At 39.0% G+C, this 46163-nt stretch carries 53 protein-coding genes and 1 pseudogene; 36 read left to right on the forward strand and 18 right to left on the reverse strand.

Going from position 1 to position 46163, the window contains the following annotated elements:
* Window positions 1-410 precede the first annotated feature (410 nt).
* Window positions 411-1307 (forward strand): alpha/beta hydrolase fold domain-containing protein, encoded by an 897-nt coding sequence (locus M3210_RS14770; RefSeq protein WP_251515868.1) that lies wholly within the window; start codon window positions 411-413, stop codon window positions 1305-1307.
* A 42-nt stretch (window positions 1308-1349) separates the two neighbouring features.
* A complete protein-coding gene (locus M3210_RS14775; protein WP_251515870.1) occupies window positions 1350-1703 on the forward strand; it encodes a VOC family protein in 354 nt (117 codons plus the stop codon).
* Window positions 1704-1874: 171 nt separating this feature from the next.
* Here M3210_RS14775 and M3210_RS14780 read toward each other — a convergent pair whose 3' ends face one another.
* Complete coding sequence (locus M3210_RS14780) at window positions 1875-2246, reverse strand: cyclic-phosphate processing receiver domain-containing protein (protein ID WP_251515873.1); 372 nt, start codon at window positions 2244-2246, stop codon at window positions 1875-1877.
* A gap of 315 nt (window positions 2247-2561) precedes the next feature.
* Here M3210_RS14780 and M3210_RS14785 point away from each other — a divergent pair, with 315 nt between their 5' ends.
* Together M3210_RS14785 and M3210_RS14790 are read left to right on the forward strand one after the other, a co-directional pair.
* Window positions 2562-3470 (forward strand): macrolide 2'-phosphotransferase, encoded by a 909-nt coding sequence (locus M3210_RS14785; protein WP_251515875.1) that lies wholly within the window; start codon window positions 2562-2564, stop codon window positions 3468-3470.
* A gap of 49 nt (window positions 3471-3519) precedes the next feature.
* Window positions 3520-4311: a phosphotransferase gene (locus tag M3210_RS14790; RefSeq protein WP_251515877.1), complete on the forward strand. Its 792-nt coding sequence runs from the start codon at window positions 3520-3522 to the stop codon at window positions 4309-4311.
* Window positions 4312-4355: 44 nt separating this feature from the next.
* On the opposite strand, the gene M3210_RS14795 is transcribed toward M3210_RS14790, so the two are convergent.
* The gene (locus tag M3210_RS14795; RefSeq protein ID WP_251515879.1) at window positions 4356-4886 is read right to left on the reverse strand and encodes a hypothetical protein; all 531 of its coding nucleotides are present in this window, start codon (window positions 4884-4886) and stop codon (window positions 4356-4358) included.
* Window positions 4887-5061: 175 nt separating this feature from the next.
* Between M3210_RS14795 and M3210_RS14800 the strand changes: the two genes are divergently transcribed.
* From M3210_RS14800 to M3210_RS14815, 4 genes are all read left to right on the forward strand, one after another.
* Complete coding sequence (locus M3210_RS14800) at window positions 5062-5985, forward strand: phosphotransferase enzyme family protein (protein ID WP_251515881.1); 924 nt, start codon at window positions 5062-5064, stop codon at window positions 5983-5985.
* Window positions 5986-6195: 210 nt separating this feature from the next.
* Window positions 6196-7218 (forward strand): serine hydrolase domain-containing protein, encoded by a 1023-nt coding sequence (locus M3210_RS14805; RefSeq protein ID WP_251515883.1) that lies wholly within the window; start codon window positions 6196-6198, stop codon window positions 7216-7218.
* Between the two features lie 177 nt (window positions 7219-7395).
* Window positions 7396-7650, forward strand: a complete 255-nt coding sequence (locus M3210_RS14810; protein ID WP_251515885.1) for a DUF2164 domain-containing protein — start codon at window positions 7396-7398, stop codon at window positions 7648-7650.
* 392 nt (window positions 7651-8042) lie between these two features.
* Window positions 8043-9263: a murein hydrolase activator EnvC family protein gene (locus M3210_RS14815; protein WP_251515887.1), complete on the forward strand. Its 1221-nt coding sequence runs from the start codon at window positions 8043-8045 to the stop codon at window positions 9261-9263.
* Between the two features lie 110 nt (window positions 9264-9373).
* Here the strand turns inward: M3210_RS14815 and M3210_RS14820 are convergent, their stop codons facing one another.
* Window positions 9374-9700, reverse strand: coding sequence for a four-helix bundle copper-binding protein (locus M3210_RS14820; RefSeq protein ID WP_251515889.1), 327 nt, complete (start codon window positions 9698-9700; stop codon window positions 9374-9376).
* Between the two features lie 291 nt (window positions 9701-9991).
* Between M3210_RS14820 and M3210_RS14825 the strand changes: the two genes are divergently transcribed.
* The 13 genes from M3210_RS14825 to M3210_RS14885 all read left to right on the forward strand — a co-directional run bounded on the left by M3210_RS14825 (window position 9992) and on the right by M3210_RS14885 (window position 20819).
* The gene (locus tag M3210_RS14825; protein ID WP_251515897.1) at window positions 9992-10297 is read left to right on the forward strand and encodes a metal-sensing transcriptional repressor; all 306 of its coding nucleotides are present in this window, start codon (window positions 9992-9994) and stop codon (window positions 10295-10297) included.
* A gap of 11 nt (window positions 10298-10308) precedes the next feature.
* Window positions 10309-12693 (forward strand): heavy metal translocating P-type ATPase, encoded by a 2385-nt coding sequence (locus M3210_RS14830; protein WP_251515899.1) that lies wholly within the window; start codon window positions 10309-10311, stop codon window positions 12691-12693.
* A gap of 33 nt (window positions 12694-12726) precedes the next feature.
* A complete protein-coding gene (copZ, locus tag M3210_RS14835; protein WP_251515901.1) occupies window positions 12727-12933 on the forward strand; it encodes a copper chaperone CopZ in 207 nt (68 codons plus the stop codon).
* 324 nt (window positions 12934-13257) lie between these two features.
* Window positions 13258-14058, forward strand: a complete 801-nt coding sequence (locus tag M3210_RS14840; protein WP_251515903.1) for a transporter substrate-binding domain-containing protein — start codon at window positions 13258-13260, stop codon at window positions 14056-14058.
* A gap of 40 nt (window positions 14059-14098) precedes the next feature.
* The gene (locus M3210_RS14845) at window positions 14099-14752 is read left to right on the forward strand and encodes an amino acid ABC transporter permease (protein ID WP_251515905.1); all 654 of its coding nucleotides are present in this window, start codon (window positions 14099-14101) and stop codon (window positions 14750-14752) included.
* A gap of 2 nt (window positions 14753-14754) precedes the next feature.
* Complete coding sequence (locus M3210_RS14850; RefSeq protein ID WP_251515974.1) at window positions 14755-15477, forward strand: amino acid ABC transporter ATP-binding protein; 723 nt, start codon at window positions 14755-14757, stop codon at window positions 15475-15477.
* A gap of 89 nt (window positions 15478-15566) precedes the next feature.
* On the forward strand, window positions 15567-16124 hold the full coding sequence (gene ectA, locus M3210_RS14855) for a diaminobutyrate acetyltransferase (protein WP_349774368.1): 558 nt from the start codon (window positions 15567-15569) through the stop codon (window positions 16122-16124).
* 36 nt (window positions 16125-16160) lie between these two features.
* Entirely contained in the window at window positions 16161-17405 is a 1245-nt protein-coding gene (gene ectB, locus M3210_RS14860; protein ID WP_251515975.1) for a diaminobutyrate--2-oxoglutarate transaminase, read from the forward strand.
* A gap of 27 nt (window positions 17406-17432) precedes the next feature.
* Window positions 17433-17834 (forward strand): ectoine synthase, encoded by a 402-nt coding sequence (locus tag M3210_RS14865; RefSeq protein WP_251515909.1) that lies wholly within the window; start codon window positions 17433-17435, stop codon window positions 17832-17834.
* A gap of 254 nt (window positions 17835-18088) precedes the next feature.
* Window positions 18089-18562 (forward strand): CarD family transcriptional regulator, encoded by a 474-nt coding sequence (locus tag M3210_RS14870; protein ID WP_251515911.1) that lies wholly within the window; start codon window positions 18089-18091, stop codon window positions 18560-18562.
* 205 nt (window positions 18563-18767) lie between these two features.
* Entirely contained in the window at window positions 18768-19166 is a 399-nt protein-coding gene (locus M3210_RS14875) for a GNAT family N-acetyltransferase (RefSeq protein ID WP_251515914.1), read from the forward strand.
* A gap of 582 nt (window positions 19167-19748) precedes the next feature.
* Window positions 19749-20411: a YesK-like family protein gene (locus tag M3210_RS14880; RefSeq protein WP_251515917.1), complete on the forward strand. Its 663-nt coding sequence runs from the start codon at window positions 19749-19751 to the stop codon at window positions 20409-20411.
* Window positions 20412-20624: 213 nt separating this feature from the next.
* A complete protein-coding gene (locus M3210_RS14885) occupies window positions 20625-20819 on the forward strand; it encodes a cold-shock protein (protein ID WP_251515920.1) in 195 nt (64 codons plus the stop codon).
* Window positions 20820-20928: 109 nt separating this feature from the next.
* Here M3210_RS14885 and M3210_RS14890 read toward each other — a convergent pair whose 3' ends face one another.
* The 4 genes from M3210_RS14890 to M3210_RS14905 are packed head-to-tail and all read right to left on the reverse strand — an operon-like array spanning window position 20929 to window position 24642.
* The gene (locus M3210_RS14890; protein WP_251515923.1) at window positions 20929-21921 is read right to left on the reverse strand and encodes a FecCD family ABC transporter permease; all 993 of its coding nucleotides are present in this window, start codon (window positions 21919-21921) and stop codon (window positions 20929-20931) included.
* Entirely contained in the window at window positions 21911-22915 is a 1005-nt protein-coding gene (locus tag M3210_RS14895; RefSeq protein ID WP_251515926.1) for a FecCD family ABC transporter permease, read from the reverse strand. The genes M3210_RS14890 and M3210_RS14895 overlap by 11 nt, the downstream gene beginning before the upstream one ends.
* A 19-nt stretch (window positions 22916-22934) precedes the next feature.
* Window positions 22935-23849 carry an iron-hydroxamate ABC transporter substrate-binding protein gene (locus M3210_RS14900; RefSeq protein ID WP_251515928.1) on the reverse strand — a complete coding sequence of 305 codons (915 nt, stop codon included), beginning with the start codon at window positions 23847-23849 and terminating at the stop codon, window positions 22935-22937.
* The gene (locus M3210_RS14905; protein WP_251515930.1) at window positions 23791-24642 is read right to left on the reverse strand and encodes an ABC transporter ATP-binding protein; all 852 of its coding nucleotides are present in this window, start codon (window positions 24640-24642) and stop codon (window positions 23791-23793) included. The genes M3210_RS14900 and M3210_RS14905 overlap by 59 nt, the downstream gene beginning before the upstream one ends.
* Window positions 24643-24787: 145 nt before the next feature.
* On the opposite strand from M3210_RS14905, the gene M3210_RS14910 reads away from it, so the two are divergent.
* From M3210_RS14910 to M3210_RS14920, 3 genes are all read left to right on the forward strand, one after another.
* The gene (locus M3210_RS14910) at window positions 24788-25834 is read left to right on the forward strand and encodes an NAD(P)/FAD-dependent oxidoreductase (RefSeq protein ID WP_251515932.1); all 1047 of its coding nucleotides are present in this window, start codon (window positions 24788-24790) and stop codon (window positions 25832-25834) included.
* 663 nt (window positions 25835-26497) lie between these two features.
* Window positions 26498-26722 carry a M50 family metallopeptidase gene (locus tag M3210_RS14915; protein WP_251515934.1) on the forward strand — a complete coding sequence of 75 codons (225 nt, stop codon included), beginning with the start codon at window positions 26498-26500 and terminating at the stop codon, window positions 26720-26722.
* Between the two features lie 65 nt (window positions 26723-26787).
* On the forward strand, window positions 26788-26973 hold the full coding sequence (locus tag M3210_RS14920) for a hypothetical protein (RefSeq protein WP_251515936.1): 186 nt from the start codon (window positions 26788-26790) through the stop codon (window positions 26971-26973).
* 48 nt (window positions 26974-27021) lie between these two features.
* Here the strand turns inward: M3210_RS14920 and M3210_RS14925 are convergent, their stop codons facing one another.
* The gene (locus M3210_RS14925; RefSeq protein WP_251515938.1) at window positions 27022-29103 is read right to left on the reverse strand and encodes a catalase; all 2082 of its coding nucleotides are present in this window, start codon (window positions 29101-29103) and stop codon (window positions 27022-27024) included.
* Window positions 29104-29334: 231 nt separating this feature from the next.
* Between M3210_RS14925 and M3210_RS14930 the strand changes: the two genes are divergently transcribed.
* Together M3210_RS14930 and tnpA are read left to right on the forward strand one after the other, a co-directional pair.
* Window positions 29335-31170, forward strand: a complete 1836-nt coding sequence (locus M3210_RS14930; RefSeq protein ID WP_251515940.1) for a DUF2339 domain-containing protein — start codon at window positions 29335-29337, stop codon at window positions 31168-31170.
* Window positions 31171-31356: 186 nt separating this feature from the next.
* Window positions 31357-31827, forward strand: a complete 471-nt coding sequence (gene tnpA / locus M3210_RS14935; RefSeq protein WP_251511490.1) for an IS200/IS605 family transposase — start codon at window positions 31357-31359, stop codon at window positions 31825-31827.
* A gap of 113 nt (window positions 31828-31940) precedes the next feature.
* On the opposite strand, the gene M3210_RS14940 is transcribed toward tnpA, so the two are convergent.
* Both M3210_RS14940 and M3210_RS14945 read right to left on the reverse strand, forming a co-directional pair.
* Entirely contained in the window at window positions 31941-32528 is a 588-nt protein-coding gene (locus tag M3210_RS14940) for a bifunctional transcriptional activator/DNA repair enzyme AdaA (RefSeq protein WP_251515942.1), read from the reverse strand.
* Window positions 32529-32553: 25 nt separating this feature from the next.
* Window positions 32554-33819 carry an APC family permease gene (locus M3210_RS14945; RefSeq protein WP_251515944.1) on the reverse strand — a complete coding sequence of 422 codons (1266 nt, stop codon included), beginning with the start codon at window positions 33817-33819 and terminating at the stop codon, window positions 32554-32556.
* A 273-nt stretch (window positions 33820-34092) separates the two neighbouring features.
* Here M3210_RS14945 and M3210_RS14950 point away from each other — a divergent pair, with 273 nt between their 5' ends.
* The gene (locus M3210_RS14950; RefSeq protein WP_251515946.1) at window positions 34093-34380 is read left to right on the forward strand and encodes a hypothetical protein; all 288 of its coding nucleotides are present in this window, start codon (window positions 34093-34095) and stop codon (window positions 34378-34380) included.
* Window positions 34381-34507: 127 nt separating this feature from the next.
* Here M3210_RS14950 and M3210_RS14955 read toward each other — a convergent pair whose 3' ends face one another.
* Together M3210_RS14955 and M3210_RS14960 are read right to left on the reverse strand one after the other, a co-directional pair.
* Window positions 34508-34621 carry a YjcZ family sporulation protein gene (locus M3210_RS14955; protein WP_251515948.1) on the reverse strand — a complete coding sequence of 38 codons (114 nt, stop codon included), beginning with the start codon at window positions 34619-34621 and terminating at the stop codon, window positions 34508-34510.
* Window positions 34622-34923: 302 nt separating this feature from the next.
* Window positions 34924-36114, reverse strand: a complete 1191-nt coding sequence (locus M3210_RS14960) for a M14 family metallopeptidase (protein ID WP_251515950.1) — start codon at window positions 36112-36114, stop codon at window positions 34924-34926.
* A 163-nt stretch (window positions 36115-36277) separates the two neighbouring features.
* On the opposite strand from M3210_RS14960, the gene M3210_RS14965 reads away from it, so the two are divergent.
* The 4 genes and pseudogenes from M3210_RS14965 to M3210_RS14980 all read left to right on the forward strand — a co-directional run bounded on the left by M3210_RS14965 (window position 36278) and on the right by M3210_RS14980 (window position 37790).
* A complete protein-coding gene (locus tag M3210_RS14965) occupies window positions 36278-36994 on the forward strand; it encodes a class I SAM-dependent methyltransferase (protein WP_251515952.1) in 717 nt (238 codons plus the stop codon).
* A pseudogene (locus M3210_RS14970) lies at window positions 36987-37163 on the forward strand (GNAT family N-acetyltransferase); the annotation flags it as partial. The gene M3210_RS14965 and the pseudogene M3210_RS14970, both read left to right, overlap by 8 nt.
* Before the next feature lie 91 nt (window positions 37164-37254).
* Entirely contained in the window at window positions 37255-37497 is a 243-nt protein-coding gene (locus M3210_RS14975; RefSeq protein ID WP_251515954.1) for a YkuS family protein, read from the forward strand.
* 116 nt (window positions 37498-37613) lie between these two features.
* Complete coding sequence (locus tag M3210_RS14980; RefSeq protein WP_251515956.1) at window positions 37614-37790, forward strand: hypothetical protein; 177 nt, start codon at window positions 37614-37616, stop codon at window positions 37788-37790.
* Between the two features lie 178 nt (window positions 37791-37968).
* On the opposite strand, the gene M3210_RS14985 is transcribed toward M3210_RS14980, so the two are convergent.
* Window positions 37969-38178 carry a hypothetical protein gene (locus M3210_RS14985; RefSeq protein ID WP_251515963.1) on the reverse strand — a complete coding sequence of 70 codons (210 nt, stop codon included), beginning with the start codon at window positions 38176-38178 and terminating at the stop codon, window positions 37969-37971.
* Between the two features lie 216 nt (window positions 38179-38394).
* Between M3210_RS14985 and M3210_RS14990 the strand changes: the two genes are divergently transcribed.
* On the forward strand, window positions 38395-38718 hold the full coding sequence (locus tag M3210_RS14990) for an iron-sulfur cluster biosynthesis family protein (RefSeq protein ID WP_251515964.1): 324 nt from the start codon (window positions 38395-38397) through the stop codon (window positions 38716-38718).
* Between the two features lie 47 nt (window positions 38719-38765).
* Here the strand turns inward: M3210_RS14990 and M3210_RS14995 are convergent, their stop codons facing one another.
* The 4 genes from M3210_RS14995 to M3210_RS15010 all read right to left on the reverse strand — a co-directional run bounded on the left by M3210_RS14995 (window position 38766) and on the right by M3210_RS15010 (window position 43275).
* Entirely contained in the window at window positions 38766-40718 is a 1953-nt protein-coding gene (locus M3210_RS14995) for an FtsX-like permease family protein (RefSeq protein WP_251515965.1), read from the reverse strand.
* Window positions 40711-41478, reverse strand: a complete 768-nt coding sequence (locus M3210_RS15000) for an ABC transporter ATP-binding protein (RefSeq protein ID WP_251515966.1) — start codon at window positions 41476-41478, stop codon at window positions 40711-40713. The genes M3210_RS14995 and M3210_RS15000 overlap by 8 nt, the downstream gene beginning before the upstream one ends.
* Before the next feature lie 122 nt (window positions 41479-41600).
* Window positions 41601-42602: a sensor histidine kinase gene (locus M3210_RS15005; RefSeq protein ID WP_251515967.1), complete on the reverse strand. Its 1002-nt coding sequence runs from the start codon at window positions 42600-42602 to the stop codon at window positions 41601-41603.
* Window position 42603: 1 nt separating this feature from the next.
* The gene (locus tag M3210_RS15010; RefSeq protein WP_251515968.1) at window positions 42604-43275 is read right to left on the reverse strand and encodes a response regulator transcription factor; all 672 of its coding nucleotides are present in this window, start codon (window positions 43273-43275) and stop codon (window positions 42604-42606) included.
* 190 nt (window positions 43276-43465) lie between these two features.
* Between M3210_RS15010 and M3210_RS15015 the strand changes: the two genes are divergently transcribed.
* From M3210_RS15015 to M3210_RS15030, 4 genes are read left to right on the forward strand one after another with little or no spacing between them, the layout of a single operon-like run.
* Window positions 43466-44275, forward strand: a complete 810-nt coding sequence (locus M3210_RS15015) for an SMI1/KNR4 family protein (protein ID WP_251515969.1) — start codon at window positions 43466-43468, stop codon at window positions 44273-44275.
* Window positions 44276-44312: 37 nt separating this feature from the next.
* Complete coding sequence (locus M3210_RS15020) at window positions 44313-44513, forward strand: hypothetical protein (RefSeq protein WP_251515970.1); 201 nt, start codon at window positions 44313-44315, stop codon at window positions 44511-44513.
* A gap of 22 nt (window positions 44514-44535) precedes the next feature.
* Window positions 44536-45207, forward strand: a complete 672-nt coding sequence (locus M3210_RS15025) for a hypothetical protein (protein WP_251515971.1) — start codon at window positions 44536-44538, stop codon at window positions 45205-45207.
* Window positions 45208-45220: 13 nt separating this feature from the next.
* Window positions 45221-45688, forward strand: coding sequence for a GNAT family N-acetyltransferase (locus M3210_RS15030; RefSeq protein WP_251515972.1), 468 nt, complete (start codon window positions 45221-45223; stop codon window positions 45686-45688).
* A gap of 194 nt (window positions 45689-45882) precedes the next feature.
* Here the strand turns inward: M3210_RS15030 and M3210_RS15035 are convergent.
* A partial coding sequence (locus tag M3210_RS15035) for a transposase domain-containing protein (RefSeq protein WP_251515973.1) occupies window positions 45883-46163 on the reverse strand: 281 nt, incomplete at its 5' end.

Genomic DNA, 46163 nt, shown 5'->3' on the forward strand with positions numbered 1-46163 from the left:
AATTTAAAAAATAGAAGAACCCAAACATTTTAGAGCAATATAGGGTTGATAACGCTAACAAAACACTGGACGAAAACAGTATAAAATAAGGGACTTAAAAAACTCCCACAAGTACTTGACTCAATCTGGATTTTCTTTAGCTTTGAATGTTTTTACTGTTTCTTTTAGTTTATGTAGGGTGGATTCAATTTGCCGTTTTGCTTCTTTTAACTGAGATACTTGATAATCCATGTTCTTCTCTCCTTATTATTTCAGTGACTGGCATTCATTATTATATAGAATGCTGAATAGTTATCAATAAGCTTGTGCTATGTTATCCTTCTTTTAAACAAGTTGCAGAAGTATCTGAACAGAAATGCACTACATGGCTTTTGTAACAAAAAAATACGAATGATATGGTGGAAAAACAATTGAGAAGTATACGAAGTTGGCTTGCGGAACGTTTACTCAGTAGGCTCAGTAATAAAAAAATCTATAGCGATGAAAAACTTTTCCGTAAGCATTTCAGAGTGAAGCAAACGGAGAGAGATTATGTATTACCTCGTTTTCTGATGAAAAGGTATCGTATTGCAAAACAGCAATTTCAAGGAATGGATTGCTATATCTTTAATCATAAAAAATCATCCTCAACAAAAACGATTCTTTACCTGCACGGCGGAGCATATGTGAATCCTCCATTGGTATTCCACTGGATGTTTCTCGGAAAAATAGCAAAGAAAACAGGGGCTGCCATCTATGTACCAATCTATCCTAAGGCGCCAAATCATCAGTATCAAGATTCTTTCAGCAAGGTTCTTCCATTATATAAGGAATTGTTGGCTGCTAAGACGAACAACGATATCATCCTTATGGGAGATTCTGCTGGAGGAGGATTTGCATTAGCTCTAGCTCAGCTTCTTTTAGAGAAAAAACTAGCACAGCCTCAACATATTATTTTACTATCTCCTTGGCTTGATATGACGCTGAGCCATCCGGGTATTAACAAGTATGAAAAGTTGGATCCGATGTTAGGTGTCCATGGGTTAATTCAGATTGGGAAGGTGTATGCAGGTGAGACGGATACGAGCCACTATTTACTTAGCCCAATCAATGGTAAGTTAAAAGGTTTGGGAGAACTCACTCTATTCATTGGTACGCACGAATTACTCCTTCCCGATGCCAGGAAATTAAAGAGTCTCACTGACTCACAAGGAATCAAAATGAATTATTTTGAATACCCGAAGATGAATCATGTCTTTCCGCTTTATCCTATTCCTGAAGCGAAAGAAGCTGTTAAGAAAATAGTGGACATGTTAAATGATGGTTAAAGTAAAAGAGAGTCAGCATCTTTAAAAATCGGAGGTCTTAAGATGGGAAAAGTTTTTAGATTTGAATACCAAGTACCAAATCCTCAAGAAGCGATCGAGTTTTATTCAAACACATTCGGGTGGAAATTTGAAAAGAATCCAGGTCCGCAAGATTATTGGTTCATTATTACCGGTGAAGGCAGCATTGATGGTGGTTTAATGAAATCTCCTGATGGTGCAACGCGGACTACAAACTCTATGAAGGTCCCTTCTATTGACGAACATTTAAAGATAGTTACTGAGAATGGTGGACAAGTAGTCGTCCCGAAAACAGAAGTTCCAAACATGGGATACTTCGCTTATTGCTTGGATAATCAAGGATTACTTTTTGGATTATCAGAAGTTAAAGGCAAGTAGAAAATAAATAAATCTTAAAGACTCCCTTCTATTCAGAAGGGAGTCTTTATCTGTTATTGGACATCTATGTTGAGAGATGTCTATGAAATTTTTATTTTAAGTTTAGTTTCAAGGAACTTCCCACAAAATTGTTATTCAATATCTTTTTTCAATTCATGTATCTAGAGGCGTTTAACGTACTCTTAGATAATGTTGCAGAGCTCTTGGTGGAATGTAATGGATTGGCAATGGTCTCAATGAAACAGTGATGTCATCCGGCATAGTAAAATCACGCTGTGCTTGTTTCAGAGAGTTGTACATCGCTTTACCACCTACTGAATTTGCAGAGTGGATCGTAATGCGATTGGCGAATAACTTTTCCTTAATCATTATTTGAACAAGCATCAAACCATTTCTAGTTTTACTTAATAGATCATGGTCCAATGAGAGATGTTCAATACGGAAGTCTTTTAAAAGATCGATACATTCGTCAATCGTCTCGGCTAATACATAGCCAGCAGGTGCTTCTCGAAAATCATCCAAGAAAACACTAATTTTATTCATTTCTTATCTCCTTCCCATATAGGGGAGTGACTAAGAAAAGTCTAGTATTCCCTAGGTATTCATTCTAACATAATAGGGTTCTATGTTAAAGAGAGCAAGACAGCAACCGGGCAGAATAGTAGGAAATGCAAGATGATTGGGAAGGATTGGTACTTTTTTTGTTGAATAATATAAAAGAGACAGATGGGAGTATAGAATATGGAATCCAAGCTGATTATTATAAGTATCTGAGGACAAAGAAATAATAGACAACACTTTGGAAAGTCAGCATACGTTTTAAAAGGATGACAAAAATGATTAATGGGATGTGTTGGGATGAATAACTCGAAGCAAGCTATTTTAGAAATTGCCGTTAGACATGGGATGGATTTACAACAGGAGTCGTTGGAGTTTGATGAATCTGGTCTCGATTTTCAAGTTGTATTTGCAACTGACCAGCAAGGGAAGGAGTGGGTGCTCCGACTACCTAGACGTGAGGATGTGATGCCAAGAACCGAGGTAGAGAAAAAGGTTTTGGATGTGGTGAATGAACATGTCACTGTCTTTGAAGCTCCGAACTGGACCATTTATACCAATGAATTGATTGCCTATGAAAAGTTAACTGGAGTTCCAGCTGGTACCATTAATCATGATATTCAAAATTATGTTTGGAAGCTTGATATTCATCATGTCCCGGATTGCTTTTACGGAACACTTGGAAAAGCACTTGTCGCTTTACACCAAGTCCCCATTGAAAAAGCAAGGGAAGCCGGCTTAACGATTCATGAAGCTCACGAATTAAGGCAAACTATGAAACAGCGAATGAATGCTGTGAAAGAAAAAATAGGTGTTGGTGATTCCCTCTGGAACCGCTGGCAAACGTGGATAGAAAATGATGCAATGTGGCCGGAGAAAACAGGACTCATTCACGGAGATGTGCATGCAGGGCATATTTTGATTGATGAGTCTAGCAATGTAACTGGTTTAATAGATTGGACGGAAGCAAAGGTATCGGATCTATCGAATGATTTCGTTGTACTTTATAAAACATTTGGAGATGAAGGTCTCGAACTTTTGATCAATGCTTATAAAGAAGCTGGTGGATATGTATGGGAGAACATGAAGGAACATGTGAAAGAACTAAGTGCAACATATCCAGTTTCGATTGCAGAATTTGCGATGATATCTGGAAGTGAGGAGTACATGCAGATGGCAAAGCAGGCATTGGAAGTAGCTGAATCGTAATACGCATGTTGGATTACTTAACATGCATGCCTGAAAGGGGGAGAGCGAAATGTCCGCTGGTAAAAACGAAGAAATGTTGACAGGAGGAAATATGTCCAACGTCTATCGAGTACAAGATACAGTGAGAAGAGATCTGAAAGAAAACAGTAACAAGATTCATCGATTATTAAATCACTTGGAAAAGAAAGGTTACCGTTATGCACCGAAGTTTTTAGGAATTGATGAAAAAGGCAGAGAGGTACTATCTTTTATTGAAGGTGAAGCTGGTAATTACCCTTTAAAAACTTTTATGTGGTCGGATGATGCGTTGATTGAGATAGCGAAGATGCTTCGGCTTTACCATGAAGCAGTGAGTGATTTTCCATTCGAAGAAAGTTGGCAACCGCTCGATCTTACACCGCAACCATTGGAGTTGGTTTGCCATAATGACTTTGCCGTCTATAACATTATTTTTCATCATCAAAAACCAGCAGGAATTATTGATTTTGATGTAGCTGCTCCCGGCCCAAGGCTTTGGGATATCGCCTATACGGTTTACACTTGTGTTCCGCTAAGCAGAACCTATTATTCCGAAGCAGGTGAAGCAATTGATTACAATTCTCTCCAGCATGCCAGCCGTATCAAAGAGAGACTGAAATTATTTTTTGAATCGTACGGTGAAGATTTAAATGAAGAATTCTTAGATATGGTACTGCTCCGATTGGAAGGCTTATGTGAGTTGAGCAGAAGGAAGGCTGCGGAAGGAGATATGGCTTTTCAAAAAATGATAGATGAAGGCCATCTAGAACACTATCAAAAGGATATTGCATTTATTAAAAGATATGGGAAAGAGTGGTTTTAGTTAGAGATCTTTTCTTGCGTTCGATTGTATTGTAGTATTCGTCTTCACCTCGCACGTGATTTGTTCTTGCGTTCGATTGTATTGTAGTATTCGTCTTCACCTCGCACGTGATTTGTTCTTGCGTTTGATTGTGGTGAAGTATTTGCCATCTCGTCGTACGTGAGATGTTCTAGCGTTTGATTGTAGTAAAGTATTTGCCATCTCGTCGCACGTGAGATGTTCTTACGTTTGATTGTGGTGAAGTATTTGCCATCTCGTCGCACGTGAGCTGTTCTAGCGTTGGATTGTAGTGTCGTATTTGCCATCTCGTCGTACGTGAGCTGCTCTTGCGTTTGATTGTAGTGTAGTATTTGTCTTCTCGTCGCACGTGAGCTGTTCTTGCGTTTGATTGTAGTGAAGTATTTGTCATCTCGTCGCACGTGAGATGTTCTTACATTTGATTGTAGTGAAGTATTTGTCTTCTCGTCGCACGTGAGCTGCTCTTGCGTTTGATTGTAGTGAAGTATTTGTCTTCTCGTCGCACGTGAGATGTTCTTACATTTGATTGTAGTGAAGTATTTGTCTTCTCGTCGCACGTGAGCTGCTCTTACGTTTGATTGTAGTGAGTATTTGTTTTCTCGTCAGACGTGAATTGTTCTTGCGTACGATTGAACTGAATTTTGCCATCTACTTGAACGTGAGTAGCTCTCATATTCGATTGTAGTGATTTTTTACAATGAATGTCTTACTAAAAGAGCCAGGGGGAGAGTAATGAATGGAAAAGATGTCCTAAATAAATTTGGATTTGACATAAAAGAAGAACCGGTGAGTATATATCCATATTCACCGGTCTATCGTGTGAAGCATGAAGAGCGTGATGTCATTGTCAAGCGTACACAAGAGCATGCTGAACGATTGATGGAATATACATCGATGTTAAAAAGAAATGTAGTAAAGGTAGTAACACCAGTGAAGCTTGACGAGGAAAATCCCCAAAGAATTGGTGAATACAATTTTGTTGTATACCCCTTTATTGAAGGAACAACTTATACGGGAAGTGACCGGGAAATTTTTGAGGCCGGCCAACTGTTGGGGAAAATCCACAGCTTATCTCCGGATTCCAATACATATGGTCTTCCTGAATACGATGTATATGATTTTAACCAGGATGAAGTAGAGGAGAGTATGGCTGCTATAACAAAGCATATTAGAGAGGCGCAATTAACATTTGATTTGGAGAGTTTGAGAGACGTTCTGCAGGAGGCTGTCATCGTTCAAGGAGAGTTGCAGCAGACTGATTTACCTCATATTGCAACAACTTATGATTATAAGGCGAACAATTTAATTATGACTCCAGAGCCATATCTCATCGATCCGGATAATGCAACTTGGGCTCCTAGGATATTTGACCTTGCTTTAGCGCTATTGCTTTTCCATAATGAACATCACGATGCACCAGACCGTGTCTTTACAACACAAGAGTGGAAGACATTCCTTTCTGGCTATCAAACATATGTAGAGCTCACAGAAGCGGAAAAAAGACATTGGGAGAGAGCAAAACGTCATATTTTTCTTGATGAAGTCATATGGTTAATGGCTGAGTATCCTGAGGATTGGCAAAATCCAGCACAGCAAAAGTTGTTTCTAAGCTTAAATCAAATGATTCTCCCAAATGCTGATTATAGGCTGGAATGATAAAGAATTATTCATCCACACACGAGAATATAATAAATATTATCGAAATATTTTAATTTGAATTGCATTTGAATTAATAGATTAATATACTTGTTAATAGACGTAATGCCGAGGAGGAAATCGTATGAAGCGTCACATGGTATGAACAAGCTAACTGGATTCCTATTCATCTAATTAAACAAAAAAATAAGGAATTCAGGAGGTAATAAAATGGATAATACAAACAAATTGAACTACCTAAAAGAGAAACAGGAAGAGCTTCATTTTTCCGGCGCTTATTATGCAAAAAGAGGTAATGAAATTCTGCAAGGAAGCAGCGGATTCGCCAATCGTTCAGAAAAAATCGCGAATGAACCGGATACGAGGTTTGCGATTGCTTCAGGATGCAAAATATTTACAGCGGTTTCCATTTGTATGTTAGTAGAGTCTGGAAAAATTTCATTTGACTCCAAATTAAAGGATTGTCTTGATATCGATTTACCTAACTTTGATGGTGATATCACGATACATCATCTACTGACACATACATCGGGCGTCCCTGACTATTTCAATGAAGAAATCATGGATGATTTTGAGCTCCTTTGGAAATCAAGGCCGATGTATACGATCCGTTCGCCAAAGGATTTTTTACCGATGATTCAATATGAAGAGATGCAAGGTAGTATCAATGGTTCGTTTCAGTACAACAACTCTGGTTATATATTGCTAGGGCTTATTGTAGAACAGGTGACTAAATGCAATTTTACTGCATTCGTTGAGGAACATATCTTTCAAAAAGCGGGTATGATGGATTCTGGCTATTTTGAAATGGATCGATTGCCAGGAAGAACTGCATTAGGTTATATAGAGGAACCGGATGGGAATTGGAAAACAAACATCTATTCCTTACCGGTAAAAGGCGGACCAGATGGAGGAGCATATGTCACCGTGGAAGATATGGCCAAGTTCTGGGAAGCATTGATGAGCCATCGATTGTTGTCAGAAGATATGACTCAGAAACTATTGGCGCCACGTGAAGTTGTCTATGAGGAAGACAATATATACTACGGGTATTGCGGTTACATGGAATTGGACGACGAGAAAAAGATTGTAAAGTATATTCAGATGGGATACGACCCAGGGGTTAATTTCCGGGCCGTGTACTATCCAGGCACTCAGTCTATAATTGTAGTCTGTTCCAATGAATCAGAAGGTGCTTTTGAACTACTGAAGGAAATTGAAACTATCTTATAGCCACGGTGACAGCGAAAGGGATTAACGATCAGGTTAGTCCCTTTTGTCTGTAAAATATGTCTTCAACTCGCTAAGAGAGTTTTAAGCGGATAGGAAAAGTTGATAATGTGATCGTCATGTGATTTTCTTATACTATCAAGAAGTATTTTATGAGCACAAAAGGAGTGAAATCCAAATATGGTTATTCGAATAGCTAAAGAAACGAAAGAAGAGATGATTAGTTCTTTAAAGGATTATTTTTACAATGAGCGTTCAGAGGAAATTGGAGAATTGGCCGCAGAAAATATGCTGCATTACTTTCTAGAAGAGATTGGACCGCATATATACAATCAGGGGATAAGGGATGCCAAAGCAATGGTCGATCAGAAGATGATGAATTTAGAGGAAGATATACTCTCTCTTGAAAAGTCAGTCAGGAAGAAAAGGAATTAAATATACATACAAGGATCTAAAAGCTAAATTTAATTGAAACGGTAAAGACGGGAAATAGGGATAATTTCCTTCTAGTCTTTACCGTTAATTTTTGACATTTTTCGCCTTAATGTAACAAAGCTCAGTAGGCCATATATCCTGTTTTAAGAAAACAAACACCTGTAACCATAGGCTTTGTAGATAGAATAGTACTAAGTTTTTCGTAAATGATGAAAGATTTTGTCATTTTTTGAAACAAAACTGTAACATAAAGATAACTCGAGTGAAACGTTTATATGATAAAATGCCTATGGCTTAGAAAAAATAAAGTTCACGAAATTGCGTTTTACATAGATGATAGAATGACATAGTTATAGTTAGGCAATGGTTGTGATGGAAACGGGGAACGAAAAATGAAGAAAAAATTGATGACAATTACTACAGTTGCTGTGGTTGGTATTGGTAGTGTATTTTTCAGTACTCCAGCATCAGCAAATTCAGTTGAAGATTTAAAGAGCAAAGAGACGGAACTTAAGCAGGACAGAAAAGATTTAAAAGCTAACCTTACTGAAGCAGAAGCGGAAGTTGCTGACCTTCTCATTGAATTGGAAGAAATCAATGTTGAAATTAGTCGAATTCAAAAAGCTTTGGAAGAAAATAAAAAATCATTGAAGCAAAATGAAGAAGATATTATAGATACAGAATCAGAGATAGATGAGCTTGAAAAAGAAATTGCAGAATTGGAAGATGCAATTGAAAAACGTTTTGAAATCCTAAAAGAGCGTGCAGTTGCTTACCAGAAAAATGGTGGAAATATATCATACATAGAAGTACTATTCGGATCGCAAAGTTTCGGTGATTTCATCAGCCGTGTCAGCGCGATCAATAAAATTACCGACTCTGATGCAGCTTTGATGGAACAAATTGAAGCAGATAAAGTCATTGTGGAAGAAAAGAAAGAAGAAGTCGTAGTTAAACTTGATGAATTGACTGATTTGAAAGCCGAGTTAGAAGGCATGCAAGCATTAATTGAAGATCAAGAGAAAGAAACGAAGAAAAAGCAAGCTAACTTAAAAGAAAAAGAACAAACTCTCGTTGCTAAAGTAGAAGAGTTGAAGATGGAAGATAGTAAACTAGCAGCACTTGAAAGAGAAGTAAGAGCGAATATCTCAGAATTGACGAGACCGGCTCCGTCGACTCAAATTGCATCTTCTGGTGGTTCAGATGGTGATCTCTCAACGTATAGCAGCAGCCAATCAAATGGTGGCTATTTAGCATGGCCAGCTGTGGGAGGATATATTTCCAGCTACATGGGCCCACGTTGGGGTAGACAGCATCAGGGTATCGATATCGCACGTCCAAGTAATTATAATATTCTCGCTGCTGCAGATGGCGTGGTCGTCAAAGCAGGTCATACGGGCGGTTTTGGAAACAGAATCGAAATCGAGCACAGCAATGGCTTGAAAACTCTTTATGCACACTTGTCTGAAATCCACGTATCGGTTGGACAAGAAGTAAGCACAGGATCAGTTATCGGGATAATGGGTAACACAGGTAACTCCACAGGAATCCATTTACACTTTGAAGTACGTAAAAATGGTGCTTTACAAAACCCGATGGACTATCTGAAATAAGGTCCCTTATATTTTCAAAGATTAATATAGTAACAATCATATACCCAGCAAAAAGTGGTTCCAAACATCTTGAATAGGATGTCTGGAACCACTTTTTCATTTATCTAGAGTTAAGCAATCTTTCGGCAGACTTCTGCGCAATGGAAGCATGCTTCGGCGCATCTCTGACAATGTTCATGATCATGCTTCTTACATTCGTTTCCACAAGCTTCACAGATTTCGGCACATACTGCAGCCAATTGAGGGATGAATTGACTATTTCTTGCAATGGCCTGCTCTAAATAAGCGCAAATATCAGCGCATTCTCTATCCAGCCGTATACAGTCCACCATCATTTTTACGTCTTCTTCTTTTAGGCATGCATCATAACAATGATTGCAAGCTTCCATACATTCGTGCAGTGCTTCTAGCAATTCTTGATGTTGTTCGTGTGGCATTTTAGATACCCTCCTATAGTATAAAATGATGCTATACAATTTAAGTTTCCCGATATGTATTGGATTAAACAAAGATAACATATTATATACCTAAGGGGGGTACCTGTATTTTCGGATAAGCTGTCATTTATATGCTAACTAGTTGATTCGAACATGGGCATAGAATCAATTATTATAGAAGGAATTGATAACACTAACTCATAGTAAACCGTTAATTCATACCCCGAATTTATTTATTGACAAAAATACTCTAGGGGGGTATGGTATAAGTATAAGGTGAAGGATGTGATGATGTTGGATAAATTTCTGCACGATCACCCAGTTACTCCGAGAACGGAATCGGAGAAAACGACAGTTATCAATAGATTGAAACGGATTGAAGGGCAAGTGCGTGGTATTCAAAAAATGGTCGAGGAAGACCGGTATTGCTTAGATATATTGGTGCAGATCAGTGCGATTCAGGCAGCATTGAAGAAAGTTGGTCATGAAGTAACGGAACGACATATTAAACATTGTGTCAGCGATGCAATGAAATCTGGCGAAGGTGAACCAGCAATCGACGAATTAATGAACGTGTTAAAACAAATCTCTAAATAAGGAGGGATTTTATGAGTGAGAAGCATCATACGACATTAGGTATTACAGGTATGACGTGTGCTGCATGCTCCAGCCGTGTGGAAAAAGTATTGAATAAGATGGACGGGGTCGAAGCTCAAGTCAATTTGACAACAGAGAAGGCCACGATCGATTATGATTCAGAAGTCGTTTCTATCGATGACATTACGAAAAAAATTGAACATATCGGTTATGGTGTCGTCACAGAGCAAGTCGACCTTGATGTGTTTGGCATGACCTGTGCTGCATGTTCAAGCCGAATCGAAAAAGTGCTGAATAAGCAAGATGGTGTCAAGCAAGCAACCGTAAACCTTGCAACAGAAAATGCGTCTGTCCAGTATAATCCTGGAATCATCGACATGGATGATTTAATCGTTAAAATTCAAAAAATGGGTTACGATGCAAAGCCTAAAGAAGAAAGTGAAGCGAAACAAACGCATAAAGAAAAAGAATTAAAGACCATGAAGATGAAAATTCTCATCTCATCCATACTAACTGCTCCATTGTTGGTAACGATGCTTGTTCATTTATTCAATATGAGCATTCCGGATATTTTTATGAACCCATGGTTCCAGTTCGCTTTGGCGACTCCGGTGCAATTTTTTATCGGTTGGCAATTTTACACCGGTGCTTATAAGAGTCTCCGGAATGGCGGAGCGAATATGGATGTCCTTGTCGCCCTGGGTACAAGTGCTGCGTATTTCTACAGTTTATACGAAGCAATCAGGACGATAGGAAATCCTGCATACGAACCGCATTTATATTTTGAAACAAGTGCAGTCATCATTACGTTGATTCTCGTTGGTAAATATTTGGAAGTGAGAGCGAAAAGTCAAACATCAACTGCGCTGTCTTCTTTACTCAATTTACAAGCGAAAGAAGCACGTGTCATTCGAAACGGTGAAGAAACGATGATTCCTGTTGAAGAAGTTACCGTTGGCGATCGTTTAGTTGTGAAACCAGGCGAGAAAATTCCAGTAGACGGTGTTGTAGTGAAAGGTCGTACCTCCGTCGATGAATCGATGCTGACCGGTGAATCAATCCCGATTGAAAAAGGCATGGATGCAACCGTGATTGGATCGACGATTAATAAAAATGGAGTCATCGAAATGGAAGCGACGAAGGTTGGTAAAGATACCGCCCTTGCATCGATTGTAAAAGTGGTAGAGGAAGCTCAAGGATCGAAGGCACCAATTCAACGGTTAGCTGACGTGATTTCCAGCTATTTTGTACCAATTGTTGTAGGTATTGCGATTTTGACTTTCGTTGTGTGGATTGCCTTTGTCCAACCAGGGCAAATCGAATATGCGATGCTTGCAGCGGTTGCTGTACTTGTCATCGCTTGTCCTTGTGCGTTGGGGCTTGCGACACCGACATCAATTATGGTCGGTACAGGTAAAGCAGCTGAAACGGGAATCCTTTTCAAAGGTGGCGAACATCTCGAGCGTACCCATGAACTTAACACGATCATCCTAGATAAGACAGGTACGATTACAAAAGGTAAACCTGAAGTCACAAATTTCATAGGTGATGAAGCAACATTACAACTTCTGGCAAGTGCGGAAAAAGGCTCGGAACACCCGCTTGCAGAAGCAATCGTCACGTATGCAACAGAACAGAATATGGATTTTGCTGAGGTGGATGATTTTAACGCGATACCTGGTCATGGTATTGAAGCAACGATTACTGGAAAAAACATTCTTGTCGGAAATCGAAAACTTATGCAAGACCACCACATTGAAGTCGGTGACGCCGAGCAAGAATTAGTGCAGTATGAAATGGAAGGAAAGACGGCGATGTTGATCGCTGTCGATGGAGAATTTAAAGGGATTATTGCTGTCGCGGATACGATTAAAGATACAGCTCCACAAGCCATCCAAGAGTTGAAAGACCAAGGATTAGAAGTAATCATGCTGACAGGAGATAATGAACGGACGGCAAGAGCCATCGCGAAACAAGTAGGCATTACCGAAGTGATTGCTGAAGTTTTACCTGAAGAAAAAGCGGATAAAGTGAAGGAAATCCAGTTGAAAGGTAAAAAAGTCGGGATGGTTGGAGATGGAGTAAATGATGCTCCTGCCTTAGCAATTGCAGATATCGGAATTGCCATCGGTACAGGGACAGAAGTTGCGATTGAAGCAGCTGACGTCACGATTCTTGGCGGCGAGTTACTACTCATTCCAAAAGCAATCAAAATCAGCAGAGCAACGATTAAAAATATCCGTCAAAACCTGTTTTGGGCATTTGGCTATAACACGGCAGGAATCCCAATCGCAGCCATCGGACTCCTTGCTCCTTGGATTGCCGGCGCTGCGATGGCACTGAGTTCCGTCAGTGTAGTTTCCAACTCGCTTCGTCTAAAGAGGGTTAAGATATAAACGTAATCTTGAACTTTAAAGGAGGTGAGAACTATGCAAAAACAAACATTAAATGTTACAGGCATGTCTTGCGGCCACTGCCAAGCGTCTGTAGAAGGCGCATTGAAAGGGTTGGATGGCGTATCTGCTGTAGAAGTGGATTTAAATTCTGGTAAAGTAGAAGTCACCTATGATGAATCAAAAGTTTCTTTAGAAAATATGAAAGAAGCTGTTGAAGATCAAGGGTATGACGTAGCATAAATATACATGATAGAAGCTGGTTTCCTGATTGGAGACCAGCTTTTTTTGTGAAATAAATCCTTTTACATTCGAGATGAGCGAGATTTATGGATCCAACAACCGCTCACAACCTCCCCAAAATTACAAATCTGCAGGATATGTTAGGATACTTAACCATTTGTAAGGTTTTTTGCAAAAATTAGTACATAGACCTCTCTGATATTGAAATATATAAAAATATCACTATTAACCGTTGTTTATCTAATTTCAGAAATCTTAGGTCCATTGATATAATAAAAACCATCGTTTCGAAATAAAAAGACATTCGAGGAGGATTTATTATTCGTGTTCAAACAAAAGGGAAATAGGATTGTTAGTCGACTCGTTATGCTTACGCTACTTAGTATTCTTGCAACTGCGTTAGCCGCATGCGGTTCAGAAGAGGTAAGCGGTGATCCGTCAGATGAAGCAAATGATGCGATTAGTGTTGCGGTTGTTCAAGATTACGCCCCATTTGAATTTAAGGTAGATGATAAATTGACTGGGTTTGATGTTGAATTAGTGGAAGCGGTTGCGGAGAAAGCGGGCTTGTCTGTCGACTGGGAAATCATGAAATTTGATGGCATTATTCCGGCGCTTCAAGCAAATCAAGTCGATGCCGCTGTTTCAGCCATTGGAATCCGGGAGGACCGTCTAGAAGTTGTGGACTTCTCCGATCCATATTTTGAGTCTGGTTTATCTTTAGTGGCGCTAGAGGGCAATGATTTTGAAAGTGAAAAAGATCTGGATGGCAAAGTGATTGTCGCGAAACAGGGAACATCCGGTTTAAAACTGGCCAATGAACTTGCTGAAAAATATGATGTTGAAGTTACGACACTTCAAGATGATGCAACCATGTATATGGAATTAGAAAACGGAAATGCGGATATCGTTATCAATGATTATCCAAGTGTTGCTTATAAATTGAAACAGGATGGAGAAGATTCCGAGCTTGAGATCGTGGGCGATATGTATCCAAGCGAAGATTACGGAATTGCTATTTCTAAAGACAGTGATGGTCTATTAGAAAAAATGAATGACGGACTTCAGGAATTAAGAGATAGTGGGGAGTTTGACGAGATTTACAATCGTTATTTCTCTGAATAAGGATTGGCTGAATCTGAGAGAAAGAGGGATCGTGTGTTAGATGGAAACTATACAAATCATACTTGATGCATTACCCACTCTGTTAAGTGGAATGGGATTGACTTTAGAAATAACAATTATATCACTAGTCCTTGCAATGGTCATTGGACTTGTACTCGGTGTATTCAGTATTACGAAAAGCAAAATACTAAGAGCTATTTCAACTGTTTTTGTTGATATGATCCGAGGCACACCATTACTTGTCCAAATATTATTTATTTACTTCGGTATACCTAGTGTATTCGATGTTAACCTAACGGCGTTTGCTGCTGGTGTGATTGCAATCACGATCAATGCAGCTGCATACTTAGTTGAAATTTTCCGAGCCGGAATTAACTCCATTGATAAAGGACAAATGGAAGCTGGTAGGTCGATTGGATTTTCCTACTGGCAAACAATGCGATTAATTGTATTACCTCAAGCAGTACGGCGTATGATTCCTGCTTTCGTTAATCAATTTATTGTCAGTATTAAAGATACTTCGCTCCTTTCCGCTATCGGTATAGCTGAACTTACATTTTCTGGACAATCGATTTATGCTGCTAATTTCCGGGCTTTTGAAATATTATTTGCAGTGGGAGTTCTGTATTTTGTCATCATCTATACATTGAGCTTACTCTCACGCTGGTTGGAGAGGAGATTAGATGTCGCATGAAAATGATTGAAGTAAAAAGTTTGAAGAAATCATTTGGTAAATTAGAAGTTTTAAAAGATATAAATATAGATGTGGCGCCACAAGAGGTTGTGTGTGTCATTGGTCCATCAGGTTCTGGGAAGAGCACGCTTTTGCGTTGTATGAATCGCTTGGAAGAACCTACAGCTGGAGAAATTTTTATTGAAGAAGATAACCTCACAGATACAAAAACAAATATTAATCAATTACGTCAACGAATGGGAATGGTCTTCCAACAATTTAATCTTTTTCCCCACAAGACTGTAATGGAAAATATCACAATGGGTCCACAGCGATTAAAGGGAAAGTCAAAGACAGAAGTAAAAGAACTTGGATCTCAATTGCTTGAGAAAGTGGGATTAGTAGATAAAGCAAAGGTATATCCAGATAACTTATCAGGGGGACAAAAACAACGGGTTGCGATCGCACGGGCATTAGCGATGGAGCCGAGTATCATGTTATTTGATGAGCCGACCTCAGCCCTAGATCCAGAAATGGTTGGGGAGGTACTTCAAGTGATGAAGGATTTAGCGGAAGATGGGATGACCATGGTCATTGTGACGCATGAAATGGGATTCGCTAAGGAAGTCGCTGATCGCGTTATCTTTATGGATGAAGGTTTCATCGTTGAAGAAGGCTCACCAGCAGAACTCTTTGATAACCCACAACATGAAAGAACAAAGAGCTTTTTATCGAAAGTCTTGTAAGTATTGGGACCACACATATTAGTGAACAATCTCGTACCTTGCGAGATTAGTTTATAGATATTTTTAATAAAATAATTAGGGGTGAAATTATTAAAACGTTAGAAGTTGCTAGGAAGTCAAAGGTAAAAACGAAGCATTTTTTTCGGAAGCCAGAGAAGAAGGATGGGGCGGAAGTTTGGAGATTGATTAAACACACTGGTAATCTCGATCTTAATTCTTCCTATAGCTATCTTTTATGGTGTGAGGTATTTTCGGAGTCGTCGATTATCGCTTTTGAGGGACTAGCTGAGGAAAGGCCAGTTGGATTCGTCTCAGGTTTTATGCACCCAGAAAAACCAGATACTTTATTTATTTGGCAGGTAGCTGTTCATGAATCACAACGAGGAAAAGGTTTAGCTACAAAAATGTTAAAGCAACTATTGAATCGTGAGTGTTGTGAACAAGCAAAATACATTGAAGCCACGGTAGGTGAGTCAAATACGCCTTCTAATAATTTGTTCTTAGGTCTTGCGAGAAAATTTGAATCAAATTATAGGATAAGCAAGTATTTTGAATCAGATGACTTTCCGGAAAGTGATAAGGAAGCACATGAAACCGAGTGGCTATATCGTATTGGGCCAATAAATAAAAAATTTATAAAGGGATGAATCTAATTGAATACAACTTTAGTAAAAAATGAGGAAATGAAAACGTTTGAAGAATTGGAATCAGCGGTGAGAAGTTACAGCCGAGGCTGGCCAACTGTATTTGAAAAAGCAAAGGGCTATCGTTTATGGGATACAGCTGGAAAGGAATATATTGATTTCTTTGCAGGCGCAGGAGCACTGAATTATGGCCATAATAATGCTGACATGCAACAGAAATTAATAGAGTACATTGAGCGGGATGGGATTCTTCATAGCCTGGACATGGGAACTACTCCGAGAAAGGAATTTCTCGAAAAGTTTCAGGAAATTATCCTTAAACCCCGAGAGCTGGACTATAAAATCATGTTTCCAGGACCAACTGGGACAAATACAGTTGAGAGTGCTTTGAAAATTGCCAGGAAAGTAACACAGCGTCAAACTGTCATTAGTTTTACAAACGCATTTCATGGAATGACGATTGGTTCGCTTTCTGTAACAGGCAATTCCTTTAAACGGAAAGGTGCAGGTATTCCATTAAATCACTCCGTATCTATGCCGTTCGATCAGTTTATGGAGAATCAGGAAACGCTCGCTTACTTGGAAAGTTACCTGGAGGAGAGTGGAAGCGGCCTAGATCTACCAGCAGCCGTCATCTTGGAAACCGTTCAAGGAGAAGGTGGCATCAATGCTGCGAGAATCGAATGGTTGCAGAAAGTCGAAGAGATTTGTAGACGTTTTGACATCCTGTTAATTGTTGATGATGTTCAAGCGGGATGTGGACGGACAGGTACATTCTTTAGTTTTGAGCCAGCGGGAATCAAGCCGGATATCGTATGTCTTTCCAAATCAATTGGTGGTGCGGGTTTACCAATGGCGATAACATTGATTAAGCCTGAATATGATCAGTGGGAACCTGGAGAGCATAATGGCACATTCCGGGGAAATAACCTAGCATTTATCACTGCGACAGAAGCATTGAATTATTGGGTTACGGATGATTTCTCCAACCATATTCATGAACGTGCTGCCGAACTGAAAGCAGCAATCCAGTCCATCATTGAAAATTATCCAGAGCTTAACGGTGAGGCACGAGGCAGGGGACTCATGCAAGGAATTGCCGTTAATGTAGAAGGATTAGCTACAAAAATTTGTAGTGAAGCATTTGAACGAGGGTTGATTGTTGAAACGTCTGGACCAAAAGATGAAGTAGTCAAATTCCTTCCACCATTAATGATTGATGAAGAGGGATTGAGTAAGGGCTTATGTATTTTGGAAGATAGTATCAAAGAAGTTCTTAAATAAATATAAAAGAAAAAGGGAGATAGAGAAATGATCGTAAAATCACTGGAAGATATTGTTGGAACTAAAGACGATGTAGCTGATGGTAACTGGAGAAGCCGAAGATTTGTTTCTGCACATGATAAACTTGGATTTAGTATAAATGACACGATTATCAAAGGCGGGACAACAAACTATTTCTGGTACAAAAATCATATTGAAGCTGTTTATATCATCGAAGGAGAAGGCGAAATTGAAAAGCTGGAAAACGGCCAGGTATGGCAACTTAAGCCAGGTACCATCTATGTATTAGATGAAAACGATAAACATGAACTGCGTACGAAAACAGACATGCGGATGGTCTGTGTATTCAATCCACCACTAGTCGGTACGGAAAAGCATGATGAGGACGGTATTTATCCGTTATTGACACTTGAAGATGTAGAGAATTAACAAATAGATAAACTTTTATAAAAGGTTCCGAGCTGATTCTTAAGCTTGGAACTTTTTTTGTGGGCTGTGTTTCTCAAGAGGAAGATGGTCGAAAAGGTTACGCCTGCTCTCTTTTTAATTGAGGCATTTAATATTTAAAAAGGTGCGATAAAATTGTTGACTTCAATGTTTAATATGTGTTAAAATTATATAATTTGACTAAAAATAATATATATGTTATGATAAAGATGGTTAGAAAATATGGAGGCGATTGTTTGTATCAAGTTGGCGATAATATTTTTTATCCACTGCATGGAGCAGGTGTCATTAAAGCCGTAGAAGAAAAGGAAGTCTCTGGAGAAAAGCAAGAGTATTATATCATCAAAATGGTGCTCGATAATTTAAAGGTTATGATTCCTGAGAGTAAAATAGCGGATTCAAGTATACGGCATGTTACGGACTTAGCTTCGTTAAAAAAAGTTGCAAACATGGTTGAAGATGAAGAATCAGATGAAATACTGCCTTGGAAAACAAGGCATAATGTGAACATGAATAAAATAAAAACCGGTAAACTTAAAGCATGTGCTGAAGTAATCCGAGATTTAATACGCGTAAAGAAAGCAGATAAACTTAATTCAAGTGAAAGAAGAATGCTAGGTAAAGCGCGTGATTTTTTGATGAGTGAATTGAAATTGATCGAGGGGATTGAAGAAAAACAGATCGAAAGGTTTATGTTAAAACTGAAATAAAAGAAGATATTCAAGTTGGAATTTCCTGATTTCTCAAGGAAATTCTTTTTTTGTTTAAGGACAGCCTAAAGGCTGATATATCAACACATTTAAAGGTAATCAATATGTTGATTACCTTTAAATGTGGTAAAACTATTTTGAATATAGTGTTATTATGAAGATGCGAGATGGAACTATAATAAAATATTGAATCGGAGTACGGCTAATGAATATTAAAATCACGAAATTGCAGGAATCAGACTTTGAAAAGCTTTACGATTTTGAATATGAAAACAGGGATTATTTTGAAGAGATGGTACCGAGCCGTGGGGATGAATACTATAACTATGAGACTTTTATAAAAAGGAACAAAGCTTTGTTGGATGAGCAAGCTGAAGGATTATCCTTTTTTTATTTAATAAAAGATGAAGACGGCCAGATTCTTGGAAGAACGAACTTGGTGGGTATAGATAAAAAACAAAGTCTTGGTCATCTGGGCTACAGAGTTGGAGAAAAACATACTGGAAAAGGAGTCGCTCATACAGCTTTGAATCTCTTATTAATAAATATGACTATTGTTTGGATACTGTTGGAGACTAGATTTAAAGAGTGTTACGCTCTATAATCCATAGATATTAAGATACCTGTGGCTAAAATAAAAGCAAGCATCCAGATGATCATCTTTTATACCATACTCCCCACTCCAATTTCCCTCTTTTTCCGAAAATAGGTAAAATATTGTATATATTTGTAGATACACCATTTACTTCCATTATTTTCCTTGTTACAATTCTTATTGTAAACAAAAGACAGCGTTATCATCAACTCATTAGGTGCTTTATTGGAACAGCTATTTTTTCAATCATGCAAGTAAAGCTTAAGAGCTTAGAAGAAATACAGGAATCCTAAGTTGGGATTCTTGTGTTTTTGTATGAGTTTAGCTATGAGATTCCACTTTACACCTAAAAAATTCAGAAAAAGCGCAACTTTTACTTACTGTCAACCGTCTTAATGATGTAGGGATGATATGGGCATTTTCTCTGGAATCTTCAGAGTTATATTAGATCACTTGCAAGGTTTGATTTACATAGTTTATTTTCCAGTGGCATTGTTTCTAATCATATTCAGATTTAACACTTTTAATAGAATTTGGGGCAGATTTCATTATTTTTTGTTTATTATTCATTTATCGATATGGGGGATTAACATGAATATTATCATGGGTGGATTTTTGTTGGGGACGATTGTATTTATGTTTTTTTATGTTGCATCTAAAAAAAGTGGCCAATACTTTTTGGCGCCAATCATCACTTTCCTTTTCTCCCTCGCCATTACTGCTTATGGACTTTTTGCAGTTGGCGGTTTTGAAGGAATGGGATATGGATTGGTCGGTGTTGGATTTATTGCTGTAAGTATTATTGGTACGCTTCTTCTACCAATATTTACTCGGAGGGGGAGTGCACAGCAATTTACGAAAAGAGATAAAGCAAGTCTTATACTTTTACCATTATTGTTCTTTTCTATCATTGGGCTAAGCATTTACCTGGACGATGGGTACTGGATTATTGAACAAGGTGGAGTTACCTATGTGGAAGATAGAAGCAGGGCAGGTTTAGAAAATTACTATAAAGTTTCTACGATTTTAGAAGGCAAGAAAAAAATCGATCTCATGTTAGGGAAGGATTTCTTAGGTAAGGAAATTGAAGTTGAGAATGTATCCAAGTGGGGTTCTACGGAAATAACTCTGAATATTGTAGATGGTGAAGCGGAAGATAAGGCACCTTATATTAGTATAGGTATAGACGAAATAAGGGAACCTTTAACCATTCAAACAACAGATGGAATGGTGTTTGAATCCGTGGTGGATTAGTTGGAAAATAATTGAGAAATGTTTAAGATGAAAAAATAGTTTTTAAAAAAGGTATCTTTTTGCAGGTATACGTGTTACACTGTGGTTAACTTAATTGTTCGTGCTAGCAATACAGGATTTTGTCACAGCTTACTATGTAAAATCATCGTCTTGAATTATTAACAGAACAACCAAAGTAATAAACGTGCTTGAAGCACAATGGAGGAATTATCTATGAACACAGGTTCAGTAAAATGGTTTAACGCAGAAAAAGGTTTCGGATTCATCGAAGTTGAAGGTGGAGACGATGTATTCGTACACTTCTCAGCAATTCAAGGCGAAGGTTTCAAAACTTTAGAAGAAGGTCAACAAGTTACTTTCGATATCGAAGAAGGCAACCGTGGACCACAAGCAACAAACGTTAGATAATAACGGATAAGAAAAAAGCTCTTCTGTCATAGAAGGGCTTTTTTTGTTGTTCATATAAAACGGATAATCCATGCTGGTATGCTTTCAATCTAAGGCCAGCATGGATGTTTTAGTTTCTCCTCAATAGATAAATAAAGTACGGAGCACCAATAAATGCGACGATAATACCTGCTGGGACGGCACTGGATTCAATGATGGTTCTCCCGATGGTATCAGAAATCATCAACAGGATGGAACCGACAAATAATGCAATAGGCAAAAATAATTGATGTCTTGGACCGACCAATCTTTTCGCGATATGTGGTGCCATTAGTCCAATAAAACCAATTCCACCTGTGATGGATACGGCTGCTGCCGCAAGTGCTACAGCAATCACGATCAGGAGAAGCCTTTCCTTTGTAAGATGGATCCCTAATCCAATGGCAGTCGGTTCGCTCATCGTTAAGATGTTCAGTGTGTTTGCTTTGTAAAAGACAATCGGCAGCCCGATAAGTAACCAAGGGAGGATAGCTAGAATAAATGGCCAGTCCGCTCCCCAGATATTACCTGCCAGCCACTGTGCGATAAAATCCACCTCACTGCGCTCTGCGGAAGAAACGAGAACCATCATAAGTCCAGATAGTGTAAAGGCAAAACCGACCCCAATCAGGACAAGCTTTGTTGGTTGAATTCCTTTGCCTTTTTCATAAGAGAAAAAGTAAATAAGTGCAGCAGTCAGGAGCGCGCTAATAAACGCAACAGCTGGCAAGACGTAAGCATAATGTTGGATATCCGTTTTGATGAATAGATAAAAACAGGTAATACCAACGCCGGCGCCGGCATTAATTCCGATAATTCCCGGATCAGCTAAATCATTTCGCGTCACACTTTGGAGTAAGGCGCCGGAGATGGCTAAAGCCATTCCTGCGAGAGAAAGTACAATGACTCTTGGTAATCGAACGGAAAATAAAATGAATTCTTCTTTGAACGAACCTTGACCGAACAAGGTAGGTAGAATACGTCCAAATGAAACGGAAGAACTTCCAAGTGAAATACTCAATAGAAAAGTGAAAATGAACAGTATCGTAAGAATCAACAGCCATTTTCTTTGTTTATGAACCAAGTGGTCGCCCCCCTTTACGTACTAAAAATAGTAAGAACGGCAACCCGATGATGGAAACAACGGCAATGACAGGTGTTTCAAAAGGAGCGTTTATCGTTCGTCCGACCAAGTCAGCTAGCATCATAAATCCTCCACCGACAATGATGCTCATTGGAAGGATGTATCGATAATCGGTTCCGACTAAACCGCGGACGATATGCGGGATCATCAGCCCCACAAATGCCAGATTGCCAACAAGGGCAACTGCTGCACCTGCCAAAATGACGACTAATACCATCAAGATGACTTTTAATGTTGCAGTTTTTTGTCCTAAACCGACCGCTACTTCTTCATTTAAACTCAGTACCGTCAGCTGTCTGCTAAAACAGAGGCTGGCAACAATGCCGATTGCGATGATTGGTACAACTAGTAATGCCTGCCATGTCGTACCGATTAAACCACCAGCCGTCCACATCGAGACGTCCTTGGAAATATGGAAGACAATCCCTACTCCATCTGCTAACGCTTGCAAAAAAGCAGATACCGCAGCACCAGCCAATACGAGTTTCAAAGGGGAGAGCCCATCTCGTGTAGAGGTGCCAATTCTGTACACTATAGCCATACCTACTGCTGCTCCAGTAAAACAACCGATAATAATCAGATAGTAAGAAGCAGATGGTAAAAATGCCATCGTGAGTGCAAGTCCAGCATTTGCTCCAGCAGTTATCCCAAGCAAACCTGGATCTGCAAGCGGATTACGTGTGACACCCTGCATTATTGCACCGGCTACAGCAAGTGCACTGCCAACAAAAAAGGCAGCAATCACACGAGGAAATCGAATTTCGCGTAAAACAGCATAATACTCTCCACCATGTTGTCCGAGCGCAGCCTGCCAGATATCCTGAAAACTAGTATTTGCCGCTCCATAGATGATAGAGAAACAGAGTATCAAAAATAGAGTGAATATCGCAAGAATCATTTTTATTGAAAAGGCGATGGAGCGAATCTTATTCATAACAATCTACTACTTTCTGTTAGTTGTTTCTGAGAAATGCTTCTTCAAAATAATCCAATTGATAGTCTAGCGTCAATGCATCATTAAAGTAAAACGCCTTAGCATCTACTTCGAGCACACGGTCATTTTTCACGGCATCTATTTCGTTATACCATTCCGTATCTGTAAACGATGTGTCATGGTCTGTCGTCTTGCTTAACACAACATAATCTCCAACATAATCCCCAAGTACTTCTTGAGAAATCGCAAAGTATCCGGGCTCCAATGCAACATCAGCGACTACTTCCGGCATGTTCAGCCCCATTTCCTGATACAAGATTTCTGTACCGCGGCCCCAGTTATCACCGAAAAGGTAGAATTGCTTTTCAAAGTTTTCCACGACGGTCACCGTTGCATCTTCACCGATTTCTTCTTTAATTTGTTCTCCTAAATCAGCTGCGCGCTTTTTGAAATCTTCTACCCATTCTGTTGCTTCCTCTTCCTTGTTCACGACTTTTCCAATTTCAATATGTTGCTCTAAATAATTGTTTTTCCCATAAGTGAACAAGACGGTTGGAGCGATTTCCTGCAGTTTATCAGCGTTTTCAATATTGTTTAAACCAATAATTAAATCTGGCTCAAGCTCAATAATCTTTTCGAGATCTTGATTGGAAATCACTTCTGCTCCTTCTAACGCTTCCTGAAAATTAGGGTTATCAGCCGACCAAGTATCAACGCCGACAATGTTCACTCCTAATTTGATTAAATCACCAGCATAGGAGGAAAGAACAACGACACGCTCTGGGTTTGCAGGGACTTCCACTGGTCCGGTTTCAGATTCATAGGTGATTGTATCTCCCTCTGCACTATCATTTTTTTCCGAGTTCTCGTCATTGCTACATGCTGCTAGCAGAAGAGTGAGTAAAATCAACATTGGCATGATAAGTTTTTTCATCATCATAATCCCCTTTTATTAAGTCATATGTTATACATATTGGTTTATTTGTTCTAGGATCTGTACTAATGACTGCATCGATGTTGAATACGCTTCTTAAAACATCACATGTCATCACAGCCTCAGCATCTCCTGCACGTACAATCTTTCCCTCAGACAAAGCAATAATATGATCAGAAAATCTTGCTGCTTGATTAAGATCATGAAGCACCATCACAATCGTTTTGTTTTCCTCTTTATTCAATCTTGTGAGCAGCTCTAACACTTCTAATTGATGGGCCATATCCAAATAAGTTGTTGGCTCATCGAGGAAAATGGTATCTGTGTCCTGTGCCAATGCTAAAGCTATCCAGACACGCTGCCGTTGACCTCCGGATAAAGCATCTACTGGCTGATCCCGCATTTCATTCGTCCGTGTGACTTCTAACGCCCAATCTATGATTTCATGATCTTGCTTCGTTAGGCCACCGAATCCTTTCTGATATGGATATCTTCCGTACGAAACGAGTTCTCTTACAAGCAGGCCATTGGCACTCTCTGGATTTTGAGGGAGAATCGCAAGCTGCTTAGCTAAGTCCTTCGTATGGATGTTACGGATGTCTTTTCCATCCAGGATGATTTGGCCGTGTTGATGGGCAATGATTCTCGTCATCGCTTTGAGCAAGGTGGACTTGCCGCAGCCATTGGATCCGATGATGGTTGTGACTTTTCCTTCAGGAATTTCCAAACTTAAGTCATGCAGAATGGTTTTTTCTTCATATCCGACCCGGATATCTTTTACTTGCATGCTCATAGAATTAGGTCCTTTCTTTATATTATAGGTGTGATATAGTATAATTGATGACAATGATAATCATTATCATTTACTATCATAGGTAGTTCACAATTGGATGTCAATATATATCAGAGAAATACTTTGGAGGATGGGGGCATTTAAAGTGTTGGAAAAGTATGATGTTACTATTATAGGCGGTGGCCCAGCTGGATTATTCTCATCATTTTATAGTGGCTTACGTGGATTGAAAACAAAAATAATCGAGTGTCAATCTGAACTCGGTGGAAAAGTTTTATTATACCCAGAGAAAATGATTTGGGACGTCGGTGGACAACCCCCTATTTTGGGAGAAGCTTTTGCAAAACAAATTGTCGCACAAGGATTAACCTTTGAACCGACAGTCTGTACGAATACAAAAGTGGAACTTATTCAAAAAGATGAAAATAACGATTTTATCATTACGACAAATGATGGGATGAAGCATTATTCCAAGTCGATCATATTGGCCATAGGCGGAGGTATCATTGAGCCGAAGCGGTTGGATATAGCTGGTGCAGAAAAATATGAGGGGAAAAATCTGCATTACACCGTGAAAAGCTTGAAACAATTCCATAATAAAACCGTGTTAATTTCCGGAGGCGGAGATGCTGCAATAGATTGTGCGGTAGAACTATTGGATATTGCCAAAAAAGTAATTATCGTGTATCGGAAAAAGGAATGCCGTGCACATGAGGCGCAAGTGGATAAGTTAATAAAAGGCAATGCAAAGTTCATCATGAACACAACGATTTCTTCACTCGTTGGTAACGAGGATGATACGGCGATTAAACAAGTCGTCTTGAAAAATATATTGTCTGGAATTACTCAGAGAGTAGAGATTGATCAAGTGATTGTCCAGCATGGTTACAATCAAGATGTTTCCTTTAATGTGGCTGAGGATCTTACACTAGAAAAAAAGGATGATTATTTTTATAAAGGGGATGCTTTTGGGTGTACGACACAAGAGGGCATCTTTGCTGCAGGGGATATCCTAACATATGATGGAAAAATCAATCTGTTGGCAGGTACTTTTCAAGATGCTGTAAACGCTGTAAATAGTGTGAAAAATTACTTGGATCCGAATGCAGCTAAAGTAGCTATGGTTTCTTCCCATAACGAGGCATTTGAGGAAAAAAATAAAGAGATGATAGCAACGATGTTGGGGAGTTGAGACTGCTAATGAAGTTGAAGTGGATGAGTATGAGTCCAAAGCATAGTATGAGAATCTTGATTCATTTCGAAAATAGTGATTTTTCTTTGATTCGTACATGAGAGTGCTTTTAAGAACACGAATACTCTAATATTTCTTCAGTTCATGTCCTTAGAGTGCTTCTAAGGACGTGATCTCTCTAATATTTCTTCAGTTCATGTCTTTATAGTGCAGCTAAGGACACGAATACTCTAATATTTCTTCGGTTTGTGCACTGAGATGGCAGCTAAGGACACGAACTCTCTAATATTTCTTCAGTTCATGTCCTTAGAGTGCAGCTAAGGCCACGAATACTCTAATTTTTCTTCGGTTCATGTCCTAGAGTGCTTCTAAGGACATGAATACTCTAATATTTCTTCGGTTTGTGCACTGAGATGGCTGCTAAGGCCACGAATACTCTAATATTTCTTCAGTTCATGTCCTTAGAGTGCTGCTAAGGACACGAATACTCTAATCTAATATATCTTCGGTTCATGTCCTTAGAGTGCTCCTAAGGACGCGAACTCTCTTATTTTTCTTCGTTTCGCGCACTGAGAGCACTTCTAAGGATACGAACAATCTAATACCCAGAATGAGTTATGATATAGAGTAGAGAATTTTTTTGCTATCGTAGTGGGGAAAGGAATGGAAATAGGCGTGCTTGAAACGATCTTCGGCTACTCGGTTGCATTTTTTATTTTTCAACCGTTAAATGTATTCATACACGAGCTTGGACATGCATTTTTTGTGAAAATTTACGGAGGGACCATACAAAAGATTGAAATCGGTATCGGTGAGCACTTATTCAGAATAGGAAAGGTGCAGATTAAAAACAATTTTTCATCATGGGACTGTGCAGATACGATATAGACTCGTCTAATCTGAATAAATTCAGATTAGCGTTTATAGCGCTTGGAGGAGTTATTTTTAATCTAATGACGATTCTTTTATTGATAGCGATAAAACTATATACGGACCATCACCACTTCCTTGATGGCTATTTCTTTGGCTTTACCGGTGTGCTCATTCTATCTGCACTAATTCCAGTTACATATCCTACTGGATACGATAGTGATGGCCGTTGGTTGATTAATATTTTAAAAGAAGACCCACACCTTTGACTATAACTGGTGTGGGTCTATTATTGTGTTCAATTGGAACTCATGTATTTACTTCGTGATTCCTGTTATCCCTAAGGATCCGGGGCCGGCTCCTTTGTCACGGTTCCAGAAACGGGACTGTGCAATCGCTGTGATAAAACTTTGTTTGAAGTTTTGACTGTTTGCTGCTAATATGACGCCTTCTAAATTATCTGTTCCTTGTGGTGCGACGATTGCTTGACCTGTGGTAGCAATTCCGATCGGTTTGTATAATTTATAGGCCATGTTCACAAACTCTGTGACATTTTCTGTAAACCTTTTTTCGTTAGTGGTGTTTCCTCCGACGACGTAAACGGAGTCAACTAAATAAGGACCAGAAGTGAGGAACGTTTTGTTTACTTTGATTTTTAATCCATTGGCTCCAGTGACGTACCCCAGCCTTTCACTAATAATATCGTAAAAGACTTTATGCTGGTCAAAGAATTCAAGGACCTCGGTGACTTCCCGATCATTAAAACCATTGCCAATCAGTACACCAACCTTTTTCGTATAAGCGCTAGGTGGTGTATGGTATTGGCTTAGAGAAGGGTAACTTTCAGAAACCGGTACATGGCTACCTGTTGGACAAGCAACACCAATGTTATCTGCAACGGTGGATGCTAGTTCCATATCGACATTGGCTAATAAATTCACATTTTGCTGGCGCACGGATTCATCCATCACGTTACCGAGTTGATAGCTAAATGCTTCAATGGTATGCATTTTCTCAATAGACGTCAAGCTATTCCAAAATATCCTCGTCTGTGAAAAGTAATCATTGACCGAATCAATCCGTTTCCGTGTAGTGTGACCACCAACTTCTTTTGGATAATGTTCATAGCCACCTTCTTCAACAGGCACTTCATGCGGGGTGTTATCCGCTAAGGAATTCGGATGGTAGTTCACATGATCGACATCGATTAGATAACGCATCGGTCCACGTCTTTGGTTATTATGAAACGGACAAACCGGTTTATTAATCGGCAATTGTTGGAAGTTAGGCCCAATCCGATAGAGTTGTGCACTGTGGTAAGCGACTAACCTGCCCTGCAATACGGGATCATTAGAAAAATCAATCCCAGGAACAACGTTGGCAGGATTAAATGCGACTTGTTCGGATTCCGTATGGTAATTTTCGATGTTGCGGTTTAGCGTCATCTTACCGATAATCTGTACTGGAATCAGTTCTTCTGGCCAAAACTTGGTTGGGTCAAGAATGTCAACATCATATTTCTCTTCATCTTCAACTGGGATAAGTTGAACTCCTAATTCGTATTCTGGATAGGCACCACGATCGATGGCATCTCGTAAATCTTTTCGATGAAAGTCAGGATCAATTCCACCAATTTTAATCGCCTCTTCCTGAAGTAACGATTCCACACCGAGAACAGGTTTCCAGACAAATCTTACATAAGTTGCTTTGCCCTGTTCATTCACAAAGGTATACGTATTAATCGACCATGATTCCATATGTCGGTAACTTCGTAAAACCCCTCGGTCTGACATAATCCAAGTGACCATATGAACCGCTTCAGGATTATTCGCAACATAATCCCAAAATCTGTCGTGGGCACCCGTAGCTGTAGGGACATCATCATCCTGTTTTGATTGATATGCATGCATCGCATCTGGGAATTTCATGGCGTCAAAGTTAATGAGTACAGGCATCGCAATGGTTGTTAAATCATAATTTCCTTCTTCTGTGTATAACTTAACCCCTTGACAACGTAAATCTCTCGCTGTGTCATAAGAACCTTTAGGTCCTTGAACGGTTGAAAATCGAATCGTTAGCGGCGTCTTTTTCCCAGCTTCGCCTAGGATATTTGCTCTTGTCACGTCCTTCATGGATTTGTAACATTCAAATTCACCATGTGCACTGTAACCACGGGCATGGACCACACGTTCAGGTTGCTCTTCATGGACAAAGTGAGTGATTTTTTCAAAGTACTGCCAATCCTCATGTAGCGTCGGTCCACGTTCACCTGCTTTTAATAATTCCCTGTTATTTGCAATCGTCCTGCCTTGATTGGTAGTTAATGGTTTGTCGGTGTGCTGAACACGATGATCATCTAATTGCTGTTGCTTCTTGTCTTTACCAGGATGATTCTCCAATATTATATTCCTCCCAAAATTTTACTTAATCATATTGTTAGAATGTGCCGTCAAATCATAAATATACATGGTAGAAGGTATTATGTTTTTTTACGACTTAGTGGAAAAATTGGAGATCATCAGCTTTTAGTTAATAAGTCTACATAACAAGTAATTTCCAAAAGAAGGATAATCCCGCTTTTTGTCGAATGTGTAATAGTTAGGGAATTTGTCCGTGGGGGAGGGAAGGACATGGAAAATGAAAGAATAGATAAGCTGGAAGCGCGAATTCTCCAGTTGGAAAAGGAAGTTCAACAATTAAAAGAGGAAAAAAATAAACCACCTATACTAACAAATCAAGAAGTTCCTCAACCGATAAAACCGGTAAGCACATCAATCCCTAAAAAACCTACCGTTCCGAAGCCGGAAACAGTTAAGAAGGAACAGACGGATTGGGAAACATTACTTGGAAAAGTGTGGCTACCGCGCATTTTTATTTTTGTATTGCTTTTGGGAGTTGTTTGGGGATTCAGAATCGCGGTGGATGCTGGGTGGCTGAATGAAACGAACCGGATTATCATTGGTTTTATTGTGGCTGTCCTCTTTTATTACATAGGAAATAAACAAATAAAGCGAGATCGAGTCGCTTTAGGAAAAGTGTTGCTTGTCGGTTTCATATCCACCTTATTAGTGACGACCTTTGCGATGCATATTTTATATGATATGATTCCGCTTGCTGTCGCATTTCCGTTAAATGTTATTTGGGTTGCCATCGGGATTTATTTATCCCATCTGCATCGTTCGCAGGCGATGGGTGTGATGTTTGCGGTAGCCGGATATTTGATTCCATTTTTAGTGGCAGGGAGCGGTACAAATGCTACTGTCGTGTCGGTCATTACGTATGAACTCATTTATTATGTCGCTTTACTTTGGTTTGCAGTACGTAACCAATACCGGATTTTATTTTATGTTTCAACAGTATTCTTGCATATCGTTTATATAGCGTTGTTGTTTACTGGTAGTCATGTTTGGGATAGTGCCCATATCTTCTTGATGACAGTAGGAATCTTGATTCAGCATGAAGTGGTATTCTATACATTGCTGAAGGGTAAAATCGAAAAACTACGGGCTTTCCCTGTTTTATTCTCAGGTTTTATTGTCACACTAACCTGGGCGAAAATAGGTTTTGAAATACATGATGTCGCTTATCTGTTCACGATCTACGTTCTACTTACTACCATCCGTTATGGATGGCTTGCTTATCATTCGAACCGGAAACAGCAGGCGAATTTATTTTCCATTTCCACCGTCGCTGCAACATTTGGCATTTCGGTGTTGATATTGGATTTGGTGGATAGTCCATACGTCAGCACCTCCTTGTTTCTCATCCAAGGTGCGCTCGTTGTCTATGTCGGATATACTTTCCAATCTAAGATTCAACAGATAGTTGGATATGTCATCTATTATCTTGTAGCGTTAATCATCATCAGTGATCCTTTTCTCCTTTGGTGGGAAGATATAATGGTATGGGCGATTTTGATTGGAACGTTGTATTTCTTAGTGTTGTTCAACTTAAAAAGAAAAGATGAGATGTTCTTCCGTGTGAATATCGTTGCAGCTTTATTGGCCCACACTATATTCTTATTGGAGCTGGATTACTACAACATAGCATTTGGAGAGTTATATTGGATGGTGATTATCAGTTCTTTAATTGTCTTATATCGATTAACTAGCAAACATATGCATACGGTGATGAAGCAGGTCTATGTTGGAGTGAATGTGATTATTCATCTTGCATTTATTTCCTATCTGGCTGGAGAATGGGTTACTGGAATGACCAACGAAGTGGTGTTCTTCACTACAATAGGATGGGCCTTGTATGCGTTAGGTTGCGTGTTTATCGGAGTGAGGAGACAACATAAAGAGACCCGCTTGTTAGGGATAGGTTTAATCCTGTTTACGTTATTGAAATTGATATTCTTTGATTTAGCATTCATCAGTTTGGCGACAAGGGCGATGTTGTTTGTACTGCTCGGCTTCATAGGAATTGTACTTTCAAGGTTTATGTATGGGAAGAATAAAGAGTAGTATTACGCAATATAAAAACTCTCCATTGATGTGGAGAGTTTTTCATTTTTTATGGTCTTCGAAAACCCTCGGCTACGCCGGGGGTTCCGTAGAGCTTCTAGCGTGGGGTCAAAAAAGGCCTCCTTCATGGTAAAATATGGTTGGTTTCCCGACCACCAGATCTCACCAAAGAAGGAGGCGCGTCCCATGCAGGACAAGAATAGTTTAGCACATACGCAGTGGAGATGTAAGTATCACATTGTTTTTGCACCAAAATACAGGAGACAAATTATCTACGGTAAGTATAAAAGAAGTATCGGACAAATTATAAGAGAGCTCTGTGAAAGGAAGGGGGTTGAGATACACGAGGCAAATGCATGTAAAGACCATATTCATATGCTGGTAAGTATTCCACCTAAATTAAGTGTGTCTCAATTCATGGGTTATCTAAAAGGAAAAAGTAGTTTAATGATTTTTGATCGTCACGCGAATTTAAAGTATAGATATGGTAACCGCAAATTCTGGTGTCGAGGTTACTTTGTAGATACAGTGGGCCGAAATAAAAATCAAATTCAAGAGTATATAAGAAATCAGCTTAAAGATGACTATATGAGCGATCAATTAACGTTATTTGAGGAATTTGATCCATTTACAGGAGAGAAAAATCAAAAAAGATAAGAGATTCTTTTAGAATCAGTGAGTAAGTGTGGTGCAGAAGGGAAACCCATTCAGTGGGCCTTTTAGGCCGAGGCCGGTAATAGAGGCTTTCAGCCGCAGAGCAAACCACCAGTTCACACTGGTGGTTTTGATTTCTTTTGGTTCAATCTAAATTGGTGAGGGGAGCAGCCGCAACTTTTCTTAAAGTGTTTGTAGAAGCTGGAGAGATTCTTGTACCCGATTTGAAAGCATATTTCCGTTACGTTATGATCTGTATTCATCAACAAGTTCTTGGCTTTTTGAATTCTAAGCTGTTCCAAGTATTCGTGTGGTGACGTGCCGGTATGTTCTTTGAAGGTCCGACTTAAATGATAGGGACTTACGCCAATGATGACGGCAATGGTGTCTAAGGTGATTTTTTCTTCATAGTTCTTTTCTAAAAATAATTTTGTTTTCTCCACTATTTCTTGTTGAGGGTCATAGCTGTCGATTAAAAGCTCCGGGCGACATCTTTTACATGGTCGAAAACCTTGTTGTACCGCTTCTCTTGCGTGATTAAAAAAACAAATATTTTTATAATGTGGAGTTTTGGATTTACATGATGGACGACAAAAGATACCGGTCGTCTTTACAGCGTAAAAAAACTTGCCATCAAAGCTGTGGTCACATGTAACGATTGCTTCCCATTTTTCCTCAAGTGAAAATAGATTATTAGATTCCATAGATGAAACCCTCTCATTTCTTCGACTAGCTTGCTTTTTTCCAAGATAAAACTCTTTTTTGAAATGTCATATAGCTTCCATATAAAATGATCACGATAATAGGTACGAAAATATATAATTGAAAAAATGGTAATACAAGAATACAGAAGACTAGAGATATGACAGCGGAATACCACGGTAATGTTTTACTTGTAAAAAGCTTCACACCAGCAGCCATTGAAAAAAGGTATACGAATACGCCTAACGAGGTCGGGATAAATAATATATCTTGGAATGTCATGGTAAAATATTCCGTGATGATCACCCCAATACATGCGAATGCAATTACAAACACTACCATCCGTCTTGGAATTTGCTTCGTCGGATGCATCGTTGATAATTTTTTTGGGAATGCGCCGTCTCTACCCAATGCGTACCCGAGCTGTGTCAGGCTTGCTACAAATGCATTTGAAGTTCCGATACAGATGAAAAATGCCAATACGGCGGTAACCATTTGAGCTCCTATCCCTAGTGTTTCTCCCATTATAGCACCAATCGGTGAAGAATCGCTTTCGATATTTCCATAAGTTCCGGTTCCGATCGTGACAAAACTTAGAGATAAAAATAAGATCCCAATAATGATGACGCTGATGATGGTACTGTGAATGATATTTTTTTCGGGACGCTTAAAGTGATTGGCAAGATTACAAATCGCTTCCCATCCAAAAAAGGCCCAAAAGATAGCCGTTATCGCTGTTCCGATAGAGTACCAACCGTTCGGAGCAAGAGGTGTAAATCTTTCCAAAGTGATGTTCGGTATGGAAATGATAATGCTGACTGTGAGCATGAGTAATAAACATCCACTTAGGAGTAAGGCAACTTTTCCACTGACCTTCACGCCGTTATAATTGGTAATTCCTGCCGTAATTAAAATGAAGAATGCCAATAAGATTCTTCCCCAGTCAGAAAAGCCAAAAGCTTGACTCATATAATAAGCCCCTGTCAAAGCTACAATGGTTTGTCCAACTGCAGCTGTAACGAAGTAAAACCAACCGACAATATTACCAAAGTGGAATCCAAACGATTTCCGCACAAAAGTTGCAGCACCGCCAGCATCTGGGTATTCACGTGCCAAACAAGCAAAGGTGTAGGCAAGTGGAAGGTTGGCAAGAATTACGATGATCCAAGACAAGATCGAAGCAGGTCCTGCGATAGAAGCTGTTACCGAAGAAATAAACAGAACACCCGAACCGAGAATGGCAGCAATATACAAGGCAATCCCTTCATATAAACCAATAGAACGATTCTCCATAACATCCCCTCTTTCTCTCATTACATTAACACTTCAAAAGGGGAGATTTCTTCTCTTTTCTTGCGTTCTAATTTTTAAAAACCATTTCTAATGGAGGAGAAATATCTTCTTTTGTTGAATTATACAAGGAGCATTCCTGTAGAAACCACATAGATTCAGTCTCATTGAATGATTGCAAACGGGAGGTAAATGAGATCTTTCAAAGAACATAAATGGATGGATGAAGATTTACTTGTTTTCAGATAATTGATCATAGGGAAAGGTGGAAACTGAATGAAGTATTCAACAGCAAATTGGTTTGCGTTCCTATTTTTTGTTATCGGCGCTGTTCCAGTTGCAACTTATTTTTATTTAGATGCGAAAGATGCGATGATCTCATTTTTGCCTGTCATTGTTAAACCAGTTGGGGTGAACATGTTTTTTGCAGCATGTTTTCTCTTATTAGCCAGTATGATGGCTTCGAGAACACAGGAAAAGCAAATTAAAAAAGCTCACTTTCAAAAAGCATCTGTAATACTTATTTTACTAGTTTCAATGAGAGTAATCGCCCATTTCCTGTGAAAAGGGAGCCGATGTTTGGAATCAACGGACAGGAAGAAGCACGTAGGTTTCATGACGGGAGAATCCTATGTAAAAAGGCTGATCACTATGATAGTCAGCCTCTTCAATTAGGAAATCCTAATTTAAATTAGTATCCATAATTACCGAAGGATGCCCCAACAATAATCAATAGGATGAATAACACAACGATCAAGGCGAAATTCTTACCATGACCGTATCCACCATATCCACCTCCACTCATAGCAGCACCTCCTTTTACCTGAGTTAATAAAGTATATGACAATGGATTTAACACGCTTGGACTACTGACATTATTACGAACAAAAGGACACTCAAAAAAATGAGTGCCCTTTAGGAGGTCCAAGACTATGCTGCAAACGGAGGTAATTTAGTTTATGCGTAAAATACCAATATGAAATGGACAAGAGTGGATTTGATAATCTGTCATTCGATACAGTTTGGAAAAAGTTAAAACAAGGCGAACGAAAGGTTATCTTATTCTATATTTATTTGGAGCAAACTCAGTTAAAAAATAAAAACTGGTTACATATATAAATTGGCAAGCATGATTCCCAACGTTTCCTCGTAAATCTCATTAAATTGTGAGATGGGGAGCGGGTTTATCCCGGAACCAAGTTCATTCGTAAAGCCGGGTCTACGGTAAACGAGGATAAACCAATCTTTAAAGCCTGCATGACTGTCAACAAAGCGAACGGCTTCGTACCCACTTACCCGGGCATATTCATTGGCTATTATTTCAGATTCTGGAGGTTCTAATCCTTGATAACCCCAAAAGATAACTTCGCCTTGAGTGTGGAGTGCATTCGCTCGCTGGAAGTTTCGATTGCCTGTGAGTTCAGCCATGGCAATGGATTCGGGTTCAGTGAGGGGAGCATACCCAGGAAAATCCCTCGGTGCTGGGGATGTAGGTTTTCTTTCCGCTTCAATTTCCCAGTTTGCAGGGTATTGGTTATTTAAATCCACCCCACGAATATTTGCTTTCCAATTGGAGAAATCAGGATCATTATTATTAATCATTAGTACGTCATTTTGAAAATCACCAGCAGCAGTTGCTCCTTCAATCACGAGGTCCACTCCATCCGGGTTCACCATAGGAACAGCAGAGAGGAATGTCTGCATAAAATATGGCATCATATTCAACCCTCTAATCGGCTGATTATTTGTAAGGGACAAGGCATATTGATTAAGGAAGCGCATAATTACAGGTGTAGTAATCCATTCATTCGCATGAAAGGAGCCATTTACATGAACTTGTTTATTACCGATGCCGATTTGTAATTCCAACAAGTCTTTTCCAAGAATCGAGTTTCCAATCGTATTTCTTCTTATAAAAGGATAAATGGTAAGCAGACGATTGATATCCTCAATCATTTTTTCATAAGTATAATCGGCAGGATCACTGAGGACTAAATCGGTGATACGAACTGGAACCACGATGGTTTGCCCCACTTGCAAGTTTGCTGACTGGATTCCAGGATTGATTCTGAGGATGGCATCCACAGTTGTTTGATGACTGAAAGCGATTTTCCAAAGTGAATCAGCAGGTCTTATCTGATAACTTTGTGTAACATAGCCTGGAATTTGAACACTCTGTCCAATTTGTAGCTGCGAGCTGGAGAGAGTAGTGTTTGACTGGATGATCAACTCAAGTGGTATATTGAATAACCGACTATAAAACCAAAATGAATCCCCACTACGTACATAAATTTCCATCTAATCGCTCCTTTTATCGACTATTAAATCTTATGATTCTAATGGTAAAATGTGCTCTTGTAGGGGATTCATCATTTGCTTCTTAAGGAGGAGAAACATAAATCCTTGTTGAATTTATTATAAGATACAGATTAATGCTCTAGGCATGGAAAGTTGGTGAAAAATGATCCCATTAGTATATGACCAAATCAATCGTTGGGCGAAAGACGATGAGTTCTTTTTAGCATTACTAAAAAAGTTGAAGGTAAATAAAATCGCTGATTTAGGCTGTGGCACAGGAAGGTTGACTGCACATTTTGCTAAAGAGGGCTATCATATTACAGCTGTCGATCCAAATGAGGAGGCGATTGAATATGCGAGAAATAAACAATATCCAGGTGAGCTGGATTGGATAGTTGGGGACAGTTCCCATTTACGAAAACATACGTTTGACGCTGTGATCATGACCGCAAATGTAGCACAAGTCTTTCTGACGGATGAAAGCTGGCAACAGAACTTATCAGACGTATATCGTGAATTAAAGCCAGGTGGACATTTTATATTTGATACTCGTAATCCAATTGCTAGAGTGTGGGAAGAGTGGGAAAAAGATATGACACCTGATGTTGCGGTACATGAAGAGACTGGTGATACGCTTGAGATATGGACGGAATATGAGGGGTTCGCGGAGGATGTTTTTACTTTTTACGAAACGGTAAAAAATGTACGTACGGATGAAGTACTCATTCGTGAAAAAATGCAATTAAAATTCCGCACGAAAGAAGCAATCGATGAATCGCTTTTGCAAGCAGGATTTTCACAAATTGAAGTATATGGTGATTGGGAATTTGAACAAGCAACAGCGGAATCTAAGTCGTTTATTTTTCACAGTAGAAAATAAATTGCACCGGATTATCGCTACTTGTCAGCCTGAGAATATTCCATCTTATCGGGTGATGGAGAAGATTGGTATGAGAAGAGAAGGTCTTTTTAAGAAGTGTATTCCTCAAGGAGAAGAGTGGTGGGATGAGTATTATTATGCGATTTTGGAGGAAGAGTGGCTACAATAACAGTCTTTTGCAATCTCGGATGGGGTTAGAATAATATTCCCTATTGTGGTGAAACTACCAAGGAATATAAATCAATAGGGAGGCAGTTTTTATGGCACGTATTGGAGTGGAACAGTCACTGACTCAAGTAAAGGAAGCATTAATGGAAATGGGACATGAAATCATTGATTTGCGGACCGAAGAAGATGCACGTCAGTGTGATTGCTGTGTGGTTTCGGGAATGGATAATAATGTGATGGGCATGCAGGATACTGTTTCAGAAGGACAAGTAATCAATGCACAAGGATACAGTGCAGAAGAAATAACCCAGATGGTGAACGAACGACTTAGCTAAGATGGATGCAGGCTTTCCCTACATGGGGGGCCTTTTCATTTAGAGTTACTCGTTATTAATCAACGCTTCGGCCATATTACAACTAGAGGTGATCATAATGGGTAAAGAAAAGAGAAATGAAAAAGAAAAGAATGAGTCTTTATGGGACAACTTCCAATACGGAAGTCGGAGGGTATAAGGCTTCCGGAGATATTGAAAATGCGGGCAGACTGGATAAAGGTTTTCAAAAAGTTGAAGAAGATGATCTTAAAGCCAAAGCTTCCATCAAAGAGGGAGATCAAAAGGAGTATTAATCTCTATTTTTGTGAGAAGTTCTATATGAAAGTTAAAGCTCTCGGATGATATCCTGGGGCTTTTTTGTAGATCATTCGTTGAAGAAGCCCATTGATATGGAGTAAAAAAGACGATTACATATAACCGTCTTATCAGAAACTTTTTAGATTTGTCCTTATCGTCTTGGTGGAGGTGGGTTCAATTATTTGCTTCGTTGTATTTTTTAAATGTATTTGGTATATTTTGGATTTTTGTAACAGACCACTGTTTATTTGAGTGTGTACGTGAGTTCAGCTTTTGGGCAAACGTTTTTGCAGTATCATAGTCATGGAAGACCTTATTAGATGTACTATTCGAGTCTTTAAGTATTTCAGTTTGTCCATTTACTTTCCTATTGATCATATACATAATGGTTCTCCCTCCAATTGAACCAAAATTCCTATTTTGTCTAATTCTACCTGATTTTGTCAGCGAATACTATTACAGATAGGTTAAAAATCTTTATTGCTTGATGACTGATATAATATAATTGTAACAATGTTTGGAATGGCAAGTGAAGGGAATGGAGAATTAAGACAGATCATCTTCATTTCGGGCTTCAAAGAAATAAAGGGAGTGTTTTTCATGTCTATCACGATTACAGAGCGAGCATCAGAAGAACTGAATAAAAGAATCGGTGAACGGAACGGATACCTTAAGCTGCAAACCGAAACGAAAGGTCTTTCCTGTGATTCAGGAATACCTACGTTGTATTTTGTCCCGTCGATACAAGAAAAGGAAGACATTCTGGTAGAGACGAACGATCGTCCGGTGTTATTGGAGAAAACGGAGCACTTTTTCAGTGACGACTTGAAGATTGATTACTCGGATACCGTGAACAGCTTTCAGTTAAAGAGTCCTGCACAAATTATAAATGGGAGAATGACATTTATTATAAAAGAAGGTTAAGAAAATGAAAGGCCCAGTTCATTTTGGAACTGGGCTTTCTTACGTATTTAACTAACAATCTTATAATATTCCCTTGCCGTCACCAGATAAACAATTGCATAAAAGACAGCAAATACGAGTACGGTAATCACCGTCCAGAGTACAAATAGGCTGACATTGGTCAAGTTGAGTAGAGCTAGAAGTTTGGTGATCACTTTAAAGGCAAAGGCTATGTGGATGACAGCTCCGACTAGCGGCATGAAAAATACAATCAGCACTTGGCCATGAATCGATTTTTTAATTTCCTCTTTACTTAAGCCGACATTCTGCATAATTTCAAATCGTTTCTTGTCATCATATCCTTCTGAAATCTGCTTGTAGTACATAATGAGTACGGTCGCCATGATGAATAAAGCACCGAGAAAGATTCCGAGGAAAAAGAGCCCGCCATATAAGGAATAAAAGGATTCCCTCGCTTCTTCTTTCCCTTCTGCATATCCTTCGATAGATTGTTCTTTTAATAGTTGGGATAAAGATAGGGTCAGAGCAATTTCCGTTTCACTATCCGCTTCGGTATCGAAACCGTAATAATAGGACAAGTCTTCCTTTGGTGAAATCTCGTTTATAATGTTTTCATCCTTCATGATGACAAAATAACGATTCGTCAGCATGGCAACCGCCATCCCATCAAAAGTTAAATCATCAAGCTGATCCTTAATTTTAAAATTTTGATCAGCAATGGTAATCGTATCTTCAATAGGATCTCCCCGAAACGTGTATAAGAGAACTTCATCATCATCCAATGTGGCGGATTGCTTTTCCAACTGATTGTATTCGTCCAGTGGCATTGCCTCGATGATAGAAATATCAGTGAAAGATTGTGACTCCGGATCATGTGCAGAAAATGAATTTCCTTGCTGGGTCATTGGAAATTCGACCGAACGATAATGAATCGGGTTGATCATTTCTACATTATGTTCGTCAGCTTCATCAACTATATTTTTTTCAATTGATTCAGCCTCTTCTAGAGACACATCAAATGCAGAAACACTGATTTCTTTCGGATACCGATGTTCCAATGAATCTTCCATCCCGATATAGAGGGAAACGGTTGTAGAGAGCATGATTAATACCATCGTTGATAAAATACATATGCTTGCAAGGCCTGCCGCGTTTTGCTTCATTCGATAAATCATGCCAGATACACTGATGAAATGTTTCGTTTGATAATAAAACTTTTTGTTTTTCCGTAATAATTTCAATAAAGCGATGGTTCCCGCTGTGAATAAGGCGTAGGTTCCAATGATGACGAGCACGACGGCTAAGAAAAATTTAACCATTGCCGTCAGCGGCGACTCCGTGACAAGGGCGATATAATAACCGTAACCAAGCGTGATGAGACCTATGACGACAAGCAGCCATTTTGTTTTGGGCTCCTTTTCGCCGACTTGTCCGCCACGTAACAATTCAATCGGTTTTGCCAGATGGATATGCCTTAGATTGTTCAATAGGATAAGAATAAATATTCCTGAAAACAAGAGGACGCTATAGACGATTGAAAGTACTGATATAAAATATGTGAACTGAATATTGAATTGTAAAATGTTACTCAACAGCAAAAACATCAGCTTGCTTAAAACGATTCCACTTGTTAACCCAAGGAGCAGGCTGAGGGCTGAAGCAAAGAAAGTCTCGATAGAAATAACTTTCGCAACATGTTTCTTCTCCATGCCAAGCACGTTGAATAATCCAAATTCCTTCTTCCGTCGCTTGATTAAAAAACTGTTTGTATAAAATAAGAAGATGACGGAAAAAATCCCGATGACGTAGTTTCCTAGTGTCAGCATGGTGATCAAGGCTTCGCCACCAGACATTTCCTTCAATCCTGGGTTGCTGGATATGAAATGCATCATATAAAACATCGCGATGATAAAGATGTTGGAAAGAATGTAAGGAATATACGTTTTCCGATGTTTGTTCATGTTGCTGAGTGCCAGTTTGGAATAGAAGAATCTACGCATTTCTCCCACCGCCCGTGGCAATGATGTTTAATGTTTCTGAGATTTTTTGATACATTGCCTCATTGGATAAGGATCCTTTATAAAGCTGGTGGAAAATCGTTCCGTCTTTGATAAAGAGCACCCTTCCAGCATGGCTGGCGGCTTTTGTACTATGAGTAACCATCAAGATGGTTTGGCCTTCTTGATTGATCTGTGAAAAAATCCGCAGTAAATCATCGGATGCGCGTGAATCGAGCGCCCCAGTTGGTTCATCGGCAAGAACGAGCTTCGGATTTGTGATCAGGGCCCGTGCTACAGCTGTTCTTTGTTTTTGGCCTCCCGAAACTTCATAAGGGAACTTAGATAAAATCTCACTAATCCGTAGTTTTTCAGCTAATGGAACTAACCGGGCATTCATTTCGTTATACGATTTACCCGATAAGACGAGTGGTAAGAAGATATTATCTTGGATGGAAAATGTATCGAGTAAATTGAAATCTTGGAAAACAAAACCGAGGTTCTGCCGGCGGAATGCTGCGAGTTCTTTTTCACGAATCGTTACGATGTTTTTATTTTGCAGCATCACTTGTCCGCTCGTTGGTTGATCGAGTGCCGCTAAGATGTTTAATAGCGTTGTCTTTCCTGAGCCGGACTCTCCCATAATCGCCACATATTCTCCCTCGTCCACGGAAAAGTTTACATCCGTAAGAGCGTGGACTTGATTTCCTCCGAACCGTGTCGTATATATTTTTTTAAGATTTTTAACTTCTAATAATGTCATCGTCATGCCTCCATTTATCGTTTCTATGTTTAGTATAGCAAGGCTCTAAAGGCTGGAGACATCGCCTTTGCTTACAGATAAGCTCTCAATCTTACATTTTCGTAAGATAGGGTCATAGGTTGTCATTCTACTCCAATATTTTTTGTTTCCAAGTCGATGATAACTTTCGTGCCTCTTCCAACTTCGGATTGTATGATGATGTCATGGGACAATTTGGTTAAGATTTGTTTGCATAAATACAACCCAATTCCCGTCGATTGTTTATAGGTACGTCCATTATGGCCAGTGAATCCTTTCTCAAATATCCGCGGTAAATCTTCCGCTGGTATACCAATACCGGAGTCTTCGATAAGCAATCGTTTTCCATCCATATAAATGGAGATGGATCCTTCTTCTGTATACTTCAAAGCATTTGATAGGAGTTGGTCGATGACAAAGAGCAACCATTTTTCATCTGTTAACACTTTAAAATTCACTTCAGAATAATGCAGGGTGATTTTATTTCGAATAAATATTTTTGCATGTTTCCGTACGGCTTGTTTGATAATGGAATCTAACTCATACTGTTGAAACAAAAGGTCCGTCGATATATTTTCCAAACGTAAATACTGTAGGACAAACTCTACATATTGCTCAATTTTAAAAAGTTCCATCTCCAATTCTGCATTTTGTTCATGGTGTTCCGATTGAAGAAGAAGTCGCATCGCAGCGATAGGTGTTTTTATTTGATGGGTCCATTGCGTAAAGTAATTCACTAAATCTCTTTGTTTCTCCTCAGCTTGTACAGTCAGCTCATGCATATTATTGTGTAGGATTTGTAACAGGATGTGATATTGTTCTTCGGTAATATTTACGGGCACTGGTAACTGGTCGAGCTGGACCGTAATTGTTTTTTGCATGTTTTTTAATACGCGGACCCTTTTGGTAAACTTGAAAAAGTCCACAACAAAGAAAATCAACCCGATATACCCGCAAAGCAGGAAAGCATAGAGAATCGGGTCGAGGGGCACATGGCTGAGATAAAATACAATAGTGAAGCATAGTAGAAAGATGAAAAGCAATAATAGCGTCTTCCACTTCATTTTTAAGTAAGCCAGTAATAGATTTTGTCTGTCTTTCCTCATGTCAGTCCACCAAATAGCCGATTCCTTTCTTTGTGATGATAAACTCTTTTAATCCGATCGTTTCTAGTTTTTTTCGCAGCCGATTAATATTGACGGTCAATGTGTTGTCATCTACGAAACTATTTGTTTCCCAAAGCCGGGTCATCAATGTATCCCTGGAAACGACTTTTCCCTTATTCTCTAGTAAAATATGTAAGATTTTGTGTTCGTTTTTTGTGAGCTCCATTTTTTCGCCTTGATAGCTCAGCGTTGCATCACTGATATTTAAAATGGCTCCCCGATGCTCCAGCAAATTTGCTTGTCCAGTGAAATCATAGGTGCGTCGGAGCAAAGCCTGTACTTTCGTGGTCAGGATGGTAAGATCAAATGGCTTGGCGATAAAATCATCTCCACCCATATTAATGGCCATAACAATATTCATACTGTCTGATGCCGAAGAAATAAAAATGATTGGCACTTTAGATAGCTTTCGAATCTCACTGCACAAGGTATACCCATTGATATAAGGAAGAGAAATATCCAATAGCACCAATTGCGGATCAAAGGACACAAACGTAGACATGACTTTATTAAAATCGGTAATATACTCTACTTCATAGCCCCAAGTTTCCAAATGACATTTTATTGCTTTTGCAATGACCATATCATCTTCAACGATTAATATTTTGTACATGATAAAAACTCCATTCATCACTAAATTGATGCCTTTCTTTCATCTTACTAAATAGAACGAATATAATCACGAATAAATGACAGATTTTTCTAGAAGTAACTCAGGTCTCTGCCAAAAAAGGATTATTCCCTCAACTTGTTGAATATATAGGTATAGTTGTTGAAAACGTAAAATGGGCTGGGGGATGACGATGAAAAATTTTTGGTTGGAAGATGAAGATCAGACATATGCATTAAAACCTGTGAAAAGAAAAGATATTATCGCAGCTGAGAAACAATTAGGGGTAGAGCTGCCGGCACTGTATAAGAAATTGGTTAAAAAGCAAAATGGCGGATACATCCAACGAACCCTTTTTCCTATTTCTTTTGTTACGGATCATGTGGAAGAATTTATTGAAGTCCGTAGTTTATATGGCATTGGGGAGGATGGAATTTTAGATACGGATTACCTCATCAAAGAGTGGGGGCTTCCGAGTGATATTGTCCTCCTTGATGGCGATGGGCATACTTGGGTTGCGCTGGATTACCGAGGAAAGAAACGTAATCCGAGTGTCGTCTATTTGGAAGTGGAAGAAGGGAATGAATTCCAGCTTGCTGAAAGTTTCGATGAATTCATCGCAGCGCTACAAGAGGAAGAGTTTGATGAAGAGGAAGAAGAGATGGTCGACGATATGGACATACCGGATTTGAATAATATATCGAAAAGAGACGCGGAAGACATTTTTAGAACTAGTGAGGATGAAATATTAATCAGAAGCGTCATCATAAATATCCCATTAGTTGCCGGGGATATGAATTGGATGCTCGATCAACTTATTTACCTCTTGAAAAAACGTGATACGGAAGGAATTGCAGAAAGTGTCGCTGATTTCTTACTTATCTATTCTCGTTTCCGAAGTGAAATGGACGATAGTAAATATACCTCGTTGATGAAGAAGTTAAGGTCTCTGCCTTATCCAGGAGTGAAGATGGACCTCGAGATGATAGATGAAAACAATTGAGTACACCAATTGACGCACGAGCTGAAGGAGGACTCTAGTGGAGTTTGTGAGGAAATACATCTATATTATATTTTTTATTGCATTGTTGCTGAACTTCGTTATTTGGGATTACGTGAGAGATGAGGAATTTAAATTTGTAGAAAATACATTTCAGGCGCTATTCTTTGTGTTATTTTATATTTTTGTGAGATGGTTCTTTGGCTGGGATAAACCTAAAAAAGATGAGGATATAGAATAATAGTGAAGAATGGAGGGGAGAGATGAAGGGTAATAAAACAATTTTCGTAGCTATCATCATCTTCTTATTCTTAGTTGCGGCGACTTATTTCACTGAGATTACTAAAAGCAAAGAAGTCATCTCTGAAAAAGAAAAGGAACTGATCCAATATCAAAAAATGTATAGTGAATTACATAATGATTATCTGGAGATGAATTCAGATTATGAAAGTCTGGCAAATGAGCTATTCAACATGGAAAAGAATGTCCTTGAATCAAATGTTGGGTCAAGTGATTCTCTTCCTCACCTAGGTCCAGCTACAGTGCATCATAAGCAAATGAAAGAGAACTTAATCTCTATCTTTTATGAAAATGCTTTGGGATACCAATTGAGAATATCGAAGCCGGATTTTTACGGTAATCTAACAATAGATATAGTGAATCCTGTTATGGGAATTAACTACGATTATGTTGATTATGCAACTAAACTAGTATTTGGTGGTGTAATTACAAATAAGCAAATTAAAAAGATTAAATTAACACAGGATGAAGTTTATCATGCTAGTATTTTAAAAGTTAATAGTGATTACTTTGTTTGGTATAGCCTCGTTGAAAATAAATCAACTCCTGAAGAACCGTTTGAGGTGAACATTAAAGCTCTCGATGATGAGGACAATGTTATATGGGAAAAGACGGTTGATGAAGCAATAAAATAAGGAGGCGCTGATCATGAATATTTCGATCATTAAACCAACCACGGAACATGCTAAAGAAATTAGTAGAATTTGTTCAGTGGGCTGGCGTCAAACTGTCGAAGGTTATTATAGTGAAGAATATCAAATTAAAAATATAGAATACTGGTATAACCACGAACGAGTAGTTGAGGATATCACCAAAGGTGCATATACACATGTTGCGATGGTAGATAAGAAAGTTGCAGGGACAATTGGAGGTGCCGTCACCGAACCTGGTGTCAGTGAGATTTTTGTTTTTTATGTGGATGATGTATACAGATATAAAGGGATAGGCACGAAACTATTAGATGCGTTTACCAAGGAACATATGAAGAAAGGTGCAACCGAACAATATGTATCTGTACAAGAAGGAAATGAACTTGGTATCCCATTCTATAAATCGCGTGGATTTCAACAAAGAAAGGAAGATAATAAACGCTTTTGGAGACGGATTCGAGACTAAATACATAGGTGAATTTCTCAATCTATATGTTGAAAATAGAGTGGTTGGGATACAGTTAAGCTGGAGGTGTTAATCTAAAATGATTAATCACCTTTTTTGTTTATATTTGGTAATGGGATTGGTTAGTGAAGTTGTTTTTAAAGTAAACGTCAAATAATCCACACCTAGTTTTAGATGTGGACTATTGTTATGATTTATTTAGTTTTATTTGGTACACGACATTCCGCTGGAATGGACGGTGACCAAGGTAGTAGTTGATCCAATTTCGGTTTGTCAGTCATGTCCATATTTGGCAGCTGTTCAAATAAATATTTCAGGTAATTAAATGGGTTTAATCCGTTTTCCTTCGCCGTCTCCACAATGCTATAAATAATTGCGCTGGAATTAGCTCCCTTTGCGGTATTGCTAAACATCCAGTTTTTTCTTCCGATCACAAACGGCTTTATAGACCGTTCCGCCCGGTTGTTATCGATTT

It is taken from the genome of Oceanobacillus luteolus, assembly GCF_023715655.1.
GTDB lineage: Bacteria > Bacillota > Bacilli > Bacillales > Amphibacillaceae > Oceanobacillus > Oceanobacillus luteolus.

Coding starts and splice junctions, on each gene's coding strand:
- M3210_RS15025 (WP_251515971.1), top strand. CDS start 44,536: ATGAAGGGTAATAAAACAATTTTCGTAGCTATCATCATCTTCTTATTC.
- copZ (WP_251515901.1), top strand. CDS start 12,727: ATGCAAAAACAAACATTAAATGTTACAGGCATGTCTTGCGGCCACTGC.
- M3210_RS14915 (WP_251515934.1), top strand. CDS start 26,498: ATGGAAATAGGCGTGCTTGAAACGATCTTCGGCTACTCGGTTGCATTT.
- M3210_RS14785 (WP_251515875.1), top strand. CDS start 2,562: ATGAATAACTCGAAGCAAGCTATTTTAGAAATTGCCGTTAGACATGGG.
- M3210_RS14905 (WP_251515930.1), bottom strand. CDS start 24,642: ATGAGCATGCAAGTAAAAGATATCCGGGTCGGATATGAAGAAAAAACC.
- M3210_RS14965 (WP_251515952.1), top strand. CDS start 36,278: ATGATCCCATTAGTATATGACCAAATCAATCGTTGGGCGAAAGACGAT.
- M3210_RS14955 (WP_251515948.1), bottom strand. CDS start 34,621: ATGAGTGGAGGTGGATATGGTGGATACGGTCATGGTAAGAATTTCGCC.
- ectB (WP_251515975.1), top strand. CDS start 16,161: ATGAAAACGTTTGAAGAATTGGAATCAGCGGTGAGAAGTTACAGCCGA.
- M3210_RS14810 (WP_251515885.1), top strand. CDS start 7,396: ATGGTTATTCGAATAGCTAAAGAAACGAAAGAAGAGATGATTAGTTCT.
- M3210_RS15030 (WP_251515972.1), top strand. CDS start 45,221: ATGAATATTTCGATCATTAAACCAACCACGGAACATGCTAAAGAAATT.
- M3210_RS15005 (WP_251515967.1), bottom strand. CDS start 42,602: ATGAGGAAAGACAGACAAAATCTATTACTGGCTTACTTAAAAATGAAG.
- M3210_RS15000 (WP_251515966.1), bottom strand. CDS start 41,478: ATGACATTATTAGAAGTTAAAAATCTTAAAAAAATATATACGACACGG.
- M3210_RS14780 (WP_251515873.1), bottom strand. CDS start 2,246: ATGAATAAAATTAGTGTTTTCTTGGATGATTTTCGAGAAGCACCTGCT.
- M3210_RS14815 (WP_251515887.1), top strand. CDS start 8,043: ATGAAGAAAAAATTGATGACAATTACTACAGTTGCTGTGGTTGGTATT.
- M3210_RS14830 (WP_251515899.1), top strand. CDS start 10,309: ATGAGTGAGAAGCATCATACGACATTAGGTATTACAGGTATGACGTGT.
- M3210_RS14920 (WP_251515936.1), top strand. CDS start 26,788: ATGACGATTCTTTTATTGATAGCGATAAAACTATATACGGACCATCAC.
- M3210_RS14900 (WP_251515928.1), bottom strand. CDS start 23,849: ATGAAAAAACTTATCATGCCAATGTTGATTTTACTCACTCTTCTGCTA.
- M3210_RS14930 (WP_251515940.1), top strand. CDS start 29,335: ATGGAAAATGAAAGAATAGATAAGCTGGAAGCGCGAATTCTCCAGTTG.
- M3210_RS14985 (WP_251515963.1), bottom strand. CDS start 38,178: ATGTATATGATCAATAGGAAAGTAAATGGACAAACTGAAATACTTAAA.
- M3210_RS14960 (WP_251515950.1), bottom strand. CDS start 36,114: ATGGAAATTTATGTACGTAGTGGGGATTCATTTTGGTTTTATAGTCGG.
- M3210_RS14940 (WP_251515942.1), bottom strand. CDS start 32,528: ATGGAATCTAATAATCTATTTTCACTTGAGGAAAAATGGGAAGCAATC.
- M3210_RS14790 (WP_251515877.1), top strand. CDS start 3,520: ATGTCCGCTGGTAAAAACGAAGAAATGTTGACAGGAGGAAATATGTCC.
- M3210_RS14805 (WP_251515883.1), top strand. CDS start 6,196: ATGGATAATACAAACAAATTGAACTACCTAAAAGAGAAACAGGAAGAG.
- M3210_RS14945 (WP_251515944.1), bottom strand. CDS start 33,819: ATGGAGAATCGTTCTATTGGTTTATATGAAGGGATTGCCTTGTATATT.
- M3210_RS14880 (WP_251515917.1), top strand. CDS start 19,749: ATGAATATTATCATGGGTGGATTTTTGTTGGGGACGATTGTATTTATG.
- M3210_RS14850 (WP_251515974.1), top strand. CDS start 14,755: ATGATTGAAGTAAAAAGTTTGAAGAAATCATTTGGTAAATTAGAAGTT.
- M3210_RS14950 (WP_251515946.1), top strand. CDS start 34,093: ATGAAGTATTCAACAGCAAATTGGTTTGCGTTCCTATTTTTTGTTATC.
- M3210_RS14990 (WP_251515964.1), top strand. CDS start 38,395: ATGTCTATCACGATTACAGAGCGAGCATCAGAAGAACTGAATAAAAGA.
- M3210_RS14995 (WP_251515965.1), bottom strand. CDS start 40,718: ATGCGTAGATTCTTCTATTCCAAACTGGCACTCAGCAACATGAACAAA.
- M3210_RS14845 (WP_251515905.1), top strand. CDS start 14,099: ATGGAAACTATACAAATCATACTTGATGCATTACCCACTCTGTTAAGT.
- M3210_RS14820 (WP_251515889.1), bottom strand. CDS start 9,700: ATGCCACACGAACAACATCAAGAATTGCTAGAAGCACTGCACGAATGT.
- M3210_RS14825 (WP_251515897.1), top strand. CDS start 9,992: ATGTTGGATAAATTTCTGCACGATCACCCAGTTACTCCGAGAACGGAA.
- M3210_RS14875 (WP_251515914.1), top strand. CDS start 18,768: ATGAATATTAAAATCACGAAATTGCAGGAATCAGACTTTGAAAAGCTT.
- M3210_RS15010 (WP_251515968.1), bottom strand. CDS start 43,275: ATGTACAAAATATTAATCGTTGAAGATGATATGGTCATTGCAAAAGCA.
- M3210_RS14800 (WP_251515881.1), top strand. CDS start 5,062: ATGAATGGAAAAGATGTCCTAAATAAATTTGGATTTGACATAAAAGAA.
- M3210_RS14895 (WP_251515926.1), bottom strand. CDS start 22,915: ATGAATAAGATTCGCTCCATCGCCTTTTCAATAAAAATGATTCTTGCG.
- M3210_RS14980 (WP_251515956.1), top strand. CDS start 37,614: ATGAAAAAGAAAAGAATGAGTCTTTATGGGACAACTTCCAATACGGAA.
- tnpA (WP_251511490.1), top strand. CDS start 31,357: ATGCAGGACAAGAATAGTTTAGCACATACGCAGTGGAGATGTAAGTAT.
- M3210_RS15015 (WP_251515969.1), top strand. CDS start 43,466: ATGAAAAATTTTTGGTTGGAAGATGAAGATCAGACATATGCATTAAAA.
- M3210_RS14775 (WP_251515870.1), top strand. CDS start 1,350: ATGGGAAAAGTTTTTAGATTTGAATACCAAGTACCAAATCCTCAAGAA.
- M3210_RS14865 (WP_251515909.1), top strand. CDS start 17,433: ATGATCGTAAAATCACTGGAAGATATTGTTGGAACTAAAGACGATGTA.
- M3210_RS14885 (WP_251515920.1), top strand. CDS start 20,625: ATGAACACAGGTTCAGTAAAATGGTTTAACGCAGAAAAAGGTTTCGGA.
- M3210_RS14975 (WP_251515954.1), top strand. CDS start 37,255: ATGGCACGTATTGGAGTGGAACAGTCACTGACTCAAGTAAAGGAAGCA.